Genomic DNA, 57,085 nt, shown 5'->3' on the forward strand with positions numbered 1-57,085 from the left:
TTGGGCGAAATCATATCGCCCTTAAGAGGTGTCCGGAATCATTAGGCCAGTTCAGCTCGGCTCCCACAGGAATCCGGGTTCTTCAGACAAATCGCGTCATCGTTCTTCGCGAGCAAGCTCGGTGCCTTCAGGACCTCTGCGCTCGATCAATACCAAATGTTTCAACTATCCCGAGCTTGAGCAGTCACACCCCTGAACGCTTCGTTTTCTGCGAAGCCGGGTTGTGAGAGTCAAAACCGTATGAGCTTCATTCTGTTAATGACGGTCCTTGGCGTGTTGCTGATGATGCTCGCGCTGACGTCTTCCTATCTGCGCTGGATGCCGGTGACCACCTCGGCGGTGTGTCTGGCGTTTGGCTTTGCTATCGGTCCCGTGGGGCTGGATGTACTCAAGCTGGACTTTCGCGAATCAGCCCATTGGCTGGAACGCCTCACGGAAGTGGCGGTGCTGTTCTCGTTGTTCAGCACGGGGATCAAACTACGCCTGCCACTGAACAGCAAGGCCTGGCGCTCGGCCTACTGGCTGGCAGGGCCGGTGATGCTGGCGACCATCGCTGGCACCGCACTGGCGGCGCATTATCTTTTCGAGCTGTCCTGGGGCATCTCCATTCTGTTGGGGGCCATGCTCTCTCCCACTGACCCGGTACTGGCGTCGCTGGTGCAGGTCAACAATGCCCAGGATTTTGATCGCGTGCGCTTCGGCTTGTCCGGAGAGGCGGGGTTGAACGACGGCACGGCTTTCCCGTTTGTGATTTTTGCCTTGTTATTCCTGACCCAAGGCGCCGGCGACCTCAACTGGGTCCAGCACTGGGCGCTGAAAAACCTGGTGTGGGGCGTGCCCACCGCGCTGTTGATTGGTTACGGCTTGGGCCGCGGCGTCGGCCATCTGATGATTTATCTGCGGATCAAAAATGCCGACAGCACCCTGTCGCCCAATGACTTTCTTGCGCTGGCGTTGATTGCGGTCTCCTACGTAGTCGCCGACACCTTGGGGGCCTTTGGTTTTCTCTCGGTATTTGCCGCTGGCCTGGGTTTGCGGCAGGCCGAGGCGCAGATTACCCAGTCGGAGGTTCCCGCCGAGCATCTGGCGCAGCCGGTCCTTGGTCACATGAGCGGCAGTGTCGGGCGGGCAACCGTCGCCGAAGAACAGGACCTCAGCGATTCGCAACTGGCAGCCGGGGTCATGATGGGCGACATGCTTGCCTTCGGTAGCCTGGTGGAACGCTCCATGGAGGTGTTGCTGATCACTTTGCTCGGCGCGTCCGTGGCACTGTATTGGGATTGGCGCGCAATTGGTCTTGGCCTGGCGTTGTTTTGCGTCATCCGCCCGGTGGCGGTCTGGTTGCTGGTGAGCCGCAAATTGCTGAGTGGGCCACAAAGAGCGCTGGCGGGCTGGTTCGGGATTCGTGGCATTGGCAGCCTCTTTTACTTGTGCTTCGCTCTGGGACATGGGTTACCTGAAGAGGTGAAGCAAATCAGCATTGGCATGACGCTGTCGGTCGTCGCGCTGAGTATCCTGCTTCACGGGGTCAGTATTCAGCCGTTACTGGAGCGCTACGAGCGCAGTATTGCTGGCAAAAGGCCTGATCAAAAAGCTTCCAATTAGCGGGAATTTACACTCCTTCGGATGTTTTCATCGATCGCCCTGAACCAATTGACAGTGGCATAGCCCAATCTTCAACAACGTAGTTTTGCAACGAGCAAAACCCTTTGCCCCGCTACGTTATCGGCCATTCAAGGGCCGGCGTTTCGCAGTTATCGCCCCAAAAGCAGACTTTAAACATGCGCATCCTCATCGTAGAAGACGATCCCATCCTGGCCCTGCTGGCCGCTGCCACCCTGGGTGAGCATCACGAAATCATCGGCCCGGCCCATGACGTCAGCCATGCGTTGCAATTAGCTGCTGAACAGCAGGCCGATATCGCTTTCGTCGATATCAACCTCGCCGGTCATGATGAGGGTATTGCGCTGGCCAGGGCGCTGATGGCTCGCCATGGGATGACCTCCATGTTCGTCAGCGGCCAGGTGCTGGCGGCGCATGCCAATACCGATGCCGCATTGGGCTTGTTGCGCAAACCTTATGCGCCGGAAGACTTGAACCTGTGCGCACACGTGGCTCAAGCATTGCTTGATGGCCGTGAGTTCTCGACGCTGCCGTCCCATGGATCTCTGGAAATATTCAGCACCGGCCCGCCAACACTGCCTATGGATAGCGCGCATGAAGCTGGAAAATGATCTATCAGACCCGGCAACGCTGGGTGAGCTTGAGTTCAGGGAATTGGCTGACCACGCCCCAGTGATGATCTGGCGAGCCAGATCCGACAGGCACTGTGACTGGTTCAACAAGCCCTGGACCGACTTCACTGGGAGAACCCAGCAGCAACTGATTGGCTATGGCTGGATGGACGATATCCATGGTGAGGACGTGAAAGCCTGCGTTGACGCTTTCCACGAGGCCTTTGATAGCCGCAGCCGATTCACCTTGCCATATCGGGTCAGACGTCACGATGGGCAATATCGCTGGCTGCTGGACAACGGCGCGCCGTTTTATCGAAATGGGGAGTTTGCCGGTTATTTCGGCAGTTGCATCGACATTACCGAACAGCGCGAACTTGAGGCACACCAACAAGTTTTGCTGTCCGAGCTTAACCACCGGGTCAAAAACAACCTGCAATTAATCATCAGCCTGCTACAACTGTCGAAAATGCGCGCCAAAGGCGAAGAAGCGAAATTGCTTATGCACTCGGCCATCACCCGGGTCGTCGGGGTGGGCGCGGTGCAGGACGAGCTGCATCGCTACGGGAAAGGTCAGGTTGATCTGGCTGACTTCCTGCCCAGCCTGGCCCGAGGCTTGATCAATGCCCAGCACAGTCGGACCATGACCCTGCGCTGCGAAACCCAGTCGGTTTATGTATCGCTTCAAACCGCATCCAACCTTGGCCTGATTCTCAATGAATTGCTGGACAACGCCATCAAACATGGCAACAGCAATCGCGTCGACTTGCGGGTGGTTAATCTCGACAGCGACACTGCGCAGATCAGTGTCATTGATCAGGGTCCCGGCTTCGACGTTGAAACCCTCACCGGGTCTATCAACGGCCGAAGTGCGGTTATCAGCCTGATCGATGCCCTGTGCAAACGCTGCAGTGCAGGCCTGCTGCGAGACAACGTCGCTGACAGCGATGGCAGTGGTGCCCGCGTCAGGCTGACTTTTGCAATTAATTGATCAAGTTGAAGTGTTGATCGAGTGGGTCAATGGGTCTATCAGCACAAGTGATTGGACCGTTACATTTACACTCGGTTAAGTTGCCTGTTGAATCCGCCATCGCCGATTAGCGCGTGACATCGACTGTCAGCTCGCAGACAGTATGCAACCTGTAATCGGGGGATGTTGCCAGAAGGCTAACCCGGCAACGGCTGGCGGAGAATGTGTTGAGAAGGTGGAAATGTCTGACCGAATGCTGATGGACGCTTTTGCACGCAAGGTAGATTACCTGCGGATGTCTGTGACTGACCGTTGCGATTTCCGTTGCGTGTACTGCATGGCCGAGGAAATGACGTTCCTGCCACGGCAACAGATCCTGTCTCTGGAAGAAATCTTTCAGGTGGCCGAGCGCTTTGTAGCACTGGGCACCAAAAAAATCCGTTTGACCGGTGGCGAACCGCTTGTGCGTTCCGGCATTGTCGGCCTCTGCGAGCAGATTGCCGCCCTGCCCGGCCTGCGCGAATTGTGCATGACCACCAATGGCTCACAGCTTGACCGGCTGGCGCAGCCGCTATTTGACGCTGGAGTTTCCCGGCTGAACATCAGCCTGGACAGCCTGGACCCGGCGCGATTCAAGGAAATGACCCGCACCGGTGAGCTGAGCAAAGTCATTGCCGGTATCGATGCAGCCAATGCTGCAGGCTTCGTGCATACCAAGCTCAACTGCGTGGTGATGCAGGGCCGTAATGATCACGAAATCAACGATCTGGTGGCCTTCGCCATCGACCGCAAGCTGGATATTTCCTTCATCGAAGAAATGCCGTTGGGTGTGATCAGCGATCACAGCCGTGCCGAATCGTTTTACTCCAGCGATCAAGTCCGTGAGCGCATTGCCGAGCGCTACACCCTGATCAACTCCACTGAATCCACCCAAGGTCCCTCGCGCTACTGGCGTGTGGCAGAAGCGCCGGACATCCGGATCGGCTTCATCTCGCCTCATAGTCATAACTTCTGCGCGACATGCAACCGGGTGCGCCTGACCGTTGAAGGCCGCCTGCTGCTGTGCCTGGGCAACGAGCATTCTGCCGATCTCAAGTCGGTATTGCGGGCCAATCCGGGACAACCGGAAAAGCTCGAAAAAGCCATTATTGATGCCATGCAGCTGAAACCCTGGAGCCATAACTTCAGCGTCAATGATGAAGTCCAGGTGGTGCGGTTCATGAATATGACGGGTGGGTGAAACCCGCGCCACCTGTGGGAGCGGTGCTTGCCCGCGATAAGGTTTCGGTGATCTGACATGAAGCCGTGGTGTCACTATCGCGGGCAAGCACCGCTCCCACAGGTTACATACCTACCCATACAGTGCTCACCCCTCCCGTACCATCCCCTCGAACGCCTCTTCGATCAGACTGACATTGCCCGGCCGTACCAAACGGCTGAGTTCAACGCCATCACGCATGAAGATCAGGGTCGGCCATAACTTGATTCGAAACGAACGCCCCAGTGGCCTGCCACTGCCGTCTTCGATTTTCAGGTGACGCACGTTGGGGTAATCCTTGAGTACCTGGCTCACCAACGGCTCTGCGGCTTTGCAATGGCCACACCAGTCGGTACCGAACTGGATCAACGTGGCACCGGGCAGAGCATCGACTTCAGCGCGGGGCGGGGCGGTTGTGGCGTAGGGTTGGGTCATATGGGGTTTTACTCCAGCTGGAATGCGATTGGATGTGGGAGCGGTGCTTGCCCGCGATAAGAACACCGCGGTTTCACGTTAGATCACCGAAACCTTATCGCGGGCAAGCACCGCTCCCACAGACTCACAGCACCATACCATCCCTTGCAACCACCACCCGTTCCGGCAGTTCATGCCGATGCTCCATCAGCCACGCATCCAGGGTGTGGCCAATGTGGGTCAGTACGGCGCTGCCCGGTTGCAGTTCCTCGATGGTATGCAACGCCAGGCTCAGGTCGTTGTGGTTACGGGGCGCCTGGGGTTGCGGAGGCATGGAGCAGTCAAGGACCAGCAAGTCCAGTGGCTGGCGCTGCAAGTAGTGCTGGGTTGCATCAGGCAAACCCACTGTGTCAGTCAGGTAGGCGATGCGTCTGCCCTCGCCTTCAAGCAAATAGCCCAATGTCGGTTTCGAATGCACCAGCGGCAAGGCGGTGACCCTGAGCGCGCCGAACTGTCGAGCCTCGAAAGCGCTGAACGGCTGACTGAAATCCAGAATCCCCGGATGCTTGTACAGATCCGACAAACCTTCCGGATCCACCGGGCCATGCACCGGAATCACCAACCCCTGCCCCCAGCGCAAATGTAAAAGGCCTTGGGCATGATCAGCGTGGTAGTGGGTTTGCAGGATGCCGCTCAGACTACGCGGCGGGAAGCGTTCGGTGAGGTCAGTCAGGCCGCTGTCGATCAACCAGCGCTGATCATCACACTCAATCAGTGCGCTGCACGGCAGACGTCGCAAGCGCGGATCAAGCAAGGCCGCCGAGCAGGCCGGGCACTGGCAGCCATACACCGGCACCTGCCGGGCATCGGCAGTGCCAAGCAGGGTCAGGCGCATGAGTGCTCATGCGCAATGCGCTGCAACAGGCGCTCGGCGGTCTGGGCCAGGGGACCGGAGTTGTCCAGCACGAACAGCGTCGGGTCACTGGCCAGCAACTCAACGGTGAAGCGTGAATTGCGTTGCAGGCGTGCTTCGATATCAGCGACCGACTCCCGCCCCCGCGCCAACAAACGCTCACGCAAAGTGCTGTCGTTGACGGTCAGCAGCACCGCCAGCAGGTCCGGATAGCGTTGTCGCGCCTGAGCCAGATACCCTCGGGACCCATTGACCAGCACATCGTCGCCCTGCGCCAGCCACACATCGATTTCCGAGGGGATGCCGTAATACAAGCCGTTAGCCTGCCAGCTCAGGGCAAAATCACCCTGGGCCTGCATGGCCAGAAACTGCTCGACACTGACGGCCTGGGCCGCCTCGCCCACCGCTTCGGCCGAGCGAGTGATCACCCTACGCACCACCCGGCAACCACGCCGGGCCAATGGGTCACGAGCGGCGTCCAGCAGGCTGTCTTTGCCTGAACCTGACGGCCCGATGAGATAGATCAACCTGCCTGCCATCAATACACCCTCTTGCCCTGCCGCCAGACTTGCTGGATGACCGGCAGTGAACCTTGCCCCCGAACCTGATCAGCCCGGACATGGACCAGATCGGCGCGCAAGCCAACTCGAATTTCACCGCGATCGGCAAGCCCCGCCGCTAACGCCGGAGCCCGACTGACCATCGCCACCGTTTGCGGCAGCGTGCAATGCTCACCCTGCCCGGCCAGCGTGAACGCGGCCTGCAACAGACTGGCGGGATAATAGTCGCTGGAGAGGATATCCAGTAGCCCTTGTTTTGCCAGATCCGCCGCCGCCACGTTGCCCGAGTGCGAACCACCGCGCACGACATTGGGTGCGCCCATCAATACGCTCATGCCCAAGCGTCGACAAGCCTGTGCCGCTTCTGCCGTCGTGGGGAACTCGGCGATGCTCATGCCGTAGCCCGCCGACTCCTCAACATGCGCCACGGTCGCATCATCATGGCTGGCCACCGACAAGCCTCGGGCCAGACAGTCCTCAACGATTGCGCGCCGATAACGGTCACTGTACTCACGGGAGTTCGCCACCTGTTCGACGATGAACTCATCCATCTGCCCGGTCGTCAGGTGGTATTTGCCCATGTAGTACTCGCGGTACTTGGACTCCAGGGCGAACTGGCGCTGGCCCGGCGAGTGGTCCATCACCGACACCAGTTGCACCAGCGGCTGCTCCACCAGATCGCGAAACACGCTCAAGGTATCTGGATGACAGACTTCGCAGCGCAAATGCAGACGATGCTCGGCCCGGGTCAGGCCCGCCGCATTGGCACTGGCGATGGCTTCGAGCATTGCAGGCAGTTGCTGCATGCGCTTGCCCTTGGGGTTCACATCGCCGATGGACAGCGCGTCGAATACCGTGGTGATGCCGGCAGAGATGATCTGCGCATCGTGGCTGAGCACCGCCGAGGCCGAGGGCCAGTCCACACCGGGACGTGGCGACAGGTGTTTTTCCAGATTGTCGGTGTGCAGTTCCACCAGGCCGGGCAACAGATATTCGCCCTGCATATCCACTGCCTGGGGCAGTTGGCTGCGGCCTTCCTGCACCTCGACAATCAGCCCGTCGCGCAACACCACAGTGCCGTGGAACAGCTGGTCAGCCGTGACAATCCGGGCATTGGTAAGAATTTGTTCGGTCAGCATTGCAGCAACTCCTTGGCGGTCAGGTCCAACGGGGTCATGTCGAGAAAGCGATCAGCGACGGTTTCGCGAGCAGCGCGGTCGTGGAAAATCCCGATCAAGGCGGCGCCTGCGGTTTTCGCTTCGTTCATCAGCTCCAGCACCACTTGACGATTGCCCTCATCCAGGGACGCGGTGGGCTCATCCAGCAGCAGCACCGGCCAGGGCACCATGAAGCTGCGAGCGATATTGATGCGCTGTTGCTCACCACCGGAAAAAGTGCCCGGTGCCAATTGCCACAGCCGTTGCGGGATGTTCAGGCGAGACAGCAATTGTTCGGCACGCGCTCTGGCCTCGTCTGTCGACCAGCCACGGGCCAGAGCGGGTTCCATGACCACGTCCAGGCTGGACACCCGAGGGATGACGCGTAAAAACTGGCTGATGTAGCCCAACGTCTGGCGACGGACGTCCAGCACTTCTCTGGGTTCAGCGCCGACCAGCTCCAGCCAGTGACCATCGTGCACTACGCGAATGCTGCCGCCAGCTGGCAGGTAGTTGCCGTACAAGGTGCGCAACAAGGTGCTTTTGCCCGCCCCGGAATTCCCATGCAACACCAGGCATTCGCCAGCGCGAACTTTGAAATTCAGGCCGCGCAGCACATTCAACACCACGCCATTCTGCTGATGCAGGGTGAAAGTTTTCGAGAGGTCGCGGACCTCGATCAGCGTATTCATCAGACATCCCCCATCAGGCGATTCACGATTGCAGCACCGACGACACCAGCAGCTGCGAGTAAGGGTGCTGCGGGTCATCAAGGATTTGATCCGTCAGGCCAGTTTCCACAACGCGTGAGCGGCGCATGACGATCAGCCGGTCCGCCAGTAGCCGTGCGACGGCCAGGTCATGGGTGACGATCACCACCGCCAGATCCAGTTCACGCACCAGACCACGCAGCAGGTCCAGCAGACGCGCCTGCACCGAGACGTCCAGCCCACCGGTGGGCTCGTCCATGAACACCAGGCGCGGGCTCGACACCAGATTGCGGGCGATCTGCAGACGTTGTTGCATGCCGCCGGAGAAGGTGCGCGGCAGGTCATCGATACGCAGCGGGTCGATCTCGACCTGGGTCAACCAATCGATACCGGCCCCGCGCAGTTGCTGATAATTGCGCACGCCCTGGGCCATCAGCCGTTCACCGATATTCGCCCCGGCAGAAACGCCCATGCGCAGGCCGTCACGGGGGTTCTGTTCAACGAAGCCCCACTCGGTGCGCAACAGCGTGCGCCGCTCGGCTTCGCTGGCGCTGTACAAGTCCAGTACCCGGCCGTCCTTGCCTCGATAGTCGATGCCGCCACGATCAGGTGGGCAACGGCCACTGAGCAGGGAAAGCAGCGTGGACTTGCCGGATCCGGATTCGCCGACGATGCCCAGCACTTCACCCGGATACAGCTCGAAGTTCACGCCCTGGCAGCCGGTGTCCGGTCCATACAAACGCGTCAGGTCGCGGACCTTGAGCAGCGGTTGGGCGCGGCCCGGCCACTCGGCGACGTTGGATTTGGCTTGCGCACTGATCATTGGCCTTTCTCCTGCGGTTCAGGAACCTGTTGTTCAAAAACCTGGTGCTGGATCACCCGCTGGGCGCAGTAATCGGTGTCTGAGCAGACAAAGCTCTGAGTGCCGGCGTCGTCGAGGATCAACTCATCGAGGTACGAATCATGGCTGCCACAGATCGCGCAGCTGTGCTCCCAGCTCTGGACCTGAAACGGATGATCTTCAAAGTCCAGGCTCTCTACACGGGTAAACGGCGGCACCGCGTACAGGCGCTTTTCCCGGCCGGCACCGAACAGCATCAGAGCCGGACTCATGTGCAGTTTCGGGTTGTCGAATTTGGGGATCGGCGACGGATCCATCACGTAGCGCTCGTCGACCATCACCGGGTAGGCATAGCTGGTGGCGATATGGCCAAAGGTGGCGATGTCTTCGTAAAGCTTCACGTGCATCACCCCGTAATCATTGAGGGCGTGCATGGTTCGGGTTTCGGTTTCCGAGGGCTCGATGAAACGCAGCGGCTCGGGGATCGGCACCTGATAGACCATGATCTGATCAGCGTGCAGCGGTGTTTCCGGAATCCGGTGCCGGGTCTGGATCACGCTTGCTTCGGGCGTGCGCTCTGTGGTCTCGACTCCGGCCGTGCGGGCGAAGAAACGGCGGATGGACACCGCGTTGGTGGTGTCGTCTGCGCCCTGGTCAATCACCTTGAGCACATCTTCGGCACCGAGAATCGCTGCCGTGAGCTGCATGCCGCCCGTGCCCCAGCCATACGGCAGCGGCATCTCGCGTCCACCAAACGGCACTTGATACCCGGGAATCGCCACCGCTTTGAGCAAGGCGCGACGGATCATGCGTTTGGTCTGTTCGTCCAGATAGGCGAAGTTGTAAGCGTCATCCCGTTGCGGTTGGGCTTGCTGGTAAGCAGTCATGGCTTGGCCTCCTTGTGCTCAGGGGCGCGCAGCTTGCGGATCAGCCCCAGCTCGGACTGGAAATCCACGTAGTGCGGCAATTTCAGATGGGACACAAAACCGGCGGCCTCAACGTTGTCGCAATGGGCCAGGACGAACTCTTCCTGCTGCGCCGGGGACTGGATCTCTTCGTTGAATTCCTCCGCCCGCAGGGAGCGATCCACCAGGGCCATGGCCATGGCCTTGCGCTCGGCATGGCCGAACGCCAACCCATAACCCCGGGTAAATTGCGCTGGCTCTGTGCCCGAGCCCACGAACTGGTTGATCATTTCGCACTCGGTCACTTCGATGGCGCCGATGGCGATGGGAAAGCCCAACTCCTCCGGCTCGATCCAGACCTCGACCTCGCCAATGCGGATTTCCCCGGCAAACGGGTGATTCCGTCCGTAGCCGCGCTGGGTCGAGTAGCTCAACGCCAACAGAAACCCTTCATCCCCTCGGGCCAGCGCCTGCAAGCGCTGGGCACGGCTGGCGGGATACTCCAGGGGGTCGCGGGTGATATCGGCCACGGCCTCGCCGTTGTCGGTTTCGTTCTTGATAAGACCTTCTTTGGCCAGCAGCCCCAGCACTCGCGGGCAAGGCTCAACCGTCGCGGTTGACTGAGTAAGTGGCCCAAGGTGCTCGCCGTCGGCTAGCAGGGTGAAATCCAGCAGGCGATGGGTGTAGTCGAAAGTCGGGCCGAGCAGTTGCCCGCCGGGAAGGTCCTTGAACGTCGCGGACAACCGGCGGTTGAGCTGCATGTCCGACGTGTCGATGGGCAAGCCGGGGCTGAAGCGCGGCAAGGTGGTGCGATAGGCGCGCAGCAGGAAGATCGCTTCGATCATGTCCCCCGCTGCTTGCTTGATCGCCAGCGCTGCCAGTTGTTCGTCATACAGCGAGCCTTCGGTCATGACCCGAGCCACCGCAAGCGGCAGTTGCTGGCGGATCTGCTCTACACTCAATTCGGCAATGGAGGTATCACCCCGGCGCTTTTTCGCCAGCAGACGGTGGGCGTTGTCGATGGCCTGTTCGCCACCTTTCACGGCAACATACATCAGGCACGCTCCTGCACGATCTGTGCGACACGGGTGCTGCGCGGCAGGCCCAGCAGGTCAGTGCCAGCGAGGAAGAACACGTCCAGGCCACGAGGGAAGTCGTTATGGGTTTCACGCTCGCGCCAGAAGCCGGCGTCCAGCGGCAGCGCAACCCTGTTTTCACTTTCGATGCCCGGCCCGCGCCAGCTCAATGAAGTTCCACCGCCGAGACTCGGTAACTGGATCAGCAAGGTGCAGGACTGATCCGGGTAACGGTCGTTGCCCAGATCGAAGCCACCCAGATCATCCAGCTGACTGCCATCGAGCAAGGCGAAGCGGGCGTGCTGGCGCTCGGTGACAATCGGGCAGCCACAGTGGAACGCCAGGTTGGCGCGAATCGCCGGGGTATCGAAGGCTGGTGACAGCCACAACGGCGTGTCGATATCCAGCAACGCCAGGCACAGTGCGTGGCTGGCCGCATCCAGCCCGGTCAGGGCCGGTGGGCGTTGCGCCGCTTGAAGGGTATGCATCACGCCCGGCCCGGCCAGCGCCTTGAGCGCGGCGCGGAAGCTGCGTTGAGCGTCGAGTACCGGATCGGCAAATGCCGGTTGCAACAGCGCTGCGTTCATCAGTCTTCTCCTCGTACCAGGGTAAAGAACTCAACCTTGCTGGCGGCAGTCGCCGCGTCCTGTTCAGCCCGGCGGCGGGCCTGTGCCTCAGCCAGGGGTTCGATCAGGGTGGTGAGCCAGTGGGTTTGTTGCGGCCCTTGCAGATGGGCGTCGGCCAGTGCCGCAAGTTCGGCGCGGGGCTTGTCGCGGCCAGCCAGGTAGCTGAAGCCGGTGCGACCATCCGCCAATCGCACCACGCAACGGGTGACGGTCATCTCACCGACGTTGAACGCCGCACCGGTGCCGCCCATTCGGCCGCGAACCAGGGTCATGCCGATTTCCGGGGCTCGGATCAGTTGGTATTCAGCGTCGCGCAGGGCCGATTCGTGGCGGCTCAGCTCCTCACCGACAGCTCGGGCGAGTACGCCGATCCAGCGCTGGCGAGTAGCAATGGCAGGGTCTGTTGCGGGTTTCATGGCAAGGTTCTCCATCAGACGATGAACTGATACTGGAAGCGGTCGGAACGGCTGGTGGAGCGCGATAACTCCACCGGATTGCCGCTGCGATCGCGGGAAACGGTAAGCACCGTGAGGACCGGCAAATGGCGCGGCATCATCAACAGATCCGCCTCCTCCCGGCTGGGCAAGCGCGCGCCGACCAGACTCAAGGTGCGGGTCAGCGGCAAGTCTCGGTCGGCCAGGAATTGACGTAACGAACCGCGTCTGTAACTGGCCAGCAGCTCACTGCGACTGGCGCAAAAGCGGTGGCGGATAAGGCTCACCGGATGGCCATCGAGTTTGCGCAAGGTGTGCAGCTCGATCAGCTCGGCGTATTCATCGAGCTGCAGATGCTCGGCGTCTTCGGCACTGGCCGGACATTTCTGTCGCTGCAAGAGGATCGCCTCAACGCCTATGCCCTGGGCCGAGAGCGACTGGCTATAGGCGCTGTCAGCCTGCATCGGGTAAATCAACGGTCGCTGCAAAACCTGCGTTCCTCGGCCCTGACGTCGCAATACGCTGCCCTCGCGAACCAGCTCATCGATCGCACGCCGGACCGTGTGTCTATTGACTTCAAAGCGCGCGGCCAGCTGAACCTCGGCTGGCATGTAGTCGCCAGCGCTGTAACTGCCGAGTTCCTTGCGCAAGATAGAGGCCAGCTCCTGATACACCGGCTCGGCGGGTTGTCTAGACATGTCCATAGCTAAAAATCCCCTTTTTAATCTGCAACAGGTAACTTCCTGGCGGAACCGAATCCCTGTGGGAGCGGTGCCTGACCGCGATAATCTGCAAACCCAATCGCGGGCAAGCACCGCTCCCACAGGTGTCTCAGGTCTGTGGAGCGCATCTAAATAAACTGCTTACGCAAACGCTGAGACACGATGTCGATGGCGCTGACCACCAGAATGATCACCAGCAACACGGCGCAGGTCTGGGTGAACTGGAAGGCGCGAATGTTCTCCCAAAGGATCACGCCGATCCCGCCGGCACCGACCATGCCCACCACCGTTGCCGAGCGCACATTGGATTCGAAGCGGTACAGCGCGTAGGAAATCCACAGCGGCATAACCTGTGGGATCACCCCATAGATCACTTCCTGCAAGGCGCTGGCACCGGTGGCGCGCACGCCTTCCACCGGACCGGGATCGATGGCCTCTACGGCCTCGGCGAACAACTTGGCCAGAACCCCGGTGGTGCTGATCCACAGTGCCAACACCCCGGCGAACGGCCCCAGCCCCACCGCCACCACGAACAACATGGCGAAGACCATTTCATTGATCGAACGAAACGAATCCATGACCCGGCGCAGTGGCTGATGAATCCACCAGGGGGTAATGTTGTCGGCGCACAAGATGCCAAGCGGCACCGAACAGACGATGGACAGCACTGTGCCCCAGAGGGCGATCTGCACGGTGACGATCATTTCCTTGAGGTACGAGCGCCACTCATGGAAATCCGGCGGAAAGAAGTCGGCAGCAAAGGTCGCCATGTTGGCCGAGTCCCGGTACAGCGCCAGCGGGTTCATCTCGGCGCCCTGCCAGGCCCAGGCGAGCATGGCCAGGAACAGGCCCCAGCCAACATACTGCGGCCAACTGCGCTTGCCAGCCGCCTGAACATAGGCCGCCTGCGTGGTGGTGCTGGTCATAGTCGGATCCTGTTTTACAGAGGGCGGGCGCGCCTGAGCAGCGCGCCCGGATCAATCAACCGGCGCTGGCCGGGGTCTTCTTCTCAAGCTCGGTCAGGCGTTCCTGCAACTTGCTCAAGCCGGCATCGATATCTTTCAGACGCTTGGCCTTCTCATCAGCGCTCAGGCTAGTGCTGGCCAGGGTTTCGGTGCGCTGCTTGAACAGGTCGAGTTGGCGGATCGGCAACAGCTGGTCATCACTGGACTTGAGGAACTTGCCCAGCTGCATGCCCTTGAGCACAGCCTTTTCTTCATCGGTATTGCCATAGCCGGCGAAGAATTCACGGATCTTGTTTTTGTTCTCGTCCGACAGCGCTTTGCTCCAGACCATCGGGTCGGATGGAATCAACGGCGACTTCCAGATCACCTTGAGCTTGGCGGCCATGTCTGGCTGGGTCACTTCCAGACGGTCCCAGCTCTCGGTGTTGAAGGTGGCAACATCCAGCTGGCCTTTGGCAACGCTGAGGGCGTTGACTTCATGGCTGGAGTTCAGCGTGCGCTTGAAGGCGGTGGCGGCGTCCACGTGGTTCTTGGCGAAGACGTAGTAACCCGGCACCAGATAGCCAGAGGTGGAGTTTGGATCGCCGTTGCCGAAGGTCAGGGTCTTGGCGTTCTTGAGCATGTCTTCCACAGAGTTGATCGGGCTGTCCTTGCGGGCAATGATCACGCTCCAGTAACCCGGCGCACCGTTGGCCGCTGCGGTCTGGGCGAAGATTTCGCCATTGGAGCGATCCACCGCCTCCATCGCCGCCTTGTTGCCCAGCCAGGCCACATCGACCTTGTTGAAGCGCATGCCCTGAATCAGGCCGGCATAGTCAGAGGCGAACGTGGCGTTGATCTTCAGGCCGGTTTTCTTGCCCATGTCATCCAGGAACGGCTGCCAGATGCTCTTGAGGTTCTGCGAGGATTCGGTAGACATGATGCCGAAGTTGATGACTTTCTCGTCAGCCTGGGCGGTGCCCAGCAAGCAACTGCTCACTAAGGCGGCAGACGCGACGAAGCGACCGATACGGTTCAACATGGAAGCACTCCTGAGTAAAGGGTTGGCGGTTGTTGGTGCTTTTATTGGTGCTTTAAACGTGCTGCGAATCAGCTACGAGCCAGCATCAGACGCGGGGTTTCGCGGCTGCGGCGGCCTTCATCGGAGATCATCAGACTGGTGTCCACGTCAGCGCCGTACAGGTCGTTGAGGAACTGGCTGCTGAGGTTCTGCGCGGCACCATCGAAATGAATACGCCCACCTTTGAGCGCCACGGCGCGAGGGCAATAACGCACGGCGTAATCGACTTGATGCAGGGTGACGACAATGGTCTTGCCGTCGGTGCGGTTGATGTCGGCGAGGATTTCCATGACCTTGCGGGCGGACTCAGGGTCCAGGGACGCGATGGGTTCGTCGGCAAGAATCACTTCGGCCCGTTGCGTCAGAGCCCGGGCAATTGCCACCCGCTGCTGCTGACCACCGGACAGCGTCGAGGCGCGTTGGCCGGCAAGATCCACTAGCCCGACCCGGTCGAGGGATTGCAAGGCGCGCTGTTTTTCTTCGCTGTTGAACAAACCCAGATTGCCGCGCCAGCCAGGCATGCGCCCCAGGCAGCCGAGCAAAACGTTGTCCAGCACGCTCAGGCGATTGACCAGGTTGAATTGCTGGAAGATGTAGCCGATATCCGAGCGCAGCTTACGGACCTTGCCATTCAGGCGGCCCGCCGCTTGTACCTCACGCCCCAACACCTGCACGCTGCCGCCATTACCGCGATCGCAACAGGCCAGGCCAGCAAGATGGCGCAACAGGGTTGATTTTCCCGACCCAGAGGCGCCGATCAGTGCCACCATTTCTCCGGGTTGTATAGACAACGCCAGATCAACCAGCGCGGGCTTGCGTGCAAAAGTCTTGTTCAGACGTTCGACCTGAATGGCTGGCTTGATGGCTGGGTGCATGGCGCTGTTCTCTGTCAGGTTGCCTTCTGACTGTATGAAAACTGCTGCGCTCGGCCATACGGCGTTAAAAACAGGCGGAAAATGCTCATTTAGAACACCTAGACTCCGCTTTTCCGCCTGTTTTTGCCTTGTCTGGCCTTCGCTCGCTACGTTTTCAAACAGTCTGCTTGGGTTGCAACTGACAGTAGGCCTGGGGTATTTCAGCGGGGTGAAGCGCAGATGACGGTTGAATAACCGTTTTGTGAAAGGTTGAGTATGTCTACGAACCCTACTCGCTCCAACGGGTTCGGCGTCCATCCATAGGAGCGCGCTTGGTCTGGGCCGCATCCAGACGCTGAACGATGACGCGGTCTGCCTGCCAAACCGCGTCGCTTGCATCGCGGGCAAGCCGCGCTCCAACAGAAGCGATGTCAATATTGGCGCGACGACGTGGGACCGGCTTTAGCCGGGAAGGCGGTATTTTAGACGATAAAGATTGGGTGTATATACTGGCCTCTTCCCGGCTAAAGCCGGTCCCACGTCGTCGCATCCGCTTGCGAGCAAACATAGAATCTCCCACAGGTTCGGTGATCGCCTGTAGGAGCGCGCTTGGTCTGGCCCGCATCCGGACTGGACGATGAACGATGGCGCGGTGCACCTTCGCAGCCTGCGGCAGCTCCTGAAAAAATAATCAGATCCGGAACGTCCCCACCAGGTGCTGTAACCGCGCGGCCTGTTCTTCCAGATAACTGCAGGCATCCAGGGTCAGCTTGAGGTTATCGACGCCCTGCTGGTTGAGGGTGTTGATCTGGGTGATGTCGACGTTGAGCGACTCAACCACGGCGGTCTGCTCTTCGGTCGCGGCGGCAACCGACTGGTTCATGCCGTTGATCTCGTCGATGCGTCGGGTGACGCTGCTCAAGCGCTCGCCCGCCTGGTTGGCGACGATCACACTGGTCTCGCTCTGGCGCTGGCTTTCGGTCATGGTGACCACCGCTTCCCGCGCGCCCACTTGCAGCTCTTCGATCATCTTCTGCACTTGCTGCGCCGAATCCTGAGTGCGATGGGCAAGGTTGCGCACCTCATCAGCCACCACCGCGAAACCGCGCCCTGCTTCACCGGCCCGGGCCGCTTCGATGGCCGCGTTGAGCGCCAGCAAGTTGGTCTGTTGCGAGATGCTAGTGATCACTTCGAGAATCTGTCCGATGTTCACCGTCTTGCCGTTGAGGTTCTCGATGTTGGCGCAGGACTCGCTGATCTTCGACGACAGCTCATTCATGGCGTCGATGGTCTGCTGCACCACCTTCTGCCCGTCACCGGCCAACTGGCTGGCATCAGCCGATTGCTGAGAAGTCCGCGCAGCGTTCTGGGCAATTTCCTGAGCGGCAGCGCCCAGTTGGTTAATGGCCGCGGCGACGCTTTCGGTACGATTGGCCTGCTGGTCGGAGTTGGTCATGGACGAGTTGGAGGCCCTGACCACGCGCATCGCCACATCACCCAACTGCCCGGCGGTGGACGCCACTTCCCGGATCGAACCATGGATGCGCTCGACAAAATGGTTGAACGACTTGGCCAGTTCACCGAACTCGTCCTGCGAGGTGATCGCCAGACGCTTGGTGAGGTCGCCATCACCGTCGGCGATATCACGCATGGCGCGGCCCATCTGGTGCAACGGCTGCATCAATACACGGATCAACAAGCCCAGCAGCAGGATGATGATCACCACGGCAATCACCATGGCGGTGATGGCGGACGTACGGAACTCGCCCAGCATGGCATAGGCCGCATCCTGATCCAGCACCAGCGCGACATACCAGTCGGCGGAGGACACGCCCTCCACACGGGTCAGAGACATGATTTCCGCTTTGCCGGCCGACTGGATCTCGGTGACGCCCGCGACAATTTTCGGGGTGTCGGTCGGGTAGGCTTCGCTGATGTCTTTAAGCACCAGTTTGCTGTCCGGATGAACCAGAATCTTGCCACTGCCGCTGACAATAAAGGCATAACCATGCCCGCCGAAGTTCAGGGAGTTGATGGTTTTACTGATGCTGTCCAGCGAGATGTCTGCGCCGGCGACACCGATGAACTGATTCTGGTACTTCACCGGCGTGGCCAGGGTTACCACCAATTTGCCCGAAGATGCCGCGATGTAAGGTTCGGTCACGATAGTACCCGGAGCGTTTTGCGCCGCCTTGTACCAGCCACGGGCGCGCGGGTCATAATCCGCCGCGCGGTTGCCCGCAGGCACGGAAAACATCACGCCGTCAGTGCCGCCAAAATAACTGAGTTGAAAGTTATCGGTGTATGCCGCAATACCGATGGAGCGCTGCAGGTCGGGGATCGCCTTGCCGTCGGCGGTAATCCGCTGGGCCATGGATTGCAGCAATTGGGTGCGACTGTCCAGCCAGGTCTGAATGTTTTGTGTGGTCAAACCACCCAGCTGTTGCAACTCGGCAAATACATTGTTTTTTAAAGTTTGGCGTTGCCGGAAATCGTTCACGACAATAAAACAGGTAAATGCAACCACCACCACCAAGGCGGCGGCGAGCAGGATCTTCCTGCTGAAACCCAAACTTTTCATCATCGCGGATACTTCCAATAGAAAGAGTTATTACGGCGCACAGTTGTTCACTGAAACAGTGGACACTGTTGCGGCGTTTTTACTGATTCTTTGTGTAAAAGGATAGAGGGTGAGATAAATATATTTATTAATCGGTAGAAACACGTGGCCGTTCCAATATTCCCTTGGGGCTTCAGGTAACAAAGGGCCGCATGGGTCGATCGCTGACCTGTGGGAGCGAATTTATTCGCGAAGGCGGTGTTAATACCGAGGGAGATGCATCGGATTTACCGGCCTCTTCGCGAATGAATTCGCTCCCACAGGGGAATGGATGAACCCTGATAGCTAGCGCAAATTGGTCTTCACCAATTCAAACACTTCATCACCTCGTCCACTCAATACTGCACACATCATGTACAGACTGAAGCCTTTGGCCTGAGCCAGTTTGATTTTAGGCGGGATACCCAACTCCTGTTTCGCAGTGACCACATCCAGCAACACCGGCCCCGGATGATCGAAGGCTTTGCGTAAAGCCGCTGGTAACTCCTCGGCACTTTCGACCCGAATACCCAGAATCCCTGCGCCCAACGCAATGCCGGCAAAGTTGGTTTCGTATAAGTCGGTGCCGTGGGGCACGTAACCGCCGGCTTTCATTTCCATATCGACGAAACCCAGCGAGCTGTTGTTGAAGACCACCATTTTAATAGGCAGATCCAACTGACGAACGCTGAGCAGGTCGCCCATCAGCATTGAGAGGCCACCGTCGCCGCACAGAGAAATGACTTGGCGATCAGGATGCGCCGCCTTTGCTCCGAGAGCCTGAGGCATGGCATTGGCCATGGAGCCGTGGTTGAAGGAGCCGAGCAAAGTGCGCTTGCCATTCATGTGCAGATAGCGTGCAGCCCACATCGTCGGCGTGCCCACATCCACACTGAAAATGGCATCGGCGTCGGCCTGTTCATCGATCAGGCGGGTCAGGTACTGAGGGTGGATAGGCTCGCCGGGTGCCGAAGGAGTAGCGAGATCGTCCAGCCCTTCCCTGGCTTTGGCGTAATGCTTGAGCGCTTTGTCGAGGAAGCGTCGATCATCGTGGCGGTCCAGCCTGGGCAGCAACGCGGTCAGGGTTTCCTTGACGCCACCCACCAGTCCCAGGTCAATAGGTGTGCGGCGCCCCAGTGCGGTGGGGTCAATATCGATCTGAATGATTTTGGCGTCGGTGGGGTAGAAATTCCGATAGGGGAAGCTGCTGCCGAGAATCACCAGCGTGTCGCAGGACAACATAGCGTGATAGCCCGAGCTGAAACCGATCAGGCCGGTCATGCCGACATCGAACGGGTTGTCGTATTCAACATACTGCTTGCCACGCAAGGCATGCACGACTGGTGCGCCAAGCCGATCCGCCAGGGCGACCATTTCGTCGTGAGCGCCTGCGCAACCGGCTCCGCACAATAGCGTGATTGCTTTGGACTTATTAAGGGTGTCGGCCAGATTCTGTAGGTCCGGCTCGGCCGGGGTAACACTGGGTGCAGCGGTATCGAGCCACTTGGCCAGAGCGTCGGGTGCGTCGCTCAGGGCCACGTCGCCGGGCAATACAATTACCGCAACGCCGCGCTGACCGATGGCGGCTCGCAAAGCCCGCTCCAGTACCCGTGGGAACTGTTCAGGGTTGCTGACCAGCTCAACGAAATGACTGCACTCCTTGAACAGTTCCTGAGGATGAGTTTCCTGAAAATAACCCAGGCCAATTTCCGAGGACGGGATATGCGCGGCAATCGCCAGCACCGGGACCTGATTGCGATGGCAGTCGTACAGCCCGTTGATCAAATGCAGATTGCCCGGCCCGCAACTGCCCGCACACACCGCCAACTTGCCCGTCGCGGCGGCTTCGGCACCGGCGGCAAAGGCCGCGACTTCTTCGTGCCGGGTATGCATCCAGCGGATGGTACCGAGCTTTTCCAGGCTGTCGGTCAGGCCATTGAGGCTGTCGCCGCTAACCCCCCATATCCTGGATACGCCAGCACTGGCGAGGGTCTGAGCGAGGTGATCGGCAATGGTTCTGGACATGCTGGTTTCCTTGTCGAGACAGATGGAAAACGTAGCCAGCGGCGTGGCACGCATCAGTGATCGACCCGCTCTGGGGCGGACAGTTCAGCCGGGGTTGGTATGAACTACCCTTGATGAACGCGAACTTTGTGGCAGCGAGCGGCGGCGATCCGATTTGTCCGCAATACAGGCTGCACGGGATTGACCTGAGATCTACATCGCCCTTATCCCAGGCAAGCACCGCCGCCACAGAGTCCGGTATTTCTGTGGGAGCAGAGCTTGCTCGCGATACAGGCGCCTAGGGTGGGTCAGACAGACTGAGCTATCGTTCTTCGCGGGCAACTCGGGATGCCGCCCGCACGCAAAGGGGACTGGCACTAACCTCCGGCTTGGAAGAGCCCTGGATTTCTCGACAGTATCTCAGCCCTCCAAACCGCAAATTGACACTCCGCAAGACTGCTTTTACTCTGGCTTACCAAAAACAAATATTGGTCTGACCAATTTACAATTAGTTGTCAGGCTACCCTTCTCGGGATTCAGAAAGAGAACGCCGCCCATGATCATCTCTGCCTCCACCGATTACCGTGCTGCCGCTCAACGCAAGCTTCCACCCTTTCTGTTCCATTACATCGACGGGGGTGCCTACGCTGAGCACACTTTGCGCCGTAACGTGGACGACCTGGCCGATATCGCCCTGCGGCAGCGGGTGTTGCGCAACATGTCCGAGCTGAGCCTGGAGACGAAGTTGTTTGGCGAGACCTTGGCGATGCCAGTGGCTCTGGCTCCCGTGGGCTTGACCGGAATGTTTGCCCGACGTGGAGAAGTACAGGCTGCAAAAGCTGCCGAGGCCAGTGGCATTCCGTTTATTTTGTCCACGGTTTCGGTCTGTCCAATTGAGGAAGTGGCGCCGGCAATCTCCCGGCCGATGTGGTTTCAGCTGTACGTGCTCCGGGATCGCGGGTTCATGAAAAACGCTTTGGAGCGTGCCAAGGCTGCGGGGGTCACCACGCTGATCTTCACCGTGGACATGCCGGTTCCCGGCGCCCGCTACCGCGATGCTCACTCGGGCATGAGCGGCCCCAACGCTGCTTTCAGACGCATGTTGCAAGCCTTCACCCACCCGGCCTGGGCCTGGGACGTGGGCCTCAACGGCCGTCCTCACGACCTTGGCAATATTTCCGCCTATCGCGGCAGCCCTACCGGGCTGGCGGACTACATCGGCTGGCTGGGCAGCAACTTCGACCCGTCGATCTCCTGGAAAGACCTGGAGTGGATTCGCGACTTCTGGCAAGGGCCGATGGTCATCAAAGGCATCCTCGACCCTGAAGATGCGAAGGACGCGGTGAGCTTTGGTGCCGACGGCATCGTGGTCTCCAACCATGGCGGACGGCAGCTGGATGGCGTGCTCTCCAGTGCCCGCGCATTGCCGGCGATCGCCGATGCGGTCAAAGGCGACCTGGCCATTCTCGCTGACTCCGGCATTCGCAGCGGGCTGGATGTCGTGCGGATGATCGCCCTGGGCGCCGACACCGTGTTGCTGGGCAGAGCGTTCATTTATGCCTTGGCGGCTGCGGGCGAAGCCGGAGTCAGCAACCTGCTGAGCCTGATCGAGAAGGAAATGCGCGTCGCCATGGTCCTGACCGGGGCCAAGACCATTGGCGACATCAGTGCCGAATCCCTGGTGCAGAATCTGCGAGGTTAATCTGAAGGGCTAACGCGCCCGCATCGAGCGCCTGTAACGAGCAGCCTCAAGCCTGCTAGCATGTGCCCGCCTGAGGCGCCTGCCTTGCCCCTGGCTGCCAGACTGCTCGATGCTAAGGATCTCGATTGGATACCAACACGCTGCCCCGCCGCCCCGGCACTGGAAAAATCGTTCTGCTCGGGCTGCTGCAAATATTGTCCTGGGGCGGTTCTTTTTACTTGTTGGGGGTGTTGGCTGACCCCATCGCCGCCGACACCGGATGGCCGCACCAATGGGTGCTGGGGGCTGCGTCCATTGGTTTATTGGTCGCCAGCCTGTTATCGCCGTTGTGCGGGCGGCTCATCTCGCGCCTTGGCGGGCGTAAGGTGTTGGCGGCCCACGGTTTGATCCTTGCAGCGGGTCTGGGGCTGATGGCGATTGCCCCCTCTCTGCCGGTGTTCCTGCTGGCCTGGGTCATCATCGGCATTGCCATGGCCACCGGACTTTACGATGCGCTTTTCACGTCACTGGGCTCCACCTATGGCCTGGAGGCGCGGCCAATCATTGTCGGGATCACCCTGATTTCCGGATTCTGCACCACAGTCATCTGGCCATTGCTGGCCGTAATGGAGCACCTCATGGGCTGGCGCATGACCTGCGCGGTCTTCGGGGGCGTGGTACTCGTCACCCTATATCCGCTTTACCGCTACGCCTTGGACGCTCACGTCCCGGCGACCGCCTCGCGATCCACCACCGCAGGAAGTGGTGCTGCACTTGAACCCTCCATTTATTGGTCGATGACTGCCCTGTTCGCCATTGCCGCGGCGTTGATGACCTGTATCTCCATCGTCCTGCTGACCGTACTCCAGGCGCGCGGACATAGCCTGACGTCGGCCATCGCCATGGCCGCCTTGATCGGTCCGGCCTCGGTGCTTTGTCGGGTGGTGGATCTGCTGTTCAAGCGCAAGGCGCCAATGTTTACCGCACTGCTGTCCAGCGGCATGACTGCGTTGGGCCTGCTGATGGTGGACTTTGCACCCGACCTCGTCGCCTGGGGCCTGGTGCTGTATGGCGCAGGCAACGGTTTGCGCGCCATCGTCAAAAGCACGTTGCCACTGATGGTGGTTCATCAGGCGGACTACGCCGTGATCTCCGGGCGCATGGCCAGGCCCGCCCTGCTCGCTCAGGCCGTCGCACCCATCGCCTGCGGGTACCTGATTTCCACATTGGGCAGCGAGGCGATGATCCATGCCCTCACTGCCATGGCACTGATTGCCTTCGCTCTGTCCTTGTGGCTCGCACGGCTGGTGGCACGGCGGCAAACCACGACCGGGTAGGCCCATCACCTCAAAAACGCGACGCGGTGAACGGCGCGATGTCGACGGGCGAAGGCGCTCCCGAGAAGAAGCTGGCGACGATCTGCGCAGTCATTGGCGCCGAGGCCAACCCCACATGACCGTGACCAAAGGCGTGGACGATGTCCGGCGTCGCAGCTGCCTGTGCAATGACCGGCAGGCCGTCGGGCGTTGACGGGCGATTGCCCTGCCAGCGGCTGATTGTCAGGCGTGAGGGATCATCACCGAGTCCCGGATAGCTCTTGAGCAAGTGATGCAGAAGGATGTCCGCACGCTTCCAGTCTGGCGGCGAATCAACGCTGGCCAATTCCACCTGACCGGATGCACGTAGCCCTCCCCGAGTCATGGTGTTCGCCATCTTGCCGTCAGCGGGCATCACCGGCAGATGCGGGCCGACCGCCGGGTTGGCGATTTCGACGTGGTAACCCCGCTCGCTTTCCAGACAGACTGCATCGCCCACGCTGTGCGCCAGCACCCTGGAATAAATACCGGCGGCGATGACCGCACCGTGGCAAGGGATAACGGTTTTGTCGGCTCTCACGGCATGAAGCTGACCCGACCGAATATCGAACCCTTCAGCCCGCCCCCTGATCAGTTCACCGCCCTGAGCGACGAACCGCTCCACCAACCCTCGAACATAGGCCCCGGGATCAAGGCAATGGCCACCGCGCTCGATCAGCACCGCGAAGGTGTAGCGACGGCTCAGCGCAGGCTCGAACTCGTGCAGCGCAGCACCTTCCAGTTCTCGCCATTGAATGCCGTTTTCGCGCCGCAATTGCCAAGAGAACGCCTCACTGGCGAAAGCCTGCCGATCAGGATAGACATACAGCAGACCGTCCTGGCGAATCAGATCCTCCAGCCCGCAGGCCGCCGCCAGCGCAAGATGGCGCTCCGGGGCATCAGTCAGCAGCGTGGAGAGAATCGCGGCGGTCCTCGTCGCCTTGGCAGGCGTCGACCCGGCGTTCACGAAACGAATCAACCAGGGCGCCAGCTTGAACAGGTACTGCCAGCGAATGGTGAACGGCCCTTGAGGATCCAGTAGAAAACCCGGCACCTTCTTCCAGAGACCCGGCATTGACATGGGGATGATCGAGCCCGGACTCAGAAAAGCACCGTTGCCGTAACTCGCCGCCTGCTCCCCTCCCGGCGCGGCGGGCTCCAGAATGGTGACGCGATGGCCGTCCTTCTGAAGGGCCAAAGCAGTGCACGCGCCGACGATGCCGCCACCAATCACCACAATATGCCGAGCAGACGGGGCGCTGTCCTGATTCACATCCATGGCGCTGCTCATCCCTCGGCCAGGATGCGGGCATTGCCGCGCAACGATGCCTCGGTGACGGTAATTCCCAGCCCCGGCCCCGTCGGGACGACCACCGCACCGTCGCGGTTGGGAATACGCTCTTCGAGCACATCTTCAGTCAGCACGTGATGGGGCATGTAGAACTCGCAACCCAGAGACATGCCGGGTGTGGCGGCGATGAACTGGGTGCCTGCGGCCAGTGCCACACCGCCTTCCCACAAAGTACCGCCGTAAGCCGGGATATGCGCCGTATCGGCAATGGCCATGATGCCCTGAGCCTTGAGAATGCCCCCGGCTTTCATGAGCTTCACCGAGATAGCATCGGCTGCACCAAGGCGGATGATTTCCATCAGGTCACGGGCGTCGAAACAGCTCTCATCGGCCAGGATCGGCGTGTCCAGCGCATCGGCAAAGGACGCCATGGCCGCCAGGCAGCTGCGCGGTACCGGCTGCTCGATGAAGGTGGGACGAAAGCGATCAACGTCGCGCAGAATACTGATCGCGCCAAACGGCGCCAGCGCCTGGTTGTAGTCCAGGCGAATGTCGATGGTGTCGCCGAACTCATTGCGCATGGCTTCCAGGTGGGCCATGTCCTCAGCGTGAGACTTGACGCCGGTCTTGACCTTGAATATCCGGTTGCCCGCAGGAACCATCGCCTGCATGCGCTCAAAGTCAGCGTCGAAGTCAGGATCGGCAATGGAGAACGACAGTGGGATGCTGTCGCGCACCCGACCGCCCAGCAGATCGGCGACGGAAAGGCCGCAGGACTTGCCCAGAATGTCGAACATCGCCGTTTCGATGGCGAGTTTGGCTTCGCCATGACCGACCAATGCCGTGTCCATTTTCATTGTCGTGGCGCGGATCGCGCGGATCGATGCGCCAATCACCAATGGCCGCAGGTACACGTCGATGGCAGCGAACGCGCCTTCAGCCGTCCCGGTGAACACTTCCCAGGGCGCCGCCTCTCCCCAGCCGACAATGCCGGACGTCGATGTCAGCTCCACCAACACTCGCTTCACACTGCCCTTGACGTTACCCACGCCCTGAAGACGCGCCATCTTGATCGGACTTTCAATCAAAAAGACCCGAAGCCGCTGAATGCTTTCATTTGTCATGGTCATGACGCCTCCGCTCGCCGCGCAGCCTGAACCAGACCGGGCACGATAATGTGTTTGGGATTTAGCCGGGCCCGTCAGTGGCTGCCGTGGCCCTTGTGGAAATGGTTGAGAAAGTTGCGGGTGGCTTCTTCCCGAGGGTTATCGATGGTCTGCCGCGCCGGCCCGTCCTCGATCACATAACCGTCGCGCATGAACACCACCCGGTCGGCCACTTCGCGGGCAAAGGCGATCTCATGGGTCACGATCACCATCGTCATGCCGTCAGCCGCGAGCTTCTGGATGGTGCTGAGAACCTCCCCCACCAGTTCGGGGTCCAGGGCTGAAGTGGCTTCATCAAACAGCATCACTTCCGGCTCCATGGCCAGCGCCCGGGCAATGGCGACGCGCTGCATCTGTCCGCCGGACAAGGTATTGGGCATTTGCCGGGCGCGATCAGCGAGGCCGACTTTCTCCAACTGCGACATGGCCAGGTCCCGAGCGACGCTTTTGCTCAGCTTGCGCACGTGAACCGGCGCTTCCATGACGTTTTCCAGCACGCTCATGTGCGGGAACAGATTGAAGCTCTGGAAAACCATGCCGGTTCTGGCCCGGAAAGCTGCCAGCTCTTTGGTGCCCGGCGGGCGACGCCCCTCACCGAATTGAAATGTGGTATCCCCCACGCGAATCTCGCCGTCGTCTGGCTCAACCAGCAGATTGATGGAGCGCAACAGCGTGGACTTGCCCGAGCCAGAAGGCCCGATCAAAGAGACGACGCCGCCCTCATTGACCCTGAAATTGATGTCTTTCAATACCTGCAGCGCGCCGAAACTCTTGCGCAGCGCGGTGATTTCAATCTTCGGTTTGCTGGACATCATTGGCTGGCTCCATGTTTCTTCTCGCGGTAGCGCACGATCAGGGTCAGCGGAAACAGAATGACAAAATAAGCCACGGCCACGGCCGAATACGTCTCAAGCGGGCGGAAGCTGTCATGGGCGATCATCTGGCCCTGATACACCAGATCGGGTACGGCCAGGACCGACACCAGCGAGGTGTTCTTGAACTGCATGATCGACTGGTTCATCAAGGCCGGCACCATGCGCCGGATCGCCTGGGGCAGAATGATCCGACGCATGGTCAGGATCGGCGTCATGCCCAGCGCCCCGCCCGCTTCACGCTGGCCGGGATCAATGGACACGATGCCGCCGCGAATGATCTCGGCGTAGAACGCCCCGCCATAACAGGACAGTGCCAGCAGCGACGCCGTGATCGGCGTCATCTCAATGCCCGCCAGGATCGGCAGCGCGTAATAACACCAGATGAGCTGCACCAGTACTGGCGTGCAGCGGAATACCTCGGTGAACATCAAGGCCACAAACCGGACAACCCTGAAGCGCGAAAGCAGCCCCATAGCCGCCAACAGGCCGATGGCCAGACCGCCCGCCACAATGGCAGCGGTGAATGACACCGTCAGTCCAAGGCCCTGCAGCAACAGCCAGCGGTATTCCCAGAGCGCGGAGAAATCCCACTCGTACATGTTAAAACCCCACGTCACATAAACAGGTTGGCAAAGCTGCCCGTAAGCAATGCAGGGTGATCAAATCTCGAAGCCGCTCGGGAAATCTTTCTCGGTGACCCCCACCAGTTCCATGTTGCGCATGATCGCGGTCTTGATGAAGCCGTTGTCACGATGTTCAGTGATCCAGGCGTCGACGAACTCACGCCAGGCAGTGTCTTCTTCGCGACGGAAACCGGCATTGGAAGTCGTTGCGTTCAATGGCGTGGGGACGATGAGTTGACCGATGGCTGGATTTTTCGCCCGCAATGCCAGGGCCAGCACCATGACCAGACATTGCGCGTCCACACGGCCCGATTGCAGCGCGGCGGTTGCGTCGCTGGCGGTTTTAAGACGGGAGACAACAGCGTTGGGCGCCAGCTTGCTCACCGCGCTGTCATGAGATGAACCGGCATCGACACCAATACGCATGTCGGCGTTGTTGAAGTCTTCCCAGGTTTTTGCCGTGACGGATTTCTTCGCGATGAAGGTGAACGCGTTCTTGAATACCGGGCCCGAAAAATCGATAACTTTCTGGCGCTCCGGCGTCGGGTTGAGACCAAAGAACATATCAACTTTGCTGGCCTGCAGATCCAGAACCGAGTTACCCCAGGTGGTTTCCAGAATCGACAGTTTCACGCCCAGATCGTCTGCAAGTTTCTGGCAGATGTCGATATAGAACCCGCGCCATGGCCCGCCGGTCAGACTCTTCTGGTAATAAGGAGCGCCATCGGCAATCGCGCCGATCCGCAATACGCCTGAAGACTTTACGCGCTCAAGAGAGCTGGCTGAGTCTGCCCTGGCGCCCAACGAGATCAAGCCTGTGGAAGCGCTGATTACTGTGGCCCCGAATAGCTTTGTGAATCTTCTGCGCGTAATCATGCAAAACGTTCCTTTTTCTCAGCCATTTATGATGGTGCTGTTTCATCATTGGGTAAAACGGGTTGGCAGTCGAAAAAAGACACTTCACGCGCTTGTCGATTGGACACCGCAGATCAACTGCTCGGAACCTCGTTCGACTTATTTTCGGCAGATGACTTCTGCTCAGTGCAGCGGATAAAACATAAGCTCAAGCTATTGGAGTGGCCAAGCGCATAACCAGTCGCTGTGCCCGGTGGCGCCCGCTCAAGTCTGGGGCGCCAGTTCATGCGACATATTGATGACACAAAGCTATCGACAACTGAAGCCTTGAAAAATGGGGGCGTCATGACTTTTAATCATGACGCCGATTATTGAGGATTCCCGTCATGCGCCGATTTCTACCCTCGCTCTCCTCACTTCAAGCGTTTGAGGCGTCGGCGCGGCATCTGAATTTCACCAGAGCCGCAGAAGACCTGTTCGTCACGCAAAGCGGTATCAGTCGGCAGATCACCAATCTGGAGCAGTTTCTCGGCATGCGGCTGTTCGAGCGTTCGGGCTCGCGCCTGGTGCTCACCGAAGCCGGCAGCAAGTATTTGCAGGATGTGGTGCAGATGCTCAACAGGCTTGAGGAAGCCTCCATCGACTTGGTCAGAGGCCGCAAAGCCGATGCTTCGCTGATGATTGGCGCCAACCCCACCTTCGTCTCTCGCTGGCTTGCCCCGCGTCTGGAAAACTTCGTCCGGCTCGCGCCCCACGTGCCCGTGGAGGTCAACCCGGTGGAAGCTGACGTTGACTTCAAGACCTGTCGGTTCGATATCACCATCATGCGCGGCACCGGCACCTGGAACGAAGCCAGGGCGCTGGAGCTGTTTGCTGAGGAGCTGGTGGTCGTGGCGTCGCCGAAACTCATTGCACCCGGTGAGAAACGGGGCCAACTGGATTTCACCCAGATACCCACCCTGCAAAATGCCAGCAGGCCCAGTCTGTGGCTGCAATGGCTGCGCGCGTCAGGCTGTGTCGGCAAAGGCCTGATTCAAGGCGTGCGCTTTTCTCAAAGCGAGATGCTCATCAGCGCTGCGGTCAGTGGTCTCGGGCTTGCCGTGGTTCCCCTCCACTACGTCGAACGGGAGCTGCAACGCGGCGAACTGCACATGCCCTTCGGCCCCCCGGTGCGCTCGGGTGACTCGTACTGGGTAGTCAGCCCAGAACGCAAATCCCAGAAACAGCATGCGCTGCTGTTCCGGGACTGGTTGATGCAGGAGGTCAGTGAAACGCCTGTGTCAGCACTGCACCTGTAGGAGCGCGCTTGCCCGCGATTCAGCCACCTCGATTTGTCAGAAATGCCGCGTATCGTTCATCGCGGGCAAGCGCGCTCCTACCAAAAAGCATTCCAGTTCTGGGGTTATGTTTTTGCTAAAAGAGAGGCGCTGAAACGGCAGCTTTCCGACTGATGTGAAAAATATGTCAAATCTGATACTTAATGCGTCTGTTTCGCATTAGCGATATGGGTCAGAATGTTACATCTTCTTACATCCTTCAGGAATTGATCCTTTGAATCCTCGCCTCTCTGCCAGCCTGATTCTCGCTGGTGCTTGCAGCACCCTGAATCTGACCTACGCCGCTGACGAAATCACCCTGCCCGAAACCACGATTCAGAGCAGCAGTCGACAGGCCGATATTCAGAGCCAGGGTTACCAGGGCAAGGCAGCTGCCAGCACAACTCGGCTGGGCCTGTCGGACAAAGAAACGCCCCAGGCAGTGACGACCATCACGCGCGACCAGATTGACGACTTCAAACTCAATGGCATCCGTGACGCTTTGCGTGCTGCGCCCTCGGTGACAGTCGAGCAGATCGAGACAGACCGCACCGAGTTCACCTCCCGCGGCTTCACCATCGACACGTTCGAATACGACGGCATGGGCATGCCCTTCGCCGCTACCACTCTGGTGGGCGAGCAGGATCTGGCTGAGTACGAGCAGATCGACGTGCTGCACGGCGCCAACGGGTTGATGAGCGGCACCGGCAATCCCTCGGCCACCGTCAACTTCGTGCGCAAGCGCCCGACCGAAACGTTCCAGGCCAAGATCGGTGTCAGCGCCGGCTCATGGGATAACCGCCGTGTCGAAGCCGATGTTTCCGGGCCCCTTACACCAACCGGCAACGTGCGCGGGCGCTTCGTCTATGCCCATGACAAGGGCAATTCCTACCTCGATCGCTACAGCCATGAAGTCAATGTCGCGGCAGGTTTGCTGGCCTTCGATCTGACCGATGCCGACACCCTGACCGTGGGTTTTTCCCAGCACAACAGTGATTCCAACGGCAGCAGCTGGGGCAACCTGCCGCTGATTGATACCTATGGCAACCGCATCCATTACAGCAGCCGCAGTTCGAATATCGGCCAGCCATGGACCTACTGGAACCTGCACACCCAGCGCGCCTTTGCCGAGCTGAACCATGATTTCGGCAATGGCTGGAACGGCAAAGTCACCGTGACCGGGGTTACCCAGTACCAGGACACGGATATGTACTACATATCCAGCGTGACCGGCGATGCAGGTTCGAGCTACGCCACCGACACATCGAGCAAGGAACATCAACTGATCGGCGAAGCGCAACTGTCAGGGCCGTTCACCCTGTTCGGTCGGGATCATGAACTGACCCTGGGAGCCAACTACGGCCGTACCCATCACAAGGAACGCGCCTACAACATCGACGATGTCGGCTACTTCACCTCCAATCTATCCGACGCACTGGCCGGCGGCGTACCGCGCCCGGGTCTGAATTACACCGACGCCAACAACATGGGCAACTTCAGCGACAGCCAGAAGAGCCTGTATGCCGGTGCCCGTTTCAGCCTGCTGGACGATCTGCACTGGATCGTCGGCGCCCGTATGCTCAGCGCCGACGGCAAAGGCGAAAACTACGGCGCCTCCCACGAAACCCGCGAGCACGGCAAGATTACGCCCTACACCGGCCTGGTCTACGACGTGAACAGCGAGTGGAGCGTCTACGGCAGCTGGACGCAGATTTTCAGCCCGCAGTATGTGCTGGGCACTGATGGCAACCTGATCGACCCACTGGAAGGCACCAGCATGGAAGTCGGGGTCAAGGGCAGCCTGCTCAATGACCGTCTGGACCTGACCGCCGCGCTGTTCAAGACCAAGCAGCAGAACGTGGCCGAATACGCTGGCCTGCTGGGTAATCAGTACATTTATGACGGGGTCGACTTCAAAAGCCACGGCGTCGAGCTGCAAGCGTCCGGTGAGGCGTTGCCAGGTCTGGACCTGCTGGCGGGTTACACCTACGTGCAGATCGAAGACGCCAATGGCGACGAGGCTCGCAAGTATGTGCCGACCCACACCTTCCGCGGCATGGCGACCTACCGCCTGCCGGCCTTGCCAAAGGCCAAAGTGGGTGGCCGCCTGAGCTGGCAGAGCAGCACTGAAGACGACACCTACAGCCAGGTCAACCAACATGCCTTTGCCCTGCTGGACCTGATGACCAGCTACGACATCGACCAGCACTGGAGCACGTCGCTGAACCTCAACAACGTTACCGACCGCAAATACTTGATGTCGTTGAAAAGCGGCACCAGCGCCAACTACGGCGCACCGCGCAACCTGATGGCGTCGGTGACGTGGAAGTATTGAGGCGCTGATATTCAGGATTGGAATGCGCCCCTGTAGGAGCGCACGAGCAACGCGAGGCCGCGATGGCGGTGTCTCAGGCAGGACGCTATCGCTGTCTCGCGTTGCTCATGAGCTCCCTGGGTTTGGCGACTCTGTGGGAGCGGTGCTTGCCCGCGATAAGGGCGACTCGTTTGACAGGCAAGATCACCTAAACCTTATCGCGGGCAAGCACCGCTCCCACAGGGACGTGATCCGACAGAGCTGCGTTTATATTTCCACCCGGATCCGGCGTAAGCCTTTCCAGCTGCGGGCAGGCCCAGTCGACGAACGTCCGCACTCTTGGCGAGAGCTGCAGAGAGTGGGGATATACCAGTTGAATCGGCAGGTCCTTCGGTTCGTATTCTCGCAGGACCCTGACCAGCCGCCCCTCAGCCAGCTCATCCGCGACTTGATAATGCATCAAGCGGACAACCCCTACCCCTTGCACACACGCCAGACTGGCGGCGCGGATCTGGTTGCACACCAGTCTGGGCGCGATCTGCTCAACCCGCTCTTTATCGCCGTGGCGGAAATACCACTGTCGCCCCTGCGAGGCCAGCGCAATGCACGCGTGGTCCCGCAACGAGGTCGGGCTATCGAGGGCTGGAGCGTTCTTCAAATAACCCGGGCTCGCACAGGTCACCAGTCGCGTGGCGCCAACCCGGCGCGCAACCATGGCAGAGTCCGGCAGATGGCCGACTCGCAGTGCAAGGTCCAGACGTTCATCCAGCAAGGCGATAACCTGATCATGCATACTCAGCTCAATTGCCATCTCCCTGTGCTCCATGAGGAACGTATTGACCATCGGCGCCAGATAACGCTGCCCGAACTCAACCGGCGCGGTGATGCGCAACGTCCCCCGGGCGGTGCCGTCGCGGGTTTCCAGGTGCTGCTCCATGTCCTCGAACTCAGCCAGCATGCGCTGGCTCCAGGCCAGATATTCCTCACCTTCATCGGTCAGGGCCATGCGCCGGGTGCTGCGGTTCAGCAAGCGCACCCCCAGATGACGCTCCAATGCGGCCAGCGAGCGCACCAGCGATGCGACGGATTGCCCGGTCGCATCGGCCGCTGAACTCAAGCTGCCGCTGTCGACAATCCGCACGAAGTTGGCCATTGCCTTGAGCCTGTCTATCGCCACTTTTCGAGCCACCTTTGAATTTGTGCAATTGCTGCATAGGTCTTGTCAGGTTCACACCATAGGTGAAAAACGTCCTCAAGTTGAAACTGGCTACTGATTTCAACCTCCTGAGGAGTCAGCCCCATGAGCCAACTGCCAAACCCGGCACGGATTCTCGCCTACGATCACATTGGAATTCGCGTCAGTGACCTGAAGCGCTCCATGGCTTTTTATCAGGCCCTGGGCTTCATCGAGAATGCACGCTTTCCACGCTACGAAGCCAACGAAATGATCAGCGCGGACGGCGTACGCATCAATCTGATCTTCAATGGTGTTCGCGTCCCCGACGCCCACAACATCCTGTTGGATGCCCCGATCAAATTGCCCGGGATAACCCACCCGGCGTTCATTACCGATGATCTCCAGGCTCTGCAAGCCTGGCTGGAGCAGCAAGGCATCGTTATTACCGAAGGCCCCCACCCCATCGGACCACGACGTATCGCGCTGTTCTTTCGCGATCCCGATGGCAACGTTCTCGAATTCAATCAACTTGTCGATGGAGACACACAATGAAACTTTACGACCTGCACCCCTCCGGCAATTGCTACAAAGTCAGGCTGTTTGCCTCCCTGGCCAACATCGAACTTGAACTAGTCGCCGTGGACTTTCTCAGCGAAGCGCATAAAAAGCCGCCCCTCTCTGACCTGAACCCGCTGTGTCAGGTGCCGGTTCTCGAAGACGGTCCATACGTGCTGCGCGACTCTCAGGCGATTCTGGTTTACCTCGCCGGCCAATACGGCGGGCTGGCGTGGTGGCCGGGCAACCCTCATGGTCAGGCCGACATCGTCCAGTGGCTGTCATTTGCCGCCAATGAAGTGCAGCACAGCGTGTGTGCTGCGCGACTGGTGCAGGTATTCGGCTATGCACTGGATAAGTCACGGGCTATTGCAAACTCGGCGGCAGTGCTCTCGATACTGGATAAACATCTGGAGCATAACGACTGGCTGGCAATCAACCGGCCTTCCATTGCCGATTGCGCGGTCTATCCCTATGTCGTGCTGGCACCCGAAGGCGATGTGAGTCTTGAACCATACCGCCATATCGCTCGCTGGATTGAGCGGCTGGAAAGCCTGCCGGGTTATCTGGCCAAGCCTTGAGTGCACCTTGAGTACGGCTCGGGCGTAGACAGACATAAATAGCAAAACTGCCATGTGCTTCCGTCGTTCATTCTTGCGTCGCAGTTCTCATTGTCTGTTTTCTCTGTACGCCTGGAGTGTTCTTGATGTCCTCACCCAAATCCCTGCCCACTGCCCTGCTGGGCATGGGCCTGGCCTTTGTCTGTCCGGCCATGGTCGAAGCTCGGGGCATTGAGCTGGGGCAAGTGCTGATTCAGGATCAGGAACTCAGTGGCGAGGACCAGTCGCTGGAAGACGCTAAAGCTCGGCTGGCAAAAGTTCCGGGAGGCACCAATGTCGTGGATATGCGTCGCCCTTTGCAGGGCCGGGTAGCCTCCAATCAGGATGTGCTGGCCTATCAGCCTGGGATCTATGCCCAGTCGGCGGGTAACGAAGGGGTGAAAATCTCGATCCGCGGTTCTGGCATCAACCGGGCGCCGGGTGCCCACGCTTCGGGCCTGTATACAATGCTCGACGGTCTGCCCCTCACCGGCCCCGGCGGCACGCCGTATGAATTGCTTGAGCCACTGTGGGTCGATCATGTGCAGGTGCTGCGTGGTGCCAACGGTTTTGACCGAGGGGCGCTGGCCCTGGGTGGCGCCATCGATTACGTCAGCCACACTGGCTACGACGCGCCGCTCCTGCAGGTGCGCTACGCCATGGGCAGCCATGGCTATCAGCAGCGTCAGATCAGTTCCGGTCAGGTGGTAGGCGACTTCGACTATTACGTATCCCTGACCGACGCAAAATCGGACGGCTATCAGGATCACACCGCCAGTCAGAGCCAGGGCGTCATCGCCAACTTCGGCTATCGCTTGAGCCCGAGCCTGGAGACCCGCTTCTATATCCGCCATCGGGAAACCGACAACGAGCTGGCCGGCCGCGTGACCAAACAGTCCATCGAACATGACCCAAAAGCGGCCAACCCGACTTATGTTGCGCGGGACTACAACCGCGATGAGCCGGGCAGCACCTTTATCGGCAACAAGACCACTTGGTACATCGACGACGATTCGAGCCTGCAGAGCGGGCTTGTCTATCACGACTACCCGATGGATCTGCGCGAAGGGCCGAACCGTCTGCGAGTCGCCTACACCGATGTCAGCGGCACCTTCGACTACAAACGTCGTGACACGATCTGGGGCCTGGAAAGCAATAGCAACCTGGGCCTGCGCGTGACCAAGCACCTGCCCAATGTCGGCGCCAGCGAGTTCGTGCGGATCCCCACCGGCAACACTGCAGGCTATGCGCCTGGCACGCGGATTCGCGACTTCACCTATCAAGGTTCGGACACCGTGCTGCATATGGGTAACGATCTGGAGATCGCCGACGACCTATGGCTGACCACCGGCCTGGCGGCCATCTACACCCGCCGGGAAAGTGCCGTGACCTATCCCGACAATGGCGGCAAGGTCAGCATGGGCGATTGGGACTACGCACCGCGCCTCGGCATGCGCTACCAACTGACCCCCGAGGTACAACTGTTCGGTAACCTGAGCCGTTCGGTCGAGGGACCGCATCCCTGGTCGATGATTTACAGCTCCAATCAGTTGTTTCCGGCTCGCAGTGGAGTGTCCACCGGCGCCCAGCGCGTACCCGTCAAATTGCAGAATCAGACCGCGACCACTCTGGAACTGGGCGGTCGTGGCGACAGTTCACTGGGCCAATGGAGCCTGGCCTGGTATTACGCTCAGGTGCGGCACGAGTTGCTTTCGGTATTACCGGACGCCAACGCCACTACCCCCTATGAACTCAACGCCAGCCCGACTGTGCACCAGGGTGTGGAAGCCAGCCTGCAAAGCACGTTGTGGTCCCATAAAGGCGGTGAGCTGAGTTTGCGTCAGGCTTATACCTTCAGTCATTTCCATTACCGCGATGACGACCGCTTCGGCGACAATCGCCTGCCGGGGCTGCCGATGCACTACTACCAGGGTGAACTGCGTTATGACTGGCCTCAGGGCTTCTTCGCGGCGATGGATACCCAACTGGTGTCCAAAGTCGCGGTGGATTACGCCAACAGCTATTACGCCGACCCTTACGCGCTATTAGGCGCAACCCTGGGCTACAACGCACCCAACAATGACTGGCAGGGCTGGTTGAACATGCGCAACCTGACCGGCAAACGTTACGCCGCCACCGTGACCCCGGGCTACGACGACAAAGGCATTGATGCTGCGCGGTCCACGCCGGGTGAAGGGCTGGGGCTTTATGTGGGCGTGTCGTGGAGTTTGCGCTGATCTGCTGCGCTATACATCAAACACAGCTCTCGTAGGAGCGCGCTTGCCTGCGATGACATTTTTACAGGCGGCAAATATGCCAATTTCAAAAACCAATCGCGGGCAAGCGCGCTCCTACAGCGTGGAACACCCAGATTTAGCTGATACCTACTGCCCGGCTTTGACCTCGGTCCATACCCGCAACCTGAGCGCCTCGGTATCGGCAGGTATTTCATTCTGCGCAAACAAGGTGCTCAACGTATCTGCGTCAGGGTAGATGCCGATGTCGTTGTGTATCGAGGCGTCTATCAGTGCTTCGGACTTCTCGTTGCCATTGGGGTAATGCAGGTAGTTCGAAATAGCGCTGATGACTTTCGGCTCGAGCAGGTAGTTCATGAAGGCATACCCGGCCTTTTCGTCGGGGGCGTCCACAGGCATTGCAATCATGTCGAACCACATCGGTGAGCCTTCTTTCGGGGCGATGTAATGGATGGCAACGCCTTTGCCTGCATCCTGCGCCTGACGCTGTGCCAGCGCGATGTCACCTGAGTAGCCGACCGCTACGCAGACACTGCCGCTCGCCAGGGCTGGGCCGTAGTCACTGGCACTGAAGCTGCGGACATAAGGTTGAATGGCCGCCAGCACCGCTTTGGCTTTTGCGTAATCTTCAGGCGTTGTGCTATCCGGAGACAGGCCCAGGTAGTTGAGCGCGATGGGCACCAGATCCGGCGCGCTGTCGAGTACGGCGACCCCGCATTGCGCCAGTTTTTTCATGTTCTCGGGTTTGAAGATCAAGTCCCAGGATTTGAGTGGAGCATTGTTGCCCAGTACAGCTTTGACCTTGTCTGCGTTGTAGCCAATACCGGTGGTACCCCATAGATAGGGAAATGCATACTCGCTGCCTGGGTCCGCCGATGAGAGCGCTTGCAGCAGGACCGGGTTCAGAGACTTCCAGTTCGGCAGCTGACTTTTGTCCAGCCTCTTCAGATCGCCGCGCTGCACCTGCCGAGCCAGGAAATGACTCGACGGCACCACGATGTCATACCCGGACTGCCTTGCCTTGAGCTTTTCATCGAGGACCCGGTTGCTGTCGTAAGTGTCATAAGTCGCAGTAATACCGGTGTCTTTCTGAAAGTTCTTCAGGGTGTCCGGAGCGAAGTAATCGGTCCAGTTGTAGATCTTCACGGTCTGCGCCGCGTGGCTCATTGAGGCGACCAGCATGAGCGGAAAAAATGCGGTGCGGATCATCGGAAGCCCTTGCTCAATTGGAGGTCAACTGGAAAGCCACGGGACATGAAGCTGCACAGATCCTAACCGATTGAGCTGTGGCAAGGATACGCGTCCTCGAGCTCGGGCCTGATAAAGGTCGGCAGACAACGCCCGCTTGAGGCGCGCCGCCACCCTGTCATTTCCGCTCAATACGCCCGTACACCCAGCGGCCGACACTCAACCCCCAGACCAGCAATGCCACCAGACTCACACTCAGCAACATCCCGTGCACACCCGAGTGGGCGATGACCTTGCTGGCCACGAAGGGAAAACCGAATACGCCAATGAAGTAAGACAGGCTGAACAGCAGCAGCGCCTGGGCGGTGAGCGTTGGTGGCGACTCGTTGGCGGCCAGGCCATTGATGACTGAGTAGTTCAGACCGTATCCAACGCCCAGCAGCGCGGCGGTCAATCCATAGCTCAAGCTACCAGTCACCCACCGGTCGAAGCCGATAACGGCGATCAGCATGAGCGTAGTCAACACAGCGGAGGTGGCCAGCGGATTGCGCTTGACCACCCACCCGGCGATCAATAAACGGCAAGCGATGGCGGCGCCCATGAAGCCTATGAAAAACAGTGAGTAGTCCAGACCGAGACTGGCGGCGTAGCTGGTCTGGAAGCTGCCCATGCCACCAAAGATCGCCCCGCCCAACCCCACCATGAGAATCGAAAAAGCCGAGCGTGAGCTCAATACGCCCGCAGCCGAGTTCAGGCTTATCTGCACCCGGCTGCCAGGCCTGTGCCCGGAGCTGCTATCCCGCCCGCCCAGCTGCCAGAAATAAAGCCCACCCAGTGCCGCCGACAGCGCCGCGCAGAAAAACGCAGTCTGTACCGGCAGCCCGACGTAGCTTGCCAGCTTGCCCACCAGAGGTCCGGTGCCTATGCCCGACAACATGCTGCCGGACAACAGCGCGAAGCAGTGCGTCCGGCGAGCGGGCTCGACCATCCCCACAACCATGATCGGACCCACGGTGTAGAACAGCCCCCAGCCAATGCCCAAAACCAGGCCAAAGCCCATCAGCGCCACACCCAGGCTCGATACCAGCGCAAAACCCAGCGAAGCAATCACCAGGCAGGCAGCACCCACTGCGATACACCGAGCAGCTCCCAAGCGCTGCATGACATGCCCGGATCCCAGCACCGTTGCCAGGGTACTGATCATGGCGACCGCGAAGACTCGTCCGGCATCGCTTTCACTGCCACCCAACGAAGTCACCAGCAATGCCAGCAGGAACGTCGAGCCGTAGGGAATCGACAACAGAAAACTGGCCACGCAGAACGCGGCAAACGGAGTGACGCGCTGCATAGGAAGAGCATTGTCCATAGGGCGGTCCATGCTGGAGGAAAACAGGCTTTTAGCATGCCTGGCCATAAACTCAGACAACGCAATACCGGAGTAAAGGCCAGACAAACTGCACGTATCGTGCCGGGTTGCTGGTCAGTGATCACCGCGCATCTGCGCGTGCAGGCGTTTATTCATGACGCTCCCATCAAACTCGAAACACACCCGGATAATTAACGCAACGTGCGGCATACTGGGCAACGCATTGCAGACCCACACTCATCTGGACGTCACATGACACCCAACGCAGAGCTTTACAACCCATCTACTGAATATGCAGACAAGCTGATTTCCCGCATTGGCCAGACCCCGTCGTGGATCGCCAAGCGCATTGGCGTCACCGACAAACGCATTCGCTACATCCTTGAAGGTGAACGCACGGTCAAGGGCGAATCCACGCCTATCCAGATGACGTACACCGAACAGTTTGCCCTTGAATGCCTGGCGGCAGAGGCCAGTGCGCGGAACAAATAGACAAGCTTTTTTCGCATGGAGGCATTGATGAAATACGGATTAACACTGCTGGCGTTTGCATTCCTGTGCGGCTGCTCGTCATACAGCGAACGGGGCACAGGCGAAGGCGGCAGACAAATTGGCAGCAAGGGTTACACCGTTCGCTGTGACGCTACCCCGGCCAATCAGCCGGGCTGCTACCAGCCAGCCCCGTCCTGGTCGTTCTGGCCGTCGGACAAGATCAAGTTTGAGTTCAGGCGGGACTGATACGACGAAAGCGGTACTTGCGATCGATGCAGACTTCGCAGCGCAGCAGACCCACCCCGTCATCGTTCTTCGCGGGCAAGCCTCGCTCCAACAGAGATCACCAACCCAGTGGGAGCGGTGCTTGGTCTGGGCCGCATTCGAACGATGCAGGCGCTGCGGTCAGTAGACACACCGCGTCATCGTTCATCGCGAGCAAGCTCGGCTCCTACAGACTCAGCGCAAAACTGTTGGAGCCGGGCTTGCCCGCGAACCAGGCGCTGCGGTGTTTCAGTTATACCCCGTCATCGTTCTTCGCGGGCAAGCCTCGCTCCAACAGAGATCACCAACCCAGTGGGAGCGGTGCTTGGTCTGGGCCGCATTCGAACGATGCAGGCGCTGCGGTCAGTAGACACACCGCGTCATCGTTCATCGCGAGCAAGCTTGGCTCCTACAGACTCAGCGCAAAACTGTTGGAGCCGGGCTTGCCCGCGAACCAGGCGCTGCGGTGTTTCAGTTACAACGCGTCATCGTTCTTCGCGGGCAAGCCCGGCTCCAACGGAAATACGCACTTTCTGTGGGAGATTCTTTTTGCAGTTGTTTAGTCCCCAAGGATTCGTCACAGGCATTCCTGAGCCGCCCGTTCAAAGCTCGACGGCGTGAAGCTAGAGGCGAGCAGTCTGCGCTCGTACAGGAAGATTTTGCCTCCCGCTGATGACTTGTAAGCCTCCAGCACGTTATCTGCAGCCACAGAACTGGAAAGCACGATTCTGTAGTGTCGCTGGGATTGCGACAGGGTCGGCTGCAATGCCCGATCCTGCAGCTTGGGCATCACGCAATCGGTGTATTGCTCAGGGGTCTTTGCTGTCTGCAGCGTCAGGGTCGGCTGATTGGGCGCGGAGACACACCCGGCCAGGATAGAAAGGCTGAGCAAAACAGTGCTGAAAAGTGACAGACGCATGGACGCATTCCTGAACGAACAACGACGGATTGGCAGGGTTTCAATGCCCGGCATTTTCCGGTTTTCAGGAAGAAACAGAAGTCATGCGTTGTGATGCTCACTATCACCGTAAGCGATAGTCTTGCGAATCTTCTCGGTTCGGTGAAATGCAGGAGCCCGGTTATGTGACCGGGCTCCTGCTTGCGCCTCATCGTTGCTGCATCTCGGCGCGTGGCAAGCTTGCCCCGCGCTGAGCATCACAGTTCGCCGATGCGATCCAGCTCGAACTTCAGTTGCTCCGGAGTAAGCACCGAGTGGTCTAGCTTGAAGAAGGCGTCGAAGCGTTTCCTGATCCGGGCGACTGTCGCGTCAAACGCCGCCTGTACCTCGCTGTCTGTCCCTTCCACGTCAGACGGGTCCGCAAGGCCCCAGTGGCTTTTGACCGCTGGCCCAAAAAACACCGGACAGGGCTCGCCTCCCGCTTTGTCACATACCGTGATCACCACATCCGGAGGCGCAGCAGCAAACACTTCCGAGCCTTTGCTGTAGAGGTTCGAGGTGTCGATATTCAAGCCTTGCAGCGTGCTCACCGCACGAGGATTCAGTTGGCCGCTGGGAAAGCTGCCCGAGCTCACCGCAGTAAACCCGTCAGGAGCCAAGTGATTGAACAACCCTTCCGAGAGAACACTGCGGCAGCTGTTTGCCGTACACATGAATAGCACTTTCATTGCTTTCTCCTAGACACGCACGCTCAATCGCAGTGCCAGCGCCGCAAGGGTCACCAGCAAGATGGGAAGGGTTAGAAGGCTGCCAACCTTGAAGTAGTAGCCCCAGGTGATACGGATATTTTTTTGCGCCAGCACATGAAGCCAGAGCAGCGTCGCCAGGCTTCCGATGGGGGTAATCTTTGGCCCAAGGTCGCAACCAATGACGTTGGCGTAGATCATCGCTTCACGCACCAGCCCCGTGGCGTCGCTGCCCTGAATGGACAAGGCACCGATGAGCACACTCGGCATGTTGTTCATGATCGAGGACAGCAGCGCAGCGGTGACTCCGGTGCCCAGCGTTGCCGCCCAGACGCCCTGCTCCGCGAAGATATTCAGTAAAGCCGAGAGAGCATCAGTCAACCCTGCATTGCGAAGGCCGTAGACCACCAGATACATCCCCAGGGAGAACACCACGATTTGCCAGGGCGCGTTTCTGATGACCTTTCGAGTGGAGATGATGTGGCCTTTGCCAGCGATGGCCAGGAGGATCACTGCACACGCAGCAGCCACGGCGCTGATGGGAATGCCTAACGGCTCCAGCGCGAACAGGCCGACCAGCAACAGCCCGAGCACCCACCAGCCAGCAATGAAAGTCGCTTTGTCACGGATAACCGCCGCAGGTGCTTCCAGTTGATCAGCGTCGTACAGCCCGGGAATATCCTTGCGATAGAACAGCCAAAGCATGAACAGGGTGGCCGCTACGGCCACCAGATTCACAGGCCACATGACCGACGCATACTCGCCAAAACCAACATCGAAGAAATCCGCTGAAACGATGTTGACCAGATTGGAGACCACCATGGGCAGGCTCGCGGTGTCGGCGATGAAGCCTGCGGCCATCACAAATGCCAGTGTGGATGCAGGGCTGAAACGCAGGGCCGTCAACATCGCGATGACGATAGGAGTGAGGATCAGGGCAGCACCATCGTTGGCGAACAAGGCCGACACAGCAGCCCCCAGCAGGATCATCAGCGCAAACAAACGCCTGCCATTGCCCCGCCCCCAGCGGGCAACATGCAGCGCCGCCCATTTGAAGAATCCGGCCTCATCCAGCAGCAGACTGATGATGATCACCGCAATGAAAGTCGCGGTGGCATTCCAGACAATGTGCCACACCGTCGGCACGTCACCGAGGCTGACTACGCCGGTCAGCAATGCCAGAACGGCACCTGCTGCGGCGCTCCAGCCGACGCCCAGTCCCTTGGGCTGCCAGATAACGAGCACGAGCGTTACAACGAAAATCGACGCAGCGATAAGCATGGGTGTGTTCCAGATCAGAAAGTCAGCAGCAGGAGGTTTGCCGCACGGGCCGGTCTTGCATCGACGCCAGGCGTCCCTGGTCGTCATGCAGCCAGGACAGATGGGCTCGGGTTGTCAGGGTCAGAACATCCAGCGCCCACTGTTCAAGATCCGGATGCAACCTGTAATAAACCCACTGGCCTTGCCTGCGATCCGCCAGCAGCCCGCAGGCGCGTAGCTGTGCCAGGTGTCTGGAAACCTTCGACTGATTGTCATCCAGGGCCCAGATCAACTCGCACACGCACAGCTCGCCTTCTGCGCAAAGCATGAGCATGATCCGGGCCCGGGTTTCGTCTCCCAGGCATTTGAAGAACGTGGGGGGTAATAGCTTCATAACGTGCCGATAGTCATATGTGAATAATCGAATATCCGCATATAAACACAATCATCCCGTGTTGTGCACGTGATGATTGGATGACTGGCAATGAAACCGCTGCTGACCTCACGCTGCCCTCCTCAACAGTCGTGGGTGAATAACCTCAGGCATCGGTAAATATCTGCCCTCTGGCCTGCCCTTGAGCCAATGGCGGCGGGCCGGGCGAATCGCTGAGGTCAGCCGTCCAGCGCCAGTTGCGAATCTCCGGAAGGTCTTCGAAATGCTCGCGAATCCAGATGTCGTGGCGGCGAAGCTGGCTTTCAAAAAACGCGACAGCGCTCTCGCGCTGCAACTGCAGGCGTGGGACGTGACTCAGGGCATCAATAGCCAGGTGATAACGGCTCATGCGGTTCAACACGACCATATCGAAGGGTGTGGTGGTGGTGCCGCGATCACTGAAGCCTCGAACATGGAAGCGCGCTTCATTGCTGCGCCCGTGGACCATCGAATGGATGACCCAGGTCGAACCGTGAAAGGCGAACATCACCGGCACGTCGCGGGTGAACAATGCCTCGAATGACAGCGCGTCCATGCCATGGGGTCGCTGTTGCGGTGCGCAGAGTGTCCCGAGGTCGACTACGTTGACCACGCGGACCCGGATGCCGGGAACGTGTTTCTGCAGCAGCCAGGCGGCAGCCACGGTTTCGACAGTGGGCACATCCCCGGCGCAGGCAAGCACCACATCCGGCACCGCACCTTCATCATTGCCCGCAAAACGCCAGATAGACGCGCCCTGGGAGCAATGTTCAAGGGCTGCATCGAAATCCAGCCACTGAAATTCCATTTGTTTGCCACAGGTGACGACATTGACGTAATTACGGCTGCGCAGGCAGTGATCGAACACATTGACCAGGCAATTGGAGTCCGGCGGGTAGTACACCCGCACCACGTCCGCGCGGCGCTGCAGGATGTTATCGACAAAGCCGGTGGACTGATGACTGAAGCCGTTATGGTCATTGCGCCAGGCGTGGCTGCTGATCAGGATATTCAACGACGCCAGCGGACGACGCCACGCAAATTCCCTGCTTTGCTGCAGCCATTTGGCATGCTGCGTCACCATGGAGTCCACCACCTGAGCAAAGGCCTCGTAAGTCGACCACATGCCATGCCGACCGGTGAGGAGATAGCCCTCCAGCCAGCCCTCGCACAGGTGCTCGCTCAGCACTTCCATGACTCGACCGTCAGGAGCGAGGTGGTCGTCGACCTCCAGACACGGCCCTGATGCGGTTCGATCCGTCGCTTCAAACACCGCATTGAGCCGATTCGAGTTGGTTTCGTCCGGGCCGAACACCCGGAAATTATGCGGATTGAGACGTATCACATCCCGCAGATACTCGCCGAGCTTGCGCGGTCCTTCGGCAACCACTTGACCTGGACCGGGCACCTGCAACCCGTAATCAGCAAAGCCTGGCAGATCCAGTGCCACCAGCAGACGCCCGCCATTCACATAAGGCACGGCGCCCATGCGCAGCGGCGCCGGGGGTGTCAGGGCTTGCAGTTCGGCAAGCAGTTCGCCGTTATCGTCGAACAACGTGCGGGGTTCGTAGCTGTGCATCCAGTGTTCGAGTTGCTGCAAATGTTCGGGATTCTGAATCACAGTAGCCAATGGCACCTGATGCGCACGAAACGTACCCTCGACGGGCAAGCCATCGACCACTTTCGGGCCGGTCCAACCCTTGGGGCTGCGCAAGATGATCATCGGCCAGCGCGCCCTGTCGCCGCCCTCCTCCCGGGCCTGTTTCTGGATGTCACGGATCGCGTCATGACAATCGTTCAGAGCTCGCGCAAAGCGCTGATGCATACCCGGCAGCTCATCTCCCGCAACGATAACCGGCGCATAACCACGACCTCGGTACAGCTCGATCAACTGCTCGTCGGCCATCCGCGCTTCCACCGTCGGCCCGGAAATCTTGTAGCCATTCAGATGGAGTATGGGCAGTACCGCCCCGTCGCGGCGCGGGTTGAGGAAATGAACACTCTTCCAGCTGCCCTCCAGCGGACAGGTTTCTGCCTCACCGTCACCGATGACGCAGACCACCAGCAATTGCGGGTTGTCGAACGCTGCGCCAAACGCATGCATCAACGAGTAGCCCAGCTCCCCGCCTTCATGCAGTGAATTGGGTGCGTGAGGCCCGCAGTGGCTGGGTACGCCACCCGGCGTTGAAAAGCTGCGAAACAGACGCAGCATGCCGGCTTCATCACGGCCTATCTGCGGATGAACATCGCTGTAGGTGCCTTCGAGCCAGGCGCAGGCGTTGAGGGTAGGCCCGCCATGGCCGGGCCCGGAGATATACACGGTTTCAATGTGCCGCTCACTGATCAGGCGGTTCAGATGCACGTAGATGAAATTCTGCCCGACTGACGTCCCCCAATGCCCCAGCAGCCGTGGTTTGATGTGCTCCGGTCGTAACGGCTCGCGAAGCAAGGCATTGTCCTTGAGGTAAATCTGCCCGACACACAGGTAATTGGCAGCGCTCCAGTAACGATGCAGTTTGCCCAGCAGGTCCGGGGCCAACGGTCCTGGTTCAACCTGCACCTCTTCATTCGGACTCGGCGCGGCTGTTGCCGATGAGTCGATGCTCGATAAGTGTGAGTTGAAGTGGTACATGGAGCCTCCTTGGAATGCCGGGAAAGCCCGGTTGAGTGTCAGTGCTCGACAGCGAGAGCAGAGCCGTGCAAAAGCCGCAGGGCATGTTTGGCGATGATGGCGTTTTCATCAGTGGCAATAGTCCAGGCCGAAACCCGACTGCTACGGCGTGACAGGCAATTGCCTCGGGGGTGAGTGACTTCATGGTCGCGCTCCAGCCCCAACCAGCTGCAGCCATTCAGAATGGCGTTGCGCACGTCAGTCGCGTGTTCGCCTATACCACCGGTGAACACCAGGGCGTCCAGCCCGCCCAGTACAGCAGCCAGCGCACCAATTTCCCGAACTACGCTGCGCACGAATAACGCTACGGCTTGCTTCGCCTCAGGCAACGGGCTGGCCGACAGCTCGCGCATGTCGCTGGAGATGCCGCCGGACACCCCGAGCAAACCGCAGCGGTGATAGAGCATCTGCTCCAGTTCCTGCGCACTCATGCCGCGCTCGCGCATGAGATACAGCAAAATCCCCGGATCCAGACGTCCCGGCCGGGTTCCCATGATCAGCCCATCAAGCGTGGAAAATCCCATGGTGGTGGCGCAGCTGACACCGTTGCGCATCGCGCACAAGCTGGCGCCATTGCCCAGATGAGCCACGATCGTCCTGCCCTGCGCCGCACGCGGGTCGCAATCAGGCAAGACGCTGGCGATGTATTCGTAGGACAGCCCATGAAAACCATAGCGGCGCACGCCCTGTTCAGTCAGCTCTCTGGGCAAACCGAAGCTGAACTCCAGAGGATCCAGCGTGTGATGAAAGGCTGTGTCGAAACAGACGAACTGGGCGAGCCCCTGATGTTGCTGCGCCAGATAAACAATGGGGGCCAGACACAGAGGCTGGTGCAGCGGCGCCATCGGAATCAGTGCCGTCATTTCGTCCAGCAGTGCCTGGTCGACCTTGGCAGCGACTGCCGTGCGCTGGCCCCCATGAACCACACGATGCGCCGCTGCGACGATCTCACCGTCTATGGTGCGGGCCATCCAGTCCATCAACTTCGCCAGCGTCAAAGCGTGATCGGGCGGGTCACTGCAAGGCCACTCATCCTCCAGACAGGCGCCGCTCAGTGTACGTTCAAATTCCAGCCGCTCGGTTTGGTGCTCCATGACAATGCTGCCATGCCCAATGCTCTGGACCGGCTGCTCGTGATGCACCTCAGCGCTGTACAGCGAGAACTTGAGGCTGGATGAGCCGGCATTGAGCACCAGCAAGAGGGCCAGTGACGAGCCGGGGTTAAAGATCATTTACCACCCAATCTGTCGAGGATTGACCGCCAACAGACTGCCGTGCAGGTGATGGGCAACGTGTTCGGTGGTGCTGCCCAACCACTTTCTCCCCGGCCCCCGATGCACGGTCCCCATCACCGTGATGTCCACCGTTTCAGACCGAGCGAACGTCGTGATAACCCTGGCCGGGCTGCCCATTACCATGTGCTTGCGGTCATCGGGAACGCCATACCGGCTCGCCAGAAGGTCAAAAGCCTCGCGCTCGACGGCATACACGCTGTCGATGAACTCGGTAGTGAAGTCCATGTCGCCTTCCGCACCAAAGATGTATGAAAGATCGTAAGCGTAGAGCAGATGAAGTTCGGCATTGCACTGAGTAGCGAGCTTGTTGGCAGCGGCAATGATGCTTTCGTTGAGGCCTTCGTATTGCTCCTCAGGGAGGAATGGGTCAACTGCGGCCACAATCCTGCGCGGCAGTGGGTGCTCCACATCAGCGACCAGATGCAGCGGCACCGGGCTGTCGTGCAAGAGGCGCACATCAAGAGAGGTGAACAATATTCGGGTCAGCCAGGATTCGTGCTCCAGATCCTTGATCACCAGCGACGGTTGCAACTCCCGGATATGCTCCATTAGCTCATCCAGTGGCCGCTGAACCCAGAGCACTTCAGTGGTCACATGGATGCCCGCATGGCGCATCGGTAGCGCCAGCTGCTCCAGCCATTCGCGATGACGATCCAGATAACCTTCGCGCATGTCCTCCAGAGCGCGTTCATTGACCAAGCCTGCGGTGGCGATGCTGTCGACATAATCGAAGGCAACGATGTGCAGCGGCAAGTCCTGTGCTTTGGCCAGTGCCTGAGCGCGGGCAAACGCCGGGGTCTTCTTCAGTTGCGATGGCGCGATCAGCATTAAACGACCTGAGTCAGACATTTCACACCTCCATCATTTCAGTTGGATGCGCAGCACGGTGGGTTGATGCGCTACTCAATGTGGGTAATTTTTCCGGCACCGGACACACCCGCGGCGTCCGGCTTGACGATCAGTACGCTGCAGGGCGCGTGCGCCAGAAGTAATTCGGCAGTATTCCCCACCACCTTCTCCAGGTTGTGGCGAGGCAAAGTACCCATCACCAGCAAGTCGATGTCAGTGCCTCTGACAAATGTGCTGATGGTGGGCTGAGGTACTCCAGTCAGGAAGTGTCTGCCCTGCGCATTGATTGCGTGACGATCACACAGCGAAGTGAACGCCTCTTCATGGGCCTCTCGCAAAGCTTCGGCAAAGCCGGTCTCGATGGGCATGGCGCCCAACATCGTGAAACCTGAGGCGTAGATCGCCGACCAGTCGTAGGCGTACAGCACGTGTAACTTGGCGCCCCATTGCCCAGCCAGTTCTCGTGCGACCGCAACGATTCTGTCATTGAGTCTCAGGTCGGCGTCCCGGGTTCGGTACAAGTTGACCGCAGCCAGCACTTTTCGGGGTAAAGCGTGCCGACTCTGGGTCACGAACTGGACAGGACAAGCGCATTCGCGCAGCAAGTGCCAGTCCAGCGGTGTTGCAAAGACCCGCTTGAACCCGGGCTCATGATGGACATCCTTGATCAACATCGACGGTTGAATGGTTTTGACGTAATCACTGATCTCTTCAAGGAAGCGTTCAGCCCACAGCACATGCACCGAGCAATCCAGCCCCTGATCGCGTTCGAAGCTGACTTGCTGCTCCAGCCAGCGGCGATGGCTTTGCAGGTAACTCTCGCGCAACGTGGTCAAGGTGTCATGATCAAACAGGCCAAGCACCTCCAAAGACCTGATAAAGTCCACGGCCAGAATGCGCAACTCTGCGCCGCTGGCCTTGGCAAGTGCCACTGCCCGTTCAAACGCAGGTGTGCGTTGCATTTTTGATGAGGCGATCAGCAAAATCGGTGGCGACTCGTTCATGGCAGTCGTGCTCCTGACCACGTCAGTGAAAAGGCCTCTAGGCTTTGAGCCTCGGCACAGATCGAGTCTGAATGGATCGCCTGCGTCTAATCTGACTTAGATCAGAAGAACCCGTCGACTTGACGGTTTGATGGGATCTACGCGTCGAGGAAACGACACCACAACCGGCCAGCCCGGAGAGGCTTTTTTGCATGATCGTCATTACACTTATCAACTCGATAATCATCATCACCGTGGTCGTCATTCATTATGAATGTCTGCTGCGCTTGAACAGGCTGATGCCAAGGATGAACATCTGGCACCGTTTTCGAGTGGTCATCGGCGTACTGGGTGCATTGGTCGCTCACGCAATCGAGGTGTGGGTGTTTGCGCTGGGTTATTACCTGATGAACCAGTCTGAAGATCTGGGGAGTCTGACGGGCAACTTTGATGGCAGTTTTATGGACTCGGTGTATTTCTCGTTCACCACCTACACAACGATCGGATTCGGGGATATTGCCCCGCTCGGCCCTCTCAAATACCTCACGGGCCTTGAAGCGCTGACAGGGCTGGTGATGATTACCTGGACAGCGTCATTCCTGTTTCTGGAAATGCAGAAGTATTGGAATGATAAAGAACACGGCTTACGCAAGAAGAACTGACCACTTCATCACGACAGAGCCCTATTCCTTTGTATGATTTTCAACTTAAACCCAATCCGAATGGATCTATAACTCGTCTATTATCAAGAACTGGGCCCCGTCTATCCAATCAAGCCCCCCTAGGGTTGGCTGACCGCTAAGCTAACTGGACATGAATCTATCCAGGAGCCATCTTATGGCTGGCAATATGCCCATTAAGCCGGATACGAGTTGTTCCAGTTGCAGGGTTCGTGAACTGTGTCTTTCGGTAGGCCTCAAACCTGCCGACGCGGCACGGCTGTCGGAAATCATTCCACAACGGCTAAAAATCAAAAAAAACGCAGCACTCTTTCATGCAGGAGAGCCTTTTCGTTCGCTGTATGCGGTGCGCTATGGATGCTTTAAAACCACGATTTCGTCCGAAGATGGACGTGAGCAGCTTACTGGTTTTCAAATGCCGGGAGAGTTACTCGGCATCGATGCCATTAGCCGTAATCGTTACGCGTGCGATGCCGTAGCCCTTGAAGACAGCGAGGTCTGCCCTATTCATTTTGCCCAGCTTGAGCGTTTGTCTCGCGAACTCCCCTCACTGCAGCACAATCTGAACCAGACCCTCAGCCAGGAGGTGGTCAGGGACCACGAGATGCTGCTGTTACTGGGCAACCTCAATGCAGAAGAAAGGCTGGCTGCATTCTTTCTCGATCTATCAAAACGTATGGAATGCCGCGGCTATTCTCCGAATGCATTTGTACTGCGCATGACCCGAGAAGATATCGGTTCCTACCTGGGCCTGCGGCTTGAAACCATCTGCCGCGCCATCGCTTTTTTGCGTTCCAACGACATCGTCAAGGTGTCAGGACGGGCCGTGGAGATTCTCGACCCGACACGCTTGAAGGCTTTATTGGCGGGCAAGGCGGACGATCACATCGCCAGACGCGCTATTTAAGTCACCACTCAGGATCTAGCCAGGCGTTGGCGACGATAAAAAAGACGCTTGGCGCACTCGGCCGCCACCATGTACGCAACACTGATGCTCAACACGGCAGCGAGAATATGTAGCGGCAGCGGAACCAGACCCAGCCCTTGCGCCACTGGACTGTAAGGCAGCCCGATAGCGATCAGGCCGATACCCAGCGCGCTGTACACCAGCAAGCTGGACGGGCGACTGCGATAAAACGGCTTGTAGGTCCGCACGATGAAAATCGTCAGTAACTGGGTCAGCAAGGACTCGACGAACCAGCCGCTGCGGAACAGTTCCGGGGCCATGCCCGCCAGCAGGTACAGAGAGCCAAAGGTGAGTATGTCGAACACGGTACTGACCAGGCCGAACACAACCATGAAGTTGCGGATTTCAGTCATGTTCCAGCGATGAGGCGTGTTTGCCCAATCGCGGTCCACGTTGTCACTGGCGATGCCCATTGAAGGAATGTCAGCCAGGAAATTGTTGAGCAGAATCTGTTTGGCCAGTAGCGGCAGGAATGGCAATGCCAGTGAGGCCAGGGCCATGCTGATCATGTTGCCGAAATTGGCGCTGGAAACGATGGCGATATATTTGAGGGTATTGGCGAAAGTATGCCTGCCCTCCTCAATCCCTTCGCGCAGCACGTCGAGATTGTGCTCAAGCAATACAAAGTCGGCGGCCTGCTTGGCCACGTCGGCAGCGTTTTCAACCGATATCCCGATGTCTGCGGCCTGCAGCGCGGGCGCATCGTTGATGCCGTCGCCCATGTAGCCCACTACATGACCGGTCTTCTGCAGCGCGCGGATGATGCGCTCCTTCTGATTCGGGTCTATCTCGGCAAACAGCGTGGTCAGGGGGGCAAGGTTCATCAGCGCTTCGTCTTTCATCATGGCCAACTGCGAGCCGGTGATGATTCGCGAGACCGGCAACCCCACCGCCTCAGCCACATGACGCGTGACCAGGTGGCTGTCACCGCTGATGATCTTGACCTGTACGCCCAGGGTGTTGAGGGTCGTGATGATGTTCTTGACCTCCGGTTCGGGCGGGTCGAAGAACAAGAGAAAGCCACGAAATGTCAGGTCCGTCTCGTCTTCTTTGCGGTAATGAGGCTGTTCCGGCAGTGCCCGGCTGCCAATCCCCAGCACGCGAAAACCCTGTTCGCTCCAGTCGGCAAAGCGCTCGCGAATCCCGGCGAGCGCAGCATCATCCAGAGCCGAGGCCTGCGACCCGTTCTGCACCTGAGTACACACCTGCAGCACGCTTTCCAGCGCACCTTTGGTCACCATGAGCACGCTGGCATCAGGGGCATTGCCGACCACGACGCTCAGACGCTTGCGAATGAAGTCATATGGAATTTCGTCGCATTTAATCACCTTCAAGCACGCGGCCTCGCCATCGCCCGCCTGCATGATCGCGTCGTCCAAAGCATTGGGCATCCCGGTTTGCAGGCTGGCGTTGAAAACGGCCAGCTGCAGAACTTGCGGATCCGCCGCGCCCTGGACATCCACTGCGCCGTCGAGGACCACGACACCCCGGGTCAATGTTCCGGTTTTGTCTGTGCAGAGCACATCCATCGCGCCGAGGTTTTCGATGGCATTGAGGTGACGGACGATGACGCCCTTGGCTGCCATGCGCTGCGCGCCCTTGGCCAGAGTGATGCTGAGGATCGCGGGCAGCAGTTCAGGCGAAAGACCGATGGATAAAGCGATGGCAAACAACAGGGTGTCCAGCGTGGGGCGATGCAACAGGATGTTGATACCGCACACCAAAATGGTAATCACCAGCATGACCCGCAGCAGCAACCCGCCAAAATGCCGCAGGCCGCGCTCGAATTCTGTTTCAGGGGGCCGCAATGACAAGGTGCTGACGATACCGCCGATCGCACTCTGCTCGGCGTAGCGCGTCACCAATACCTGAGCCGTGCCGCTGCGAACGGAGGTCCCCATGAACACACAGTTGTGGCGTGCCCCCAGACCAGCATCGGCAGCGCACTCGCCCGGCGCCTTTTCAACCGGAAAAGTCTCACCGGTGAGCAGTCCTTCACTAACGAAGCAATCGACCGCCTGCAGCACACGACCATCGGCAGCAATCAGGCTACCCGCGCTCAGCAACAAAATATCGCCGGGGACGACCTCCTGCGCATCCACCTCAACGCGGGTGCCGTCACGCAGCACAGTGGCTCGCAAGGCGATTTTTTTGCGCAGTTGCTCAACGGCGGTGCTCGCCCGATTTTCGTACCAGGCGCTGAGCATGGCGCTGATCACCACGATGCAACAGACAATCGCGGCATCCAGCCAATCGCCGATGACCAGCGCCACCAACGCACCGGCGATCAGGATCAGGACCAGTGGTGTGCGCATCTGCTCTAGCACCAGGCCGATGAATCCGCGGGGGCGACTGCGAGGCACGGCAGCGGCAACACTCAATCGTTTTCTGGCTTGTGCACTGCTTAGCCCGGTCATCGAAGCCTGCAAGCGCTCAAGCAACTCACTCACCGGACGACTCCAGTCATCTAGGGTTGCAGGGCTCACCTGCTTATCCGCCGAGGCCTGCCATTCACGCCGCGCCAACCATAGGCCAGGCAGCATCGGCAGCCAGAAGGTCAAGCCACGAAACAGCAACGTCGCCGACAGCGCTTCGGCAATCTCTACCCCGCCCCAGTGCAGGGTCACCACCAGTGCGGCCTCGAATGCGCCAAGTCCGCCCGGGACAATGCCGATACTGCGCAACACACTGGCGAGCATGAAACCGGCAAACAGCGCGAAGGGTGCTGCGTCGACGCCCAAGGCACGCAGCAACACCCACAGCGTGGCGCTGTCCAGCACGATGATCGCCAGTTCCAACACAGTGATGCGACCTAACAAGGCTCGGCTGCGCACCAGCTTCATGTCTGCACCGGTCAGCAGCGCGAGGCCTTTGCGGACAATCGCGAAACGTTGACCCGGGACATGAGCGGCCAGGCTCGAGTTACCGGCCAGACTCGGGGCGAGCAACGCCAAGGCAAAACTGACCAGCACAAACACCAGACAGGTGGCCATGACGGCGGCCGTTGCATGCCCCTGAAAAATCAGGACCAGCATGGCCACGCCGACAGACAGCACATAAGCCAGAAAATAGCCGGACAGATCCAGCACCAGACACGCCAGTACCACCGGCTTGGCAAAACCCAGGCGCACGAACGACGCCACTACAGCAAAGGCACCACTGATACCTGACGACGGCAACGCTTGATCGACGAACAACTTCATCAGGCTCAGCCTGCCAGCCTGCCCCAGAGACAGATGCTGGTTGCCAGCCTTGAGAACGATCCGGAATATCTGGCCCTGAGCCGCGTAGGTCAGCGCTTGCAGGCCAAAGGCGCAGACAAGCCACAGGGGTTGCGCCTGGGTCAACTGCCTGGCGAAAGCTTCTGCATCGGTGAAATGAAGAGCCAGGCCGATGGCGGCCGCCAACATCGCGGCACCCAGTAGCCAAGTCATCCAGAGGGCGGGCCGACTGTAAGACTGCTGTAGCTCAACCGCATGGGCACCGGGTGGTTTGAGCTCAGGAGGTTCTGCGTTCATGCCCACGCTCCGCGGTCTGTTCATCGGATCGCAGAATGTTGGTGCATGGCCATTATGCGGGCTTGATACATGTCAAACCTGGCGATGACACGCCAGACATCCTTGTCCGGCGCATCACGATGTTCATGGCTCAGTCCGTGACGATATCCACGGTCTTTTCCGGCTGCATCGCGTCTGCTTTCTTAGGCAGCGTCACTTTCAGAACCCCCGCTTTGAACGCAGCCTGAATATGCTCGGCGTCAACACTTTTAGGCAGTGCAAAGGCCCGCTCAAACGCACCATAGCGGCGCTCGGTCAGGTGATAGCTTTTGGATTTCTCTTCGTGATCCTGACGCTTTTCACCTTTCATCAGCAGCGTGCCGTTGACGACTTTCACCGACAGTTGTTTCTCGTCCATGCCAGGTACTTCAGCGCTGACTTCATAAGCCTTCTCGCTTTCCACAATATCGACCGCAGGGCTTTGGGTGCGGACGAAGTCAAGGTTCCAGAAAGGATCGGCGTCGAATCGTTGTTGCCTGGAAAACATCGATGGCATGTTCGTCAGGTCCTGGAACAGATGTTCAAACTGGCGACGCATTTGCTCGATGGGATGCCAGTGTCCAGAGTCAATGGCGACATCTCGATTGCGCACGTCGGTATCAGGGGTGATTTTTTTCAGCGAATGGGCCATGGCAGTGTCCTCGGATGGAAGTGTGGGTCTTTGAAGCAAGCCATCGCAGCGATAGCCAACTTTGAAGCTCCCTTTCAATTTCCTCCGCTGGCGCAGCCGCGACTTGATAAAGATCAGAAAAACTCACAGCTGCCATATGGCCCGTTTGCACGCCCCGCCAGGCACGGCCTGGGCACTCCAGGAAGCCGGTGCCTTGTTGACTTTTATCAAATGCAGGCCGGTCGAGCAGCGCTAAGGTTTGAACTCAGATACAGCGCCTATCCAACAAGCAACGAGGTCTACCGCATGAAACAGCTATCACTGCTCTTACTTCTGACAGTCGTATTGGGCACCACCGCAGGCTGCAGCAATCAGCACAGTAAAGAGATGAGCCAGCGAATGGAGGATGCGGAGAACAGCGCCGCTACCGCCAGGCTCAGGGCTGACGAAGCCTACAACAAGGCAGAGATGGCCATGAGCGCTGCCAATCAAGCGCAAAGAACCGCCGACGAGGCCAACGAACGCGCTTCGCGCATGGTGGAGAAAGCCAGTCGCAAATAATCGTAACGCTGCCGATTGGCCCGAACCTGTCATGGAGCGAGCATGCACTTCTTAGCCTTGGCGGTGGATTACGACGGGACCATTGCCGAAAATGGCAGTGTCCCGCCGCAAGTCTGTGCCTCGCTCACCACGCTGAAAAACAGTGGACGCAAATTGCTGTTAGTGACCGGTCGCGAGTTGCAGGCGCTCAAGCATCACTTTCCCCACCTGGATCTGTTTGATCTGGTGGTTGCGGAGAATGGAGCGCTTTTGTACGACCCGGTCACCGATACCGAGGAGCTTATCGCCGAGCCAGCTTCCATGGATCTGGTCAGCCGTCTGCGCGACAAGGGTGTCTCGCCCTTGTCCGTGGGCCGCTCGGTGATTGCGACCTGGCACCCGTGGGAAGAAGCGGTGATCAACAGCATCCGCGAGCTCGGCCTCGAACTGCAGATGACGTTCAACAAGGATGCAATCATGGTCTTGCCGCCGGGGGTGAACAAGGCGTCGGGGCTGGCTGCCGCCTTGCGAACGCTGGGCATTTGCGAGTTGAACGTAGTAGGCGTGGGTGATGCAGAAAATGACCATTCATTCCTGTCGATCTGCGGTTGCAGCGCCGCTGTCAGCAATGCAATCGACTCGATCAAGGCAAGCGCTGATGTCTGCCTGAGTCTTGATCACGGTCGAGGTGTTTGTGAGTTGGTGGACATGTTGCTGGAAAAAGACGCGACACTGGTGCCCATCGAGCGCATCGGACTTGAGCTGGGCCAGACCCTCAAGGCACGTAAAGTCTGGATGCCGGCGGAATCAGTGCTGCTGGTCATTGGCAATTCTGGCTCGGGCAAATCCAGCTACGTCACCTGGCTGACAGAACGCATGGTCCAGGCCCACCAGGGGTTTTGCATCATTGATCCCGAAGGGGATTACCTGACTCTGGAGGACGCAGTCACCGTGGGTGGCCTGACCGTGCCGCCGACGACCGAGGAGTCAGTGCATCACCTGCTGCAGGCGCAACTTAACGTGGTGGTGAGCGCCCTGGCCCTCGATCCGCCGGCACGGATTCAACTGTTCGGCGAAATGCTGCCCTTTATCCAGGATCTTCGTCGCGTTTCAGGTCGGCCCTATTGGTTGATCGTCGACGAAGCCCATTACATGCTCCCCCACTGCGCCGTCTGGCCGCCCGGTTTTCTCGGCAACATGGGGGCAATCATCGTTGCCGTGGACTTTGATCAAGTGTGCCCTGCCGTCCTGGACGGGGTAAATGTGCTGGTCACGCTGGGCAGCACGGCCAGGGAATTGGTCGAACAGTTCGCCAAACGCATTCAGCGGCGCTGCCCCGACTTCCCCGAGCGCTCTCCAGGCCCCGAATATGCTTGCCTCTGGGACCTTCATGACGGTGCAGAGGTCGTTCTGCTCAACCAGTTAAGCCCCGTACAAAAGCACCATCGCCACAGCGGCAAGTACGTGGCGGGAGATGTCGGCGCATGGCACGCCTTCCGTTTTTCCGCGCTGTGCCAGAGCGCCTCGAATCTGACTGAGTTCCTGTCGCTCTCAACCCGGCTTGAGGACACCGCTCTGCGCGGTTATATGAATGCAGGGGATTTTTCCAACTGGTTCCGGGAGGTGATCCGCGACGATGTGCTCGCCAACAAGACTCACCAGGTCGAAACAGACGCGACATTGGCACCCAAGGAAGCGCTAAAGCAGATCAGCCAATTGGTGCAGTCGCGCTACCACCTCTGACGCTGCACCTTTGAGATGGTGTTCTGGCTGAATGCAGCGTCTTCACAGTTCCAGATCGTGAACGATGCGATCAAAGCCATCCTTCAAATACATCGAAGTAAAGCCAAACCGCTTATACAGCCGATGAATCGGGTAATCGGTAGACAGATCCGTTGAACGCATTGTTTTGAAGCCCCTTTGCCGGGCGGCGTCGATCAGAT

The 57,085-nt window shown here is 59.2% G+C and carries 53 protein-coding genes and 1 pseudogene (1 of these 54 cut by a window edge); 18 read left to right on the forward strand and 36 right to left on the reverse strand.

All coding sequences use genetic code 11. The features are described 5' to 3' along the window. Positions 1 to 240 precede the first annotated feature (240 nt). The 4 genes from IV01_RS02530 (at position 241) to moaA (ending at position 4,444) form a co-directional block, all read left to right on the forward strand. A complete protein-coding gene (locus tag IV01_RS02530) occupies positions 241 to 1,605 on the forward strand; it encodes a cation:proton antiporter (RefSeq protein WP_032631357.1) in 1,365 nt (454 codons plus the stop codon). Between the two features lie 176 nt (positions 1,606 to 1,781). After that, positions 1,782 to 2,234: a response regulator gene (locus tag IV01_RS0125540; RefSeq protein WP_050507968.1), complete on the forward strand. Its 453-nt coding sequence runs from the start codon at positions 1,782 to 1,784 to the stop codon at positions 2,232 to 2,234. Then, positions 2,218 to 3,225: a sensor histidine kinase gene (locus IV01_RS26000; RefSeq protein ID WP_050507970.1), complete on the forward strand. Its 1,008-nt coding sequence runs from the start codon at positions 2,218 to 2,220 to the stop codon at positions 3,223 to 3,225. Before IV01_RS0125540 ends, IV01_RS26000 begins: the two co-directional genes overlap by 17 nt. Positions 3,226 to 3,445: 220 nt before the next feature. Continuing rightward, positions 3,446 to 4,444, forward strand: a complete 999-nt coding sequence (gene moaA, locus IV01_RS02525; RefSeq protein ID WP_032631358.1) for a GTP 3',8-cyclase MoaA — start codon at positions 3,446 to 3,448, stop codon at positions 4,442 to 4,444. Positions 4,445 to 4,570: 126 nt separating this feature from the next. Here the strand turns inward: moaA and IV01_RS02520 are convergent, their stop codons facing one another. The 17 genes and pseudogenes from IV01_RS02520 to poxB form a co-directional block, all read right to left on the reverse strand. Then, positions 4,571 to 4,897 (reverse strand): thioredoxin family protein, encoded by a 327-nt coding sequence (locus tag IV01_RS02520; protein ID WP_032631359.1) that lies wholly within the window; start codon positions 4,895 to 4,897, stop codon positions 4,571 to 4,573. Between the two features lie 124 nt (positions 4,898 to 5,021). Further along, complete coding sequence (gene phnP / locus IV01_RS02515; protein ID WP_032631360.1) at positions 5,022 to 5,771, reverse strand: phosphonate metabolism protein PhnP; 750 nt, start codon at positions 5,769 to 5,771, stop codon at positions 5,022 to 5,024. Continuing rightward, a complete protein-coding gene (gene phnN / locus IV01_RS02510; protein WP_032631362.1) occupies positions 5,762 to 6,328 on the reverse strand; it encodes a phosphonate metabolism protein/1,5-bisphosphokinase (PRPP-forming) PhnN in 567 nt (188 codons plus the stop codon). The genes phnP and phnN overlap by 10 nt, the downstream gene beginning before the upstream one ends. After that, positions 6,328 to 7,488, reverse strand: coding sequence for an alpha-D-ribose 1-methylphosphonate 5-triphosphate diphosphatase (locus IV01_RS02505; RefSeq protein ID WP_032631364.1), 1,161 nt, complete (start codon positions 7,486 to 7,488; stop codon positions 6,328 to 6,330). The genes phnN and IV01_RS02505 overlap by 1 nt, the downstream gene beginning before the upstream one ends. After that, positions 7,482 to 8,198 carry a phosphonate C-P lyase system protein PhnL gene (phnL, locus tag IV01_RS02500; RefSeq protein WP_032631366.1) on the reverse strand — a complete coding sequence of 239 codons (717 nt, stop codon included), beginning with the start codon at positions 8,196 to 8,198 and terminating at the stop codon, positions 7,482 to 7,484. Before phnL ends, IV01_RS02505 begins: the two co-directional genes overlap by 7 nt. Positions 8,199 to 8,220: 22 nt before the next feature. Further along, positions 8,221 to 9,039, reverse strand: coding sequence for a phosphonate C-P lyase system protein PhnK (gene phnK / locus IV01_RS02495; protein ID WP_032631368.1), 819 nt, complete (start codon positions 9,037 to 9,039; stop codon positions 8,221 to 8,223). Then, on the reverse strand, positions 9,036 to 9,944 hold the full coding sequence (locus tag IV01_RS0125550) for an alpha-D-ribose 1-methylphosphonate 5-phosphate C-P-lyase PhnJ (RefSeq protein WP_050507972.1): 909 nt from the start codon (positions 9,942 to 9,944) through the stop codon (positions 9,036 to 9,038). Before IV01_RS0125550 ends, phnK begins: the two co-directional genes overlap by 4 nt. Then, complete coding sequence (locus tag IV01_RS02490) at positions 9,941 to 11,017, reverse strand: carbon-phosphorus lyase complex subunit PhnI (protein WP_032631369.1); 1,077 nt, start codon at positions 11,015 to 11,017, stop codon at positions 9,941 to 9,943. Before IV01_RS02490 ends, IV01_RS0125550 begins: the two co-directional genes overlap by 4 nt. After that, positions 11,017 to 11,625: a phosphonate C-P lyase system protein PhnH gene (phnH, locus tag IV01_RS02485; protein ID WP_032631370.1), complete on the reverse strand. Its 609-nt coding sequence runs from the start codon at positions 11,623 to 11,625 to the stop codon at positions 11,017 to 11,019. The genes IV01_RS02490 and phnH overlap by 1 nt, the downstream gene beginning before the upstream one ends. Further along, complete coding sequence (gene phnG, locus IV01_RS02480) at positions 11,625 to 12,080, reverse strand: phosphonate C-P lyase system protein PhnG (RefSeq protein ID WP_032631372.1); 456 nt, start codon at positions 12,078 to 12,080, stop codon at positions 11,625 to 11,627. The genes phnH and phnG overlap by 1 nt, the downstream gene beginning before the upstream one ends. 14 nt (positions 12,081 to 12,094) lie before the next feature. Next, positions 12,095 to 12,802, reverse strand: a complete 708-nt coding sequence (gene phnF, locus IV01_RS02475) for a phosphonate metabolism transcriptional regulator PhnF (protein WP_032631373.1) — start codon at positions 12,800 to 12,802, stop codon at positions 12,095 to 12,097. Between the two features lie 146 nt (positions 12,803 to 12,948). Then, positions 12,949 to 13,746, reverse strand: a complete 798-nt coding sequence (phnE, locus tag IV01_RS02470) for a phosphonate ABC transporter, permease protein PhnE (RefSeq protein ID WP_032631375.1) — start codon at positions 13,744 to 13,746, stop codon at positions 12,949 to 12,951. 55 nt (positions 13,747 to 13,801) lie between these two features. Then, positions 13,802 to 14,806 carry a phosphonate ABC transporter substrate-binding protein gene (gene phnD / locus IV01_RS02465; protein ID WP_032631376.1) on the reverse strand — a complete coding sequence of 335 codons (1,005 nt, stop codon included), beginning with the start codon at positions 14,804 to 14,806 and terminating at the stop codon, positions 13,802 to 13,804. Positions 14,807 to 14,874: 68 nt separating this feature from the next. Further along, complete coding sequence (phnC, locus tag IV01_RS02460; RefSeq protein WP_032631377.1) at positions 14,875 to 15,720, reverse strand: phosphonate ABC transporter ATP-binding protein; 846 nt, start codon at positions 15,718 to 15,720, stop codon at positions 14,875 to 14,877. A 670-nt stretch (positions 15,721 to 16,390) separates the two neighbouring features. Beyond that, positions 16,391 to 17,185, reverse strand: a complete 795-nt coding sequence (locus tag IV01_RS27590; protein WP_418903567.1) for a methyl-accepting chemotaxis protein — start codon at positions 17,183 to 17,185, stop codon at positions 16,391 to 16,393. Between the two features lie 63 nt (positions 17,186 to 17,248). After that, positions 17,249 to 18,283: pseudogene (locus tag IV01_RS27595) on the reverse strand (cache domain-containing protein); the annotation flags it as partial. Between the two features lie 321 nt (positions 18,284 to 18,604). Next, entirely contained in the window at positions 18,605 to 20,323 is a 1,719-nt protein-coding gene (gene poxB, locus IV01_RS02450) for a ubiquinone-dependent pyruvate dehydrogenase (protein WP_032631573.1), read from the reverse strand. A 535-nt stretch (positions 20,324 to 20,858) separates the two neighbouring features. Here poxB and lldD point away from each other — a divergent pair. Both lldD and IV01_RS02440 read left to right on the forward strand, forming a co-directional pair. Continuing rightward, positions 20,859 to 22,004, forward strand: coding sequence for an FMN-dependent L-lactate dehydrogenase LldD (gene lldD / locus IV01_RS02445; RefSeq protein ID WP_032631378.1), 1,146 nt, complete (start codon positions 20,859 to 20,861; stop codon positions 22,002 to 22,004). Positions 22,005 to 22,129: 125 nt separating this feature from the next. Then, the gene (locus tag IV01_RS02440; RefSeq protein WP_229636165.1) at positions 22,130 to 23,320 is read left to right on the forward strand and encodes an MFS transporter; all 1,191 of its coding nucleotides are present in this window, start codon (positions 22,130 to 22,132) and stop codon (positions 23,318 to 23,320) included. Between the two features lie 10 nt (positions 23,321 to 23,330). On the opposite strand, the gene IV01_RS02435 is transcribed toward IV01_RS02440, so the two are convergent. From IV01_RS02435 to IV01_RS02415, 5 genes are all read right to left on the reverse strand, one after another. Next, positions 23,331 to 24,617, reverse strand: a complete 1,287-nt coding sequence (locus IV01_RS02435) for an NAD(P)/FAD-dependent oxidoreductase (protein ID WP_032631379.1) — start codon at positions 24,615 to 24,617, stop codon at positions 23,331 to 23,333. Between the two features lie 8 nt (positions 24,618 to 24,625). Next, positions 24,626 to 25,759 (reverse strand): enolase C-terminal domain-like protein, encoded by a 1,134-nt coding sequence (locus IV01_RS02430; RefSeq protein WP_229636166.1) that lies wholly within the window; start codon positions 25,757 to 25,759, stop codon positions 24,626 to 24,628. Positions 25,760 to 25,830: 71 nt separating this feature from the next. Further along, complete coding sequence (locus IV01_RS02425) at positions 25,831 to 26,610, reverse strand: amino acid ABC transporter ATP-binding protein (RefSeq protein ID WP_324294264.1); 780 nt, start codon at positions 26,608 to 26,610, stop codon at positions 25,831 to 25,833. Then, entirely contained in the window at positions 26,607 to 27,269 is a 663-nt protein-coding gene (locus IV01_RS02420; protein WP_032631381.1) for an amino acid ABC transporter permease, read from the reverse strand. The genes IV01_RS02425 and IV01_RS02420 overlap by 4 nt, the downstream gene beginning before the upstream one ends. Before the next feature lie 60 nt (positions 27,270 to 27,329). Continuing rightward, a complete protein-coding gene (locus IV01_RS02415; protein WP_032631382.1) occupies positions 27,330 to 28,169 on the reverse strand; it encodes a transporter substrate-binding domain-containing protein in 840 nt (279 codons plus the stop codon). 365 nt (positions 28,170 to 28,534) lie between these two features. On the opposite strand from IV01_RS02415, the gene IV01_RS0125555 reads away from it, so the two are divergent. Both IV01_RS0125555 and IV01_RS02410 read left to right on the forward strand, forming a co-directional pair. Further along, entirely contained in the window at positions 28,535 to 29,446 is a 912-nt protein-coding gene (locus IV01_RS0125555) for a LysR substrate-binding domain-containing protein (RefSeq protein WP_050507974.1), read from the forward strand. Positions 29,447 to 29,699: 253 nt separating this feature from the next. Further along, entirely contained in the window at positions 29,700 to 31,799 is a 2,100-nt protein-coding gene (locus tag IV01_RS02410) for a TonB-dependent siderophore receptor (protein WP_229636167.1), read from the forward strand. Positions 31,800 to 31,986: 187 nt separating this feature from the next. On the opposite strand, the gene IV01_RS0125560 is transcribed toward IV01_RS02410, so the two are convergent. After that, positions 31,987 to 32,949, reverse strand: a complete 963-nt coding sequence (locus IV01_RS0125560; protein WP_050508013.1) for a LysR family transcriptional regulator — start codon at positions 32,947 to 32,949, stop codon at positions 31,987 to 31,989. Between the two features lie 129 nt (positions 32,950 to 33,078). Between IV01_RS0125560 and IV01_RS02405 the strand changes: the two genes are divergently transcribed. The 3 genes from IV01_RS02405 (at position 33,079) to IV01_RS02395 (ending at position 36,346) form a co-directional block, all read left to right on the forward strand. Beyond that, positions 33,079 to 33,507, forward strand: coding sequence for a VOC family protein (locus IV01_RS02405; RefSeq protein WP_032631383.1), 429 nt, complete (start codon positions 33,079 to 33,081; stop codon positions 33,505 to 33,507). Further along, a complete protein-coding gene (locus IV01_RS02400; RefSeq protein WP_032631384.1) occupies positions 33,504 to 34,091 on the forward strand; it encodes a glutathione S-transferase family protein in 588 nt (195 codons plus the stop codon). Before IV01_RS02405 ends, IV01_RS02400 begins: the two co-directional genes overlap by 4 nt. Before the next feature lie 125 nt (positions 34,092 to 34,216). Further along, positions 34,217 to 36,346, forward strand: a complete 2,130-nt coding sequence (locus IV01_RS02395; protein ID WP_032631385.1) for a TonB-dependent receptor family protein — start codon at positions 34,217 to 34,219, stop codon at positions 36,344 to 36,346. A 147-nt stretch (positions 36,347 to 36,493) separates the two neighbouring features. Here IV01_RS02395 and IV01_RS02390 read toward each other — a convergent pair whose 3' ends face one another. Continuing rightward, positions 36,494 to 37,573: a polyamine ABC transporter substrate-binding protein gene (locus IV01_RS02390; RefSeq protein ID WP_032631387.1), complete on the reverse strand. Its 1,080-nt coding sequence runs from the start codon at positions 37,571 to 37,573 to the stop codon at positions 36,494 to 36,496. Positions 37,574 to 37,730: 157 nt separating this feature from the next. Next, complete coding sequence (locus IV01_RS02385) at positions 37,731 to 38,918, reverse strand: MFS transporter (protein ID WP_050507975.1); 1,188 nt, start codon at positions 38,916 to 38,918, stop codon at positions 37,731 to 37,733. Positions 38,919 to 38,954: 36 nt separating this feature from the next. On the opposite strand from IV01_RS02385, the gene IV01_RS26765 reads away from it, so the two are divergent. From IV01_RS26765 to IV01_RS02375, 3 genes are read left to right on the forward strand one after another with little or no spacing between them, the layout of a single operon-like run. Further along, complete coding sequence (locus tag IV01_RS26765) at positions 38,955 to 39,113, forward strand: hypothetical protein (RefSeq protein ID WP_154232275.1); 159 nt, start codon at positions 38,955 to 38,957, stop codon at positions 39,111 to 39,113. Positions 39,114 to 39,170: 57 nt separating this feature from the next. Then, entirely contained in the window at positions 39,171 to 39,410 is a 240-nt protein-coding gene (locus IV01_RS02380; protein WP_032631388.1) for a hypothetical protein, read from the forward strand. Positions 39,411 to 39,437: 27 nt separating this feature from the next. Then, on the forward strand, positions 39,438 to 39,656 hold the full coding sequence (locus IV01_RS02375) for a hypothetical protein (RefSeq protein ID WP_032631389.1): 219 nt from the start codon (positions 39,438 to 39,440) through the stop codon (positions 39,654 to 39,656). 595 nt (positions 39,657 to 40,251) lie between these two features. Here IV01_RS02375 and IV01_RS02370 read toward each other — a convergent pair. The 8 genes from IV01_RS02370 to IV01_RS02335 all read right to left on the reverse strand — a co-directional run bounded on the left by IV01_RS02370 (position 40,252) and on the right by IV01_RS02335 (position 48,809). Beyond that, positions 40,252 to 40,593, reverse strand: coding sequence for a hypothetical protein (locus IV01_RS02370; protein ID WP_032631390.1), 342 nt, complete (start codon positions 40,591 to 40,593; stop codon positions 40,252 to 40,254). Positions 40,594 to 40,829: 236 nt separating this feature from the next. Beyond that, positions 40,830 to 41,300 (reverse strand): arsenate reductase ArsC, encoded by a 471-nt coding sequence (locus IV01_RS02365; RefSeq protein WP_032631392.1) that lies wholly within the window; start codon positions 41,298 to 41,300, stop codon positions 40,830 to 40,832. 9 nt (positions 41,301 to 41,309) lie between these two features. Further along, positions 41,310 to 42,599, reverse strand: coding sequence for an arsenic transporter (locus tag IV01_RS02360; protein ID WP_032631393.1), 1,290 nt, complete (start codon positions 42,597 to 42,599; stop codon positions 41,310 to 41,312). A gap of 22 nt (positions 42,600 to 42,621) precedes the next feature. Beyond that, entirely contained in the window at positions 42,622 to 42,972 is a 351-nt protein-coding gene (locus tag IV01_RS02355) for a metalloregulator ArsR/SmtB family transcription factor (RefSeq protein WP_032631394.1), read from the reverse strand. A gap of 145 nt (positions 42,973 to 43,117) precedes the next feature. Then, on the reverse strand, positions 43,118 to 45,622 hold the full coding sequence (locus tag IV01_RS02350) for a phosphoketolase (protein WP_050507979.1): 2,505 nt from the start codon (positions 45,620 to 45,622) through the stop codon (positions 43,118 to 43,120). 38 nt (positions 45,623 to 45,660) lie between these two features. Next, a complete protein-coding gene (locus IV01_RS02345) occupies positions 45,661 to 46,893 on the reverse strand; it encodes an acetate/propionate family kinase (protein WP_032631395.1) in 1,233 nt (410 codons plus the stop codon). Beyond that, positions 46,894 to 47,805, reverse strand: coding sequence for a universal stress protein (locus IV01_RS02340; protein WP_032631397.1), 912 nt, complete (start codon positions 47,803 to 47,805; stop codon positions 46,894 to 46,896). 50 nt (positions 47,806 to 47,855) lie between these two features. Next, positions 47,856 to 48,809: a universal stress protein gene (locus tag IV01_RS02335; protein ID WP_032631398.1), complete on the reverse strand. Its 954-nt coding sequence runs from the start codon at positions 48,807 to 48,809 to the stop codon at positions 47,856 to 47,858. Between the two features lie 191 nt (positions 48,810 to 49,000). On the opposite strand from IV01_RS02335, the gene IV01_RS02330 reads away from it, so the two are divergent. Continuing rightward, the gene (locus tag IV01_RS02330; RefSeq protein WP_032631399.1) at positions 49,001 to 49,450 is read left to right on the forward strand and encodes a potassium channel family protein; all 450 of its coding nucleotides are present in this window, start codon (positions 49,001 to 49,003) and stop codon (positions 49,448 to 49,450) included. Between the two features lie 175 nt (positions 49,451 to 49,625). Then, complete coding sequence (locus IV01_RS02325) at positions 49,626 to 50,375, forward strand: cyclic nucleotide-binding domain-containing protein (protein ID WP_080290405.1); 750 nt, start codon at positions 49,626 to 49,628, stop codon at positions 50,373 to 50,375. Between the two features lie 8 nt (positions 50,376 to 50,383). On the opposite strand, the gene mgtA is transcribed toward IV01_RS02325, so the two are convergent. Then, positions 50,384 to 53,953: a magnesium-translocating P-type ATPase gene (gene mgtA, locus IV01_RS02320; RefSeq protein ID WP_032631402.1), complete on the reverse strand. Its 3,570-nt coding sequence runs from the start codon at positions 53,951 to 53,953 to the stop codon at positions 50,384 to 50,386. A gap of 130 nt (positions 53,954 to 54,083) precedes the next feature. Continuing rightward, positions 54,084 to 54,623 carry an Hsp20/alpha crystallin family protein gene (locus IV01_RS02315; protein WP_032631403.1) on the reverse strand — a complete coding sequence of 180 codons (540 nt, stop codon included), beginning with the start codon at positions 54,621 to 54,623 and terminating at the stop codon, positions 54,084 to 54,086. Between the two features lie 285 nt (positions 54,624 to 54,908). On the opposite strand from IV01_RS02315, the gene IV01_RS02310 reads away from it, so the two are divergent. Further along, complete coding sequence (locus IV01_RS02310; protein ID WP_050507983.1) at positions 54,909 to 55,163, forward strand: Lpp/OprI family alanine-zipper lipoprotein; 255 nt, start codon at positions 54,909 to 54,911, stop codon at positions 55,161 to 55,163. 42 nt (positions 55,164 to 55,205) lie between these two features. Then, on the forward strand, positions 55,206 to 56,885 hold the full coding sequence (locus IV01_RS02305; protein WP_032631404.1) for an HAD-IIB family hydrolase: 1,680 nt from the start codon (positions 55,206 to 55,208) through the stop codon (positions 56,883 to 56,885). Between the two features lie 42 nt (positions 56,886 to 56,927). Here the strand turns inward: IV01_RS02305 and IV01_RS02300 are convergent, their stop codons facing one another. Next, positions 56,928 to 57,085, reverse strand: the end of a protein-coding gene (locus IV01_RS02300; protein ID WP_032631406.1) for a GNAT family N-acetyltransferase. The gene runs 403 nt beyond the window's last position; 158 of the gene's 561 nt are visible here — the last part of the coding sequence; the start codon falls outside the window, past its right edge; its stop codon occupies positions 56,928 to 56,930.

The organism is Pseudomonas syringae, assembly GCF_000737245.1.
GTDB lineage: Bacteria > Pseudomonadota > Gammaproteobacteria > Pseudomonadales > Pseudomonadaceae > Aquipseudomonas > Aquipseudomonas syringae_J.

What these genes read in the sequence shown, in the direction of transcription:
- IV01_RS02530 (WP_032631357.1), top strand. Translation starts at nt 241, where the DNA reads ATGAGCTTCATTCTGTTAATGACGGTCCTTGGCGTGTTGCTGATGATG.
- IV01_RS0125540 (WP_050507968.1), top strand. Translation starts at nt 1,782, where the DNA reads ATGCGCATCCTCATCGTAGAAGACGATCCCATCCTGGCCCTGCTGGCC.
- IV01_RS26000 (WP_050507970.1), top strand. Translation starts at nt 2,218, where the DNA reads ATGAAGCTGGAAAATGATCTATCAGACCCGGCAACGCTGGGTGAGCTT.
- moaA (WP_032631358.1), top strand. Translation starts at nt 3,446, where the DNA reads ATGTCTGACCGAATGCTGATGGACGCTTTTGCACGCAAGGTAGATTAC.
- IV01_RS02520 (WP_032631359.1), bottom strand. Translation starts at nt 4,897, where the DNA reads ATGACCCAACCCTACGCCACAACCGCCCCGCCCCGCGCTGAAGTCGAT.
- phnP (WP_032631360.1), bottom strand. Translation starts at nt 5,771, where the DNA reads ATGCGCCTGACCCTGCTTGGCACTGCCGATGCCCGGCAGGTGCCGGTG.
- phnN (WP_032631362.1), bottom strand. Translation starts at nt 6,328, where the DNA reads ATGGCAGGCAGGTTGATCTATCTCATCGGGCCGTCAGGTTCAGGCAAA.
- IV01_RS02505 (WP_032631364.1), bottom strand. Translation starts at nt 7,488, where the DNA reads ATGCTGACCGAACAAATTCTTACCAATGCCCGGATTGTCACGGCTGAC.
- phnL (WP_032631366.1), bottom strand. Translation starts at nt 8,198, where the DNA reads ATGAATACGCTGATCGAGGTCCGCGACCTCTCGAAAACTTTCACCCTG.
- phnK (WP_032631368.1), bottom strand. Translation starts at nt 9,039, where the DNA reads ATGATCAGTGCGCAAGCCAAATCCAACGTCGCCGAGTGGCCGGGCCGC.
- IV01_RS0125550 (WP_050507972.1), bottom strand. Translation starts at nt 9,944, where the DNA reads ATGACTGCTTACCAGCAAGCCCAACCGCAACGGGATGACGCTTACAAC.
- IV01_RS02490 (WP_032631369.1), bottom strand. Translation starts at nt 11,017, where the DNA reads ATGTATGTTGCCGTGAAAGGTGGCGAACAGGCCATCGACAACGCCCAC.
- phnH (WP_032631370.1), bottom strand. Translation starts at nt 11,625, where the DNA reads ATGAACGCAGCGCTGTTGCAACCGGCATTTGCCGATCCGGTACTCGAC.
- phnG (WP_032631372.1), bottom strand. Translation starts at nt 12,080, where the DNA reads ATGAAACCCGCAACAGACCCTGCCATTGCTACTCGCCAGCGCTGGATC.
- phnF (WP_032631373.1), bottom strand. Translation starts at nt 12,802, where the DNA reads ATGGACATGTCTAGACAACCCGCCGAGCCGGTGTATCAGGAGCTGGCC.
- phnE (WP_032631375.1), bottom strand. Translation starts at nt 13,746, where the DNA reads ATGACCAGCACCACCACGCAGGCGGCCTATGTTCAGGCGGCTGGCAAG.
- phnD (WP_032631376.1), bottom strand. Translation starts at nt 14,806, where the DNA reads ATGTTGAACCGTATCGGTCGCTTCGTCGCGTCTGCCGCCTTAGTGAGC.
- phnC (WP_032631377.1), bottom strand. Translation starts at nt 15,720, where the DNA reads ATGCACCCAGCCATCAAGCCAGCCATTCAGGTCGAACGTCTGAACAAG.
- IV01_RS27590 (WP_418903567.1), bottom strand. Translation starts at nt 17,185, where the DNA reads ATGCGCGTGGTCAGGGCCTCCAACTCGTCCATGACCAACTCCGACCAG.
- poxB (WP_032631573.1), bottom strand. Translation starts at nt 20,323, where the DNA reads ATGTCCAGAACCATTGCCGATCACCTCGCTCAGACCCTCGCCAGTGCT.
- lldD (WP_032631378.1), top strand. Translation starts at nt 20,859, where the DNA reads ATGATCATCTCTGCCTCCACCGATTACCGTGCTGCCGCTCAACGCAAG.
- IV01_RS02435 (WP_032631379.1), bottom strand. Translation starts at nt 24,617, where the DNA reads ATGGATGTGAATCAGGACAGCGCCCCGTCTGCTCGGCATATTGTGGTG.
- IV01_RS02430 (WP_229636166.1), bottom strand. Translation starts at nt 25,759, where the DNA reads ATGACCATGACAAATGAAAGCATTCAGCGGCTTCGGGTCTTTTTGATT.
- IV01_RS02425 (WP_324294264.1), bottom strand. Translation starts at nt 26,610, where the DNA reads ATGATGTCCAGCAAACCGAAGATTGAAATCACCGCGCTGCGCAAGAGT.
- IV01_RS02420 (WP_032631381.1), bottom strand. Translation starts at nt 27,269, where the DNA reads ATGTACGAGTGGGATTTCTCCGCGCTCTGGGAATACCGCTGGCTGTTG.
- IV01_RS02415 (WP_032631382.1), bottom strand. Translation starts at nt 28,169, where the DNA reads ATGATTACGCGCAGAAGATTCACAAAGCTATTCGGGGCCACAGTAATC.
- IV01_RS0125555 (WP_050507974.1), top strand. Translation starts at nt 28,535, where the DNA reads ATGCGCCGATTTCTACCCTCGCTCTCCTCACTTCAAGCGTTTGAGGCG.
- IV01_RS02405 (WP_032631383.1), top strand. Translation starts at nt 33,079, where the DNA reads ATGAGCCAACTGCCAAACCCGGCACGGATTCTCGCCTACGATCACATT.
- IV01_RS02400 (WP_032631384.1), top strand. Translation starts at nt 33,504, where the DNA reads ATGAAACTTTACGACCTGCACCCCTCCGGCAATTGCTACAAAGTCAGG.
- IV01_RS02395 (WP_032631385.1), top strand. Translation starts at nt 34,217, where the DNA reads ATGTCCTCACCCAAATCCCTGCCCACTGCCCTGCTGGGCATGGGCCTG.
- IV01_RS02390 (WP_032631387.1), bottom strand. Translation starts at nt 37,573, where the DNA reads ATGATCCGCACCGCATTTTTTCCGCTCATGCTGGTCGCCTCAATGAGC.
- IV01_RS02385 (WP_050507975.1), bottom strand. Translation starts at nt 38,918, where the DNA reads ATGGACAATGCTCTTCCTATGCAGCGCGTCACTCCGTTTGCCGCGTTC.
- IV01_RS26765 (WP_154232275.1), top strand. Translation starts at nt 38,955, where the DNA reads ATGCCTGGCCATAAACTCAGACAACGCAATACCGGAGTAAAGGCCAGA.
- IV01_RS02380 (WP_032631388.1), top strand. Translation starts at nt 39,171, where the DNA reads ATGACACCCAACGCAGAGCTTTACAACCCATCTACTGAATATGCAGAC.
- IV01_RS02375 (WP_032631389.1), top strand. Translation starts at nt 39,438, where the DNA reads ATGAAATACGGATTAACACTGCTGGCGTTTGCATTCCTGTGCGGCTGC.
- IV01_RS02370 (WP_032631390.1), bottom strand. Translation starts at nt 40,593, where the DNA reads ATGCGTCTGTCACTTTTCAGCACTGTTTTGCTCAGCCTTTCTATCCTG.
- IV01_RS02365 (WP_032631392.1), bottom strand. Translation starts at nt 41,300, where the DNA reads ATGAAAGTGCTATTCATGTGTACGGCAAACAGCTGCCGCAGTGTTCTC.
- IV01_RS02360 (WP_032631393.1), bottom strand. Translation starts at nt 42,599, where the DNA reads ATGCTTATCGCTGCGTCGATTTTCGTTGTAACGCTCGTGCTCGTTATC.
- IV01_RS02355 (WP_032631394.1), bottom strand. Translation starts at nt 42,972, where the DNA reads ATGAAGCTATTACCCCCCACGTTCTTCAAATGCCTGGGAGACGAAACC.
- IV01_RS02350 (WP_050507979.1), bottom strand. Translation starts at nt 45,622, where the DNA reads ATGTACCACTTCAACTCACACTTATCGAGCATCGACTCATCGGCAACA.
- IV01_RS02345 (WP_032631395.1), bottom strand. Translation starts at nt 46,893, where the DNA reads ATGATCTTTAACCCCGGCTCGTCACTGGCCCTCTTGCTGGTGCTCAAT.
- IV01_RS02340 (WP_032631397.1), bottom strand. Translation starts at nt 47,805, where the DNA reads ATGTCTGACTCAGGTCGTTTAATGCTGATCGCGCCATCGCAACTGAAG.
- IV01_RS02335 (WP_032631398.1), bottom strand. Translation starts at nt 48,809, where the DNA reads ATGAACGAGTCGCCACCGATTTTGCTGATCGCCTCATCAAAAATGCAA.
- IV01_RS02330 (WP_032631399.1), top strand. Translation starts at nt 49,001, where the DNA reads ATGATCGTCATTACACTTATCAACTCGATAATCATCATCACCGTGGTC.
- IV01_RS02325 (WP_080290405.1), top strand. Translation starts at nt 49,626, where the DNA reads ATGGCTGGCAATATGCCCATTAAGCCGGATACGAGTTGTTCCAGTTGC.
- mgtA (WP_032631402.1), bottom strand. Translation starts at nt 53,953, where the DNA reads ATGAACGCAGAACCTCCTGAGCTCAAACCACCCGGTGCCCATGCGGTT.
- IV01_RS02315 (WP_032631403.1), bottom strand. Translation starts at nt 54,623, where the DNA reads ATGGCCCATTCGCTGAAAAAAATCACCCCTGATACCGACGTGCGCAAT.
- IV01_RS02310 (WP_050507983.1), top strand. Translation starts at nt 54,909, where the DNA reads ATGAAACAGCTATCACTGCTCTTACTTCTGACAGTCGTATTGGGCACC.
- IV01_RS02305 (WP_032631404.1), top strand. Translation starts at nt 55,206, where the DNA reads ATGCACTTCTTAGCCTTGGCGGTGGATTACGACGGGACCATTGCCGAA.